Source organism: Dactylosporangium sp. NPDC000555 (genome assembly GCF_040300025.1).
Classification (GTDB): domain Bacteria; phylum Actinomycetota; class Actinomycetes; order Mycobacteriales; family Micromonosporaceae; genus Dactylosporangium.
Genome location: NZ_JBEPDB010000007.1, coordinates 1 through 57,671, shown reverse-complemented (window position 1 = coordinate 57,671; position 57,671 = coordinate 1). Strand labels below are relative to the sequence as shown.

Here is a 57,671-nt window from a genome sequence, read left to right as displayed (position 1 = left end):
GTACGCGGGGGAGAACGACTGCTCGTACCCTCCTGCGTTCTGCGGCAGATTGGGCAGCGAATCGGCGAAGGCCGCCGTCGCGGGCAGCATGACCCCGAGCGCGGCCAGCACGGCCACGACCGATGACACGGTACGACGACGCCTGGCGAACGGGCCGCCGGAGCGGGCCGCGGAGGTCCTCGGCGGGGCAACTGGTGGCGATGACACGTGTTCCAACGCTTGCCTTTCGTGGAGCAATGCTCGTCGGCCGCCCGGGTCAGCGACCACGAAAAATATCGATGATGACGAGTATGCTGTGCGACCGGCAAGGTGTGAACATCCCGTGACCGCTCGACGAAACCCGAGTACCGTGCATAATCGCCGAGTGCGGATACGGGGATTCGTCGAGGCTGACTGGCATGGGGTGTGGCCGATCGTGCGCGAGGTCGTGCGGTCGGAGGAGACGTTTACGTACGACCCTCATATGACCGCCCAGCAGGCCCACGATGTCTGGGTCGAGACACCGCCCGGGTGGGCCTGCACGTCATGTACCGCGCCTTTGGCCGGGCCGGGTGATGCTCGGCGGCTCAGTCGACGAGGTCCAGTGCGGCGGCGACAATCGAGGAAGCGTCTATGCCGTGGTATCGGTATATGTCGGCGAGGTCACCGCTCTGTCCGAAGCGACTGACGCCGAGGTGAGCCGCCGCAACCCTGTGCATGCCGGCGAGAAATGCCAGGGTATGAGGGTGTCCGTCGAGGACGGTGACCATCGCGACGGCGCGGTCTGCCGGGAATACCGCATCGAGTATCCAGGTCGGCGCCGTGGCGAGTCCGCGTCGCGCCTGCGACGCTTCGAACAGGAGCCCGGGACTGGTAACGCACACCACGTCGGCGGAGAAGCCGAGCCGGTCAAGGCGATCGGCCGCCTCGAGGATCTCGGGCAGCACCGCGCCCATGCCCACCAGCGTCAGCGCGGGCCGGTCGCTTCGCCGCAACGCGTATGCTCCGGCGACCACCTGTCGCCGGCGGCGCTCACGCGCGGCCGGGTCGACGGGAACCGCCGCGAGCGCCTGATCCACGCGGCGTGTGGAGAGCCGGAGGTAGGCTGACCGGCCGCCTTCCTTGCCCAGGGCGCCCAGGGCCGCGAGCAGGCACCACTCGGTGTCCTGCATGAACGCGGGCTCCCAGGTCACGCAGCCGGGCTGCTCCAGGCCGATCGACGGTGTCGTGATGGACTGATGCGCGCCACCTTCCGCGGAGAGCGTCACACCGGACGGCGTACCGACAAGAATCGACTGACCGCCGGCGTACATCCCGAATGACCATGGTTCGAGCGCCCGCCCGACGAAACAGTCGTAGAGCACGCCGATGGGCAAGAGCGGCTCGTGCCATCGACTCCAGGTCGCACCGAGCTCGCCGATGAGCCCGACGAGGTTGACCTCGGCGATGCCGAGCTCGATGTGTTGGCCCGTCGGCTGCTCACGCCAGTGCAGCATGGTCTGGGCATCGTCGGAGAACCAGTCGGGGCGCGCCTGGGTGGACCACACGCCCACCTTGTTCACCCATCCGCCGAGGTTCGTGCTCGAGCTGACATCCGGGCTGACGGTGACGATGCGCCGGCCGACGTCGGGTGCGGCCCGCTTGAGATCGAGTAGCACGCGACCCAGCGCCGCCTGTGTGTTGCCGACGCCCGTCGGCGTTCGCCCGAGTTCGGTCGGGACGTTGACGGCCGCAGGTGGCGGGAGCTCCGGCCGGCGCAGGCGCTCTGCCGCGGCGGCGCACAGCCGGCCGGGTGCCGAGGCGGGATCGAACGCTTCCCAGGGCCTGGCGGGATCGATGCCGAGGCGTGCGGCAAGGTCGGACATCTGGTCCGCCGTCAGCAGGGCCGAGTGGTTCTGCGGGTGCCCTTCGCTGGCCAGCCGGTATCCCTTGAGGGTGTAGGCAAGGATGATCGTCGGACGTGAGTCGTCGATGCGGTCGAACGCGTCCAGGATCGCCTCGAGGTCGTGACCGCCGAGATTGCGCAACGCGCGCGCGAGTTCATCGTCATCGACATCGGACAGCAGTGTTGTGATCGACGTGGCGTCAGGACCGTGGCCCGGCAGGAGATCGCGGAGACGCTCGATCGGATGCCGGAGCAGGCGTTGGTATTCGGCGTTGCTCATCTCGTCGATGCGCCGCCGCAGGGCGGCTCCTTCCCGGCGGGCGAAGAGGTCGTGGAGCAGCCGCCCGTACTTGATGGTGATGACCTGCCAGCCCGCGCCGGAGAACATCTGCTCGAGACGGCCGGCGCCGAGCGTAGGCACGACGCGATCGAGCGACTGCCGGTTGAGGTCGACGATCCAGACGATTTCACCGAGGTCTGCGACCATAGGGTCCAGAACGGCCTCCCATACGGCTCCCTCGTCCAGCTCGGCGTCGCCGACCAGGGAGAACTGCCGTCCAGAGCCGCCGGCGCCGAACTGACCGTTGAGATAGCGACGCGCCACCGCGCCCCACGTCGGTGCGGTCGCGCCGATACCGACGGAGCCTGTCGAGTAGTCGGCCGGGTATGGGTCTTTGAGCCGGCTCGGGTAGCTCTGCAGGCCACCGAACGCGCGCAGCGAGGTGAGGTGCGACGAGTCGATCTGCCCCAGCAGGAACTCGATCGCGTGGAGCGCTGGTGAGGCGTGCGGCTTGACCGACACGCGATCCTCCGCCTGAAGTTCGTGCAGCCACAGCGCGGTCATGAGCGTCGCCATCGAGGCGCTGCTGGCCTGGTGACCCCCGACCTTCATGCCCGATGGGTTCGGACGTCCGTGGTTGGCGTGGTCGACCATCGCGGTGGCAAGCCAGAGCACCCGGTCCTCGATCTGCCGCAGCAGGTCGAGGTCGGGGCGGATGTGGCCGCACGCCCGGTCCAGACGCTGTGAGCCCGGATGCCTCATGTCGCCGTCAATCGTCGTCACGGCAACCCACGAAAGCAGACGGCAGGCGTCGGGGGCAAGGTCACCAGCAAAGTTGATCTCGAAAGATTCTCCACAGCGGAACAATGTTGCGGACGCTGGATGGCGGATGTACCGTCGGTGACGCCAGAACGACCGGCGAAGCACGAAGGAGACCAGTGTCTGAATCGGCTGGTAGCGCACTGACCGGGCTCCGCGTCATCGAGATCAGTAACCTCGTCGCAGGGCCGTTCGCCGCGCGCTTGCTCGGCGACCATGGCGCGGACGTGATCAAGGTGGAGCTGCCTGGCGCGCCGGACCCCCTGCGCTCGTGGGGGCAATACCACCGGGCGGAACGTGGCTACTTCTGGACGGTGCACGCCCGCAACAAGCGGTGCATAACGCTCGACGTTCGGCGGGAGCCAGGCCGGCAGCTCTTCCTGGATCTGGTGCGCCGGGCGGACGTCGTCATCGAAAGCTTCCGGCCTGGAACGCTCGAGCGCTGGAATCTCGGATACGACGAGCTCAAGCTGGCGAATCCCAAGGTCATCCTTGCGCGGGTCTCCGGCTACGGCCAGACCGGGCCCTTCGCACACCGTGTCGGGTATGCCAGCATCGCCGAGGCCCACGCCGGTCTGCGCTCCATCAACGGCTACCCAGACCAGCCGCCGGTCCGTATGGCGTTGTCCATCGGGGACTCGATGGCGGGCATGTTCGCCGTCCACGGGATCCTCGCCGCATTGCATGCGCGGAGCCGGACGGGTGAAGGGCAGGTGGTCGACGTGGCGCTCACCGACGCGTGCCTGGCGCTGACCGAGTCGATGATTCCGGACTACGACCAGGGCGCCGTCATCCGCCAGCCGGGCGGTACCCGCCTCGACAAGAATGCCCCCTCGAACATCTACCAGGCGGCCAACGGGCAATGGGTGGTCATTGCCGCCAACCAGGATTCGCTGTTCCGCCGCCTGTGCGCGGCGATGGGCTCACCCGAGCTCGCGGACGATGAACGGTTCGCCACCCACACCGCGCGGGGCGAGAACCAGGACGAGCTCGATGAGCTCATCGCGCGCTGGGCGCGGGGACACGAGCCGGCCGAACTGGTGAAGACCCTGGACGAGGCGGGTGTTGCGTGCGCACTCATCGCCACGGCGGCCGATGTGGTCGCCGACCCGCAGTTTCTCGCGCGCGAGATGGTTCTTCCGCACCATGACGAAGGGTTCGATGTCGACGTTCTGGGCCCTGGTGTCGTCCCGAAGCTCTCCGCTACGGCGGGTGTCGTGCGCTGGGCCGGCCCGCCGGCACCCGGCTCGCACAACGACGAGGTTTTCGGTGTGCTCCTGGGCCTTACGCCGGAACGTGTTGCGCGTCTGGTCGCGCAGCGCGTGATCTGAGGAGAGTCATGCGTTGGTCAGATCTGCAAGCGGTCCGGCTCGACGTGCGGGAGGTCGGCCTTCGAGACGGTCTGCAGATTGAGTCGCCCGTTCCACTCGAGGCGAAGCTGCGACTGGTCGAGGCGATCGTCGCCACGGGAGTTCGCCGCGTCGAAGCGACGTCGTTCGTGTCGCCACGCGCCGTGCCGGCGCTCGCCGACGCGGCGCAGCTCGCCGAGCAGCTGCATCGCTGGCCCGGCATTCATTGGTCGGCACTGATCGCCAACCCCCGCGGAGCTCAACGTAGCGTTGCGGCGGGCATCACCAACGTCGAGTATGTCATCTCCGCATCGGACGGTCACAGCATCGCGAATGCGGGGAAGAAGACGAGTGAGGCCCTCGCGGCTACGAGCGAGGTATGTGCGCGGATCCATGAGGCCGGTGGGACCGTGGAGGTCATCGTCGCCACCGCGTGGGACTGCCCGTTCGACGGGCCGACACCCCCGCAGCGCCTCGTCGACATCGTGGCCGCCGCCGTCGCTGCCGGAGCGGACGCGATCAGTCTGGCGGACACGATCGGCACCGTGACACCGGCCCGGCTCGCGGCAGCGGTATCCGATGTCGGCCGGCTTGTCCGGCCCGACCAGATTGGACTGCACCTGCATGACACCCGGGGGAGCGGTCAAGTGAACGTGCTGGCCGGGGTGCTGGCGGGCGTCCGGAAGTTCGATGCCTCTGTTGGCGGGCTCGGCGGGTGTCCGTTCGCTCCGGGCGCCAGCGGGAACATCGCCACGGAGGAGCTGGCGTACTGGACGCAGGGCTCGCCGATGGACAGCGGTATCGACGTCGATCGTGCGGTCGAGGCGGCTGCGGTGGCCCAGGACGTCGTCGGGCGCCCGCTGCCCGGTTCGCTGCTGCGCGCCGGCGGCAGAAGCCGGCCACTTCGTGGATGACGTTGGCATCTAGGCACGTTCCGCAAGATGGTATATCGTTCGGATCTCCGGAACGAGGATAGGAGGTGTACAACATGCAACTAGGGCAGGCGTTGGCGGGTGGCCTGTTCGTGGGCGCCATCTACGCCTTGATCGCGAGCGGCTACGTCCTGGTCTATCGCACCGCTCGGACGCTGAACTTCTCCCAAGGCGCCCTCCTGCTGCTCGGCGGATACGTGACCTACGCCCTCACCCGCGAGCCGTTCAACCAACCGTTCGCCGCAGCATTGGTCGAGGCGGCGGTGGTGGTCGCGGCGGTCGGCTGGATCCTCTACCGGGTCATCGCCGTGCCGCTGTACAACTCGGGCGTCTACGCCGTCATCATGGCCACCTTCGGCGCCGATGTGGCGATTCGCGCCGGCATATCGAGCAACAGCGACTGGTCACTGCATACCGTGGCGATCACCCATGATCTTGCCGGATCGGTCAGGATCGGTGGCACGTACGTCGCGACGGCTTCCATCGTCTCCGTCATCGTCGTCGGCGCCATTCTCGTCGCACTTGGTGCCGCCGTCCGGTGGACGCGATGGGGCCTCTTCATGCGTGCCGCCGCCTCAGATGTCGAGGCGGCTGAGGCGCAGGGAATCTCAGTGCGCCGCAACCTGGCCATCGCGTGGGTGGTCGCGGGAGCATTCGCCGCGATCGCCGGAGTGCTCGTGTCGACCGGCGCCGGCCATGCCCTGAGCCAGGAGAACTACGGCTGGGCGCTGCGTGCCTTTCCCGCGGTCGTGCTCGGCGGTGTCGACTCGCTGTCCGGCGCGCTGGTCGGCGGCCTTGTCATCGGTCTGGCGGAATCCCTGACGGCGTTGTACCAACCGGAGTCGTTCGGAACAGGGTTCGACCTGATCGTGCCGTACCTCATCATGATCGTCGTTTTGATCATCCGGCCCGAGGGTCTGCTCGGTCGCCGAGAGGTTGTGCGGGTGTGACCGGGCCGGCCGGGTCGTCGAGTGAGTCCCGCGGTGCCGAGGTGCCAGCGCCCTTGCCGACATTGGTCAACGCACGGATTTCGCGTCGCCGGCCAGGCGCACCGCTCACCGGCTGGCTGTCACTGGCGGTCGCGCTGGCGGTGGTCGCCGCAACGGCGAACGACACCGTGTTGCGAACGGCGACGACCGTGGCCATGTTCGCGATCGCGGCGCATGGACTCAACGTCCTGTTCGGCTACTGCCGGGTCATCTCACTCGGTGCCTCGGCATTCGTCGGTGTGGGCGCGTACGCCTGTGCCTACCTCAGTGCCCAGCAAGGCGTCCCGTTCGTCCTCGCGGTGGTGCTGGCCATGGTTTGCTCCGCAGTGCTCGGCCTGGTCATCGCACCGATAGCCGCGCGTCTCAAAGACTTCTATCTCGGTCTGGCCACGCTCGGCCTCGTGTTCGTCATGCAGTACGTGTTCACGAACTGGGTGTCCGTCACCGGAGGTATCTCAGGCGCTCAGCCCGGCCCGCGCGAGATCGGCGGGCTCTCGTTGGACAACCCGTTGCGGTACTTCGTGTTCACCGCCGTCGCGCTGCTGCTCGTGACCGCGGTGACCACCAACCTTTCTCGCTCTCGTTCCGGGCGAGCGATGCGCGTGCTGGCGAACTCGCCGACGACCGCCCGGGTTCTCGGTGTCTCTCCGGCGCGCTACCGGACCTACGCGTTCGTGTACTCGTCCGCCCTCGCCGGGCTCACGGGGGCGCTGTTGGCGGGCCATCAGGGATACGTCGGCTACGAGCAGTTCGGCCTCACGATCTCGGTGCAGCTGATCGCGGCCGTTGTGATCGGCGGACTCGGCTCCAGCCTCGGCGCGGTCGTCGGAACGGCGATCGTGTATGGCATCTCAGAGATCATTCTCGCGTTCGGCGCGTATCTGCCGCTCGTGTCCGCCTCTGGGACCGGCGATGGGCTGGCACCGAGCGCGGCGGCCGACCTCGTCTACGGCCTGCTGCTCATCGTCGTGCTCACGTTTGAACCGCAGGGTCTCGTCGGCCTTGTCCGCCGCTTCTCACGGCCTGTCTCCCGAGCCCGCTCCCGGGCGGTCTCGTAAGCAAGGAGGAACATATGAGGATCCTCAGACTGCCCGGCGGCCTGGCGGTAGCTGTCGTGGCGATGCTCACCGCAGCCTGCTCCGGTGCGACCGGGGCGGGAAACAACACCGTCGACACCGCCAGTGCGGCCTGCCAGTCCAGCATGGGCGTCACCGCCAACACCATCAAGCTCGGTGTGCTCACCGCGCTGTCCGGTCCCTATGCCTCTTCCGGCGTGAACATCTCACAGGTCAACCAGGCCTTCTGGGCCTACGTGAACGACCACGGCGGCATCGACGGGCGCAAGGTGGAGCTCGAGATCCGCGACAACCAGTTCAATGCTCAGCAGGCGATCCAGCAGTACAAGAACATCGCCGGAAACGTGTTCGCCGTCGCCAGCTCCCTGGGCTCACCGGCGAACAACGCGCTCGGTCCGCAGGCCGCGAAGGACTGCATGGTGGTCATGTCACCGGGCGGCGGGACCTCCGCGACGACGCCGACGGTCTTCGCCACGTACACGCCGTACGAGTACGAGGCCATCAACATGCTCGACTGGTACCGCAAACAGCCCGGCAAAGAGAAGGCCCGTGTCGCCGTGGTCTACCAGGACGACGCGCTCGGCAAGCCGGCGCTCGCCGCGATCCAGTACGCGACCCCGAAGCTCGGATTGGAGCTCGTCGCGACAGTCCCGATCACCGGCACCGAGCAGAACTTCTCCGGGCAGGTCGCGAAACTGCAGGCGGCGCGCCCGGACGTCATCTACGTCGCTGGGACCTACATCGCGGCGAACGGCATCGTGGGCCAGGCTGACAGCACGGGCAACACCGACTGGGAGTACCTGGTGCACGGGTCGGCGGTGTCGAACGACTATCTCAAGCTGCCCACCGCCAAGACGTTCGAAACCCGGGTGTTCGCGGTGGACTGTGTGCCCGTCTACGCCAGCGGCCTGCCGGAGGCGAAGACCGCCGGAGACATCATCCACGCCGCGTTCCCCACGCTCGCACTGGGCGACATCGCGGGGTTGACCGCCTGGGTCGGATTGGACGAGTTGTACCAGGCCCTCCAGGCGGCATCGAAGGCCAACAAACTCACCCGCGAAGGGCTGCTGGAGACGGTCCGGACGCTCAGGGTCCGGTCGAAGGTGGTGCCGACCGACTACGCGTTCGGTTCCATTCCCGGCATTCCCAACGCCCCCTACGGCGCGTCAGGCGTGATGCAGCTGTCATCGTCCACGCCGGGTGGCTGGAGGATCGTCGCCCCGTTCGAACAGTCGCCGGTCGCCGCCGGGTTCAAGCCCTGAACGCACGGCCGGGCGCGAATGAGGCCGAGATGGGGTCAACAGTGTTGAGTCTCGACGGAGTTTCGGTTGTGTACCGTCACGGAGCCACAGCGTTGCAGGGCCTGTCGCTGCGGGTCGACAGCGGTGAAGTCGTCGCCGTCCTGGGCCCCAACGGCGCCGGCAAGACCACGATGCTGCGGGCGGCGACGGGACTGCTGCCGCTGTACGGTGCGCGCCTCACCCGCGGCGACATCCGCTTCCGCGGCGGATCGATCGTACGCAGATCTGCGAAGTCGCTGGTGAGCGACGGTATCGCCCAGGTCATGGAGGGGCGACGCCTGTTCAAGGACCTCACGGTCGAAGAGAATCTGCTCACCGGGGCGGCGACAACGGCCGGGCGGGCGCGCCGGCGGCAGCTCGTCGCCGACATCATGCGGGAGATCGTGCCCGATGACATCGACCCGCGACGCATCGCCGGCCTGCTCTCCGGCGGGCAGCAACAGTTGGTCGCGATCGGACGAGCGCTCATGGCGCAGCCCGCACTGCTCGTCCTGGACGAGCCGAGCCTCGGACTCGCACCGGTCGCGCTCACGCGCGTCCGCGAGGTCCTCAAGCGCGTGGTCGATACGGGAATGACGATGCTCCTGGTGGAGCAGGACGCTGCGCTCGCACTGGCGCTCGCCCAGCGCGTGTATGTGATGCAGGCGGGCGCAGTGGTGTTCGAGGGCACCCCTGACGAGCTGCGGACGAACTCCGATCTGGCCGCGCTCTATCTCGGCGGGCGCGTGGCTCGCCGGCGCGAGGCGGTGGATCAGTGAACCCGCCCGAACAGCCGCCGTGGTTCCTGCACGGCGAGCACGTGTCGCTGTCGTTCGGCGGCATACAGGTGCTCGAGGACGTGAGCTTCACACTCGGCCATCAGCAGGTGCTCGGGATCGTCGGCCCGAACGGCGCCGGCAAGACCTCGCTGCTCAACGTGATCTCCCGCATCTACGAGCCGTCCGCGGGCACCATACAGATCCGGGCTGCGGATGGCGGGTATCTGGACCTGCTGAAGCTGCCTGCCACCCAACTGGCCCGATACGGCGTGGCGCGCACATTCCAGAACATCGAGATAACCCCTGGTCTCTCCGTTCTGGACAATGTACTGACCGGGCGACATCACCTCGAACGGACGACGTTCGTCGAGGACATGCTGTGGTTCGGGCGGACCCGTCGCGCTGACCGGGTCGCCCGTGAGCAGTGTCGCGAGGTGCTCGACCTCGTTGGACTCTCGCGGGTCGCGGCGGCACCGGTGACCACGCTGCCGTACGGCGTGCGCAAGCGCGTCGAGCTGGCGCGCGCGCTGGCCATGCAGCCCAGGCTGTTGCTGCTCGATGAGCCCGCGGCGGGGCTGAACACGCACGAGACCGACGAGATCGCCGCCGCGATCGAGGCGGTCCAGCAGGCGCGGATCTGTTCGCAGATGCTCATCGAGCATGACATGGGGCTCGTGGCGTCCGTGTGCGACCAGGTGCTGGTCCTCAACTACGGACGAACGATCGTACAAGCCGACCCCCACACCGTTACGTCCCATCCTGAGGTCGTCGCCGCCTACCTTGGCCCATCGACGCCGTGATGGATTGAGGAGGCATGAGCGTTGACACAGGAGGCGTCCGGGCAACGCACAAGACGGTTGGCCGGAAAGGTTTGCGTCATCACCGGCACCGCCGGCGGCCAGGGCCAGGCCGCCGCGGTGGCCTTTGCCCGCGAGGGCGCGATCGTGGTAGGCAGTGACCTGCGGCGAAATGACGACACCGTGGCGCGGGTGCGCGCGGCCGGCGGAACCATCGTCGCGCTCGACGGATGCGATCTGACCACTTCCTCGGCCGCCCAGGCACTGGTCGACCTGGCGGTGGACGAGTTCGGACGAGTTGACGTGCTCTACTGCAACGCCGCGAAGGCGACCTTCGCGTGGTTCGACGACATGACGCCGGACATGTTCTGGACGTGCCTCCGGCAGGAGCTCGACCCGGTACTGCTTCCCTGCAAGGCGGTGTGGCCGGTGATGAAGGCCGCCGGACGGGGCTCGATCATCTGCACCGCCTCCCTGGGGGCCGCCCGCGTTCTCGAGCCTCTGCCTGGTTTGGCGCACTCGTCGGCGAAGGCCGCGGTCGTCGCCTTTGCTCGGCAGCTGGCGTTCGAGGGTGCGAGGTTTGGTGTCCGGGTCAACTCGATCTCGCCGGGTGTGGTGGCGACCCCCGCGACCGAAGCTCGTCTCGCCGACCCGCAATGGCGTGAAGGCATGATGCGCCTGCACATGCTGCCTCGCCTCGGCACGGTGGACGATGTCGCAGCGGCTGCGTTGTTCCTTGCCTCGGATGAGTCGAGCTGGGTTACCGCGAGCGACCTTGCGGTCGATGGGGGTTCGTCCGGGCTGTAGCCCCCGTACAGCGAACCTTCTGGCCATGTTCCACTCAGCGGAACACTGTAGCGCACTGCGTGACAACCTGTTAATGTCCGGGAAACTTGGTCTTTACAAACGGGCCCGGCCCGTGACCTGGGAGCAGCGGCCATCGTCGGTCGGTTGCGAGAGGCGGATTGCGTGTACACATCGAACGAATCAATGGACCAGGGCCGAGCGACGCGTCGGGCTGTGGCGTCATGAGTGCGCCACAGCCCGTGCGTGATGCGGTGTCGAACGTCGGCGGCGACGCGGACGTCCCGGAGAACACCCCGCGCGTCCGCGCACGCGACCTCTCGGTCGCGTACACCGGGCAAGGCAAGGGCGACGACCAGTTCGTTGCCGTCGCGAGCGCGACCTTTGACATTCACCGGTCGGAGATGGTGTGCATCGTCGGACCGAGCGGATGTGGCAAGACGACCGTACTCAATGCCATCGCGGGCCTCATGCCGTACCGCAGCGGCTTGCTCGAGGTGGACGGCCGGCCGGTCAAGGGAACGGGACGAGACCGCGCCGTGGTGTTCCAGAAGGCGGCCCTGCTGCCGTGGATCACGGTCGAGGACAATGTCGCATACGGCCTGCGTTCATACGGCGTCAAGAAGGGGCCGGCTCGCGAGCGCGCCGCCGAGATGCTCGAGATGGTCGGGCTTCAGGACTTCGCCAAGTCCTACCCATATCAGCTTTCCGGCGGCATGCAACAGCGTGTCAACCTGGCCCGCGCGCTGGCCGCGGATCCCAACATTCTGCTGTTTGACGAACCGTTCGCGTCGGTGGACGCCCAGACCCGCGAGACACTGCAATCCGAGTTGCTTCGCATCTGGACCGGATCGCACAAGGCCGGGCTGTTCATCACGCACCAGATCGACGAGGCGGTGCTGCTGGGCAACCGCGTCGTGGTCAGCAGCCGGGGGCCGGCGTCGACCATCTCGGCCACGATTGACATCGACATCCCGTGGCCCCGCACGCGCGACTCGAAGCTCCATCCGAATTTTGGCGGCTACGTCGAGCAGATCTGGGCGCTGCTATCTGGGCGCAGTCCCGCCGGCGAAGGCGCTACCGGCGGCGAACATCATCGCGCGTTGACCTGATCACTTCTCATCCCTAGCCCCTTCTTCCTCTCAGGAGCACTTGCGATGACGCAAGGACCACGGATAGCGGCCTCGGCGCGCGGCACGGCCCCGCCCAGCCGCCGGATGTCTCGAATGACGAAAGCGGCACTGCTGGCGGTGGTGGCGCCACTTGCGCTGGCCGCGTGCGGCTCAGACTCCGGTTCCACGACCGGTGACTCGGTTACAGGCAGCCCGGTCACCGTGAACTTCGCGTATACCGGCGCGGTTCCGCCCTACGCACCGGAGATGCTGATCGCCAACGATCCAGGCATGTGCGCGCAGTACGGCGTCAAGCCGGTCCTCACGATCCTGCAGACGCCGGTCGCCTCGCCGGCCCTGGTCTCGGGCCAAGTCGACATGGTCGTGAGCGCGGAGTTCCTCCAGACGGCGGCCAAACAGCCCGGTAGCACGACCGCATTGGGCCGCATCCCCACAGTTCCCCTGCACCTCTACGGGGGCAAAGAGATCAACTCGATCGCCGGCCTCAAGGGCAAGACCGTCGGTGCGTCAACCAAGGGGTCTCTGGCCGACCTGGTGCTACGCCAGACCTTCAAGGACAACGGCATGACGGTGGGCACCGACGTCGAGATCACGTACGCCGGATCGTCCAACGCTCTCGTGGGCCTCGCCGCCTCGGGCGCGATCCAGGCGTTCATCTACAACCCGCCCCTGCCGGAGGTGGCGGCCAAGGCGGGCGTCCATGAGATTGCGAAGCTCGACGGCCATCCCAATGTCGACCCGCTGGGCTTCTCGGTCTTCAGCGTGAACACCAAGTTCCTCAAGGCCAACCGGCAGGCCGTCAGCGGGATGTTGCGGTGCATCGGTGACGCGATGAACAAGGTGAAGAGCGACCCGGAAGCTGCCGGTGCGCTCCTGGCCAAGGCCGCGAGCCAGACTCCCGAGGCGGCCACGGCGCAGGTGAAGGAGAACATGCAGGCGTACGCCATGCTCCCGTTCAAGCCGGAAGAGGCGAAGATCATCATGTCGGCGCTGGAGGCGGCTGGGATCTACCAGTTCGGCACCTTCGATCCTGCCACCGTGATCGACAACACGCTCTTGACGAGCAGTTAGATACGGACAGACAGCATGGCGATTCAGACTGCACCCACCGCTCGGGAGAGCGCGAGCCCGACCCCGCCAGAAGCACCCTGGCGGAGCTGGCTGCGCCGGTCTTACCAGCGCAACGACCGAGTCATTCTCGGCTCCGTGACAGTCATCGTGCTGCTCGCTGCGTGGCAGCTGCTCGCGGACACCAACATTGCCAACAAGGCGTTCAGCAGTTCGCCGCGCCTCGTCTGGCTGTCACTGGTCGACTACTTCAAGCCGGGGGGTACCGGCTGGGGTGACCTTGCCGTAAGCGGTAAGGAGTTCCTGTACGGCTTCGGCATCTCCGTTGGGGTCGGTGTCCCGGTCGGCCTGCTGATGGGCTGGTACCGGATCATCGACGCGGTGTCGAACCCGGTGCTGATATTCCTCAACATCGCTCCCCGCATCGCGATCGCGCCGCTGTTCGTGATCTGGTTCGGGATCGGCACGGCATCGAAGGTCTGGGTAGTCGTCATCAGCGCGATCGTTCCCATCATCACGAGTGCCCGAGCCGGCGTCGTCACGCTGGAGCGGTCCCTGGTGGCCATGTCGCGGTCGTACGGCTCGTCGGACCTGCGGGTGCTACGGACGGTCGTGCTCCCGGCCGCGGTGCCGGCGATCAGTTCCGGCATGCGGCTCGGCATCGGGCAGGCGTGGCTGGGCGTGGTCCTGGCCGAGTACATCGCATCCACGAAGGGCCTCGGATTCGTCGTGGTGACCTCGGCGGCGAACCTCAATACGGATCGTCTCTTCGTCGAGGTCGTGGTGATCTCCGCTCTTGGCCTGCTCGCTACGACGATCGTGGCCCGGGTGGAGAAGTACATGGATCGTTGGCGTACGAGCTAGCGGCTCGGCGTCACGCATGGCCGGTTCGCGGTGCGCAGCGCCGCGAACCGGCGGAACGGAGGTTCACGCATGGCTGTCGACACACCCCCGGATGCGGTGCCGCACCTGAACTACGACCCCTTCAGCCTCCCGCAACGCGACCACCCGTATCCGGTGTGGAGCGCGATGCGGGACGAGGCTCCTGTGCTGTGGAGCGATGTCGTCAACGCGTGGGTGGTGACGCGCTACGCGGACGCGGTTCGCATCATCGCTGACACCGAAACCTTCCGCAACGAGGGATCGACCCGATCGTTGGCGACACCGCCGCGCGAGGTGAGCGACGTGCTCGCGACCGGGCTGCCTCGCGACGAGCTGCGGTCCACACAGGACCTTGACGGGCCTGAGCACGCCCGTATCAGGAAGTTCCTCGCGGCAATTCTCACGCCGCGCCGCATCGGCGGTCTTGCCCCGCGTGCCCGGGAAATCGCCGACGACCTGCTCGCGCCGATGGTTGAGCGGGGAGGCGGCGACTTCGTTGCCGACTTCGCGTACCGACTTCCGTTGGCGTTGATCACACAGCTGCTCGGCATCCCCGAAGAGGACGGCGAACGACTGCACCACTGGAGTACGCAGAAGATGGCGCTGCAGTGGGGCCGGCTCGACCCGCAGGACCATGTCCGGGCCGCGCAGGACTACGTCGACTTCCAGAACTACCTCGTCGACCTGGTCCAGCGTCGCAGGGCCGAGCCCACCGGCGATGTCGTCTCGGCGTTCACCCAGCTGCGCATGCCTGATGAGCGACCGCTGACCGATACGGAGATCGTCGGCCAGATGATGGGGCTGATCGCCGCTGGACACGAGACGACGACGAACTTCCTCGGCCTTACGATGTGGCGCCTTCTCGAGAACCGAGAGGTGTGGCGAAGTGTCTGCGCGAACCCTTCGCTGATTCCCGGTTTGGTGGAGGAAGGGCTACGGCTCGAGTCGCCTGCCGGAATCTGGCGTCGCACAAGCAGGGCGGTCACGCTGCATGGCACGGAGATCCCCGCAGGGGCGCGTGTCCAGGTACTGCTGCCCGCGGCCAACCGCGACACGGACGCATTCCCTTCCGCTGACGTTCTCGACGTACACCGCGGACCGGAACATCCTCACCTCGCGTTCGGCCGAGGCATCCACTACTGCATCGGCGCCGGGCTTGCGCGGATCGAAGGCAAGGCCGCTTTCGAGTCGCTCGTCACCGCAGCGCCAGGGATTCGGCTCGCGGAAGGCTTCGTCGCCCACTTCAAGCCGAATGCCTCCCAGCGGTATTTGGAGTGCCTTACCGTCGAGATCGGCTCGCCGCAGTAGCCTGACCGCTCTCGCCGACGACACGACTGCAGCACGGCTACTGAGACCGGCTGCCCGGTCTCTGGTCATCGTGGATCCAGTCCAGGGGTAGGCAGTTGCCAATGCCGGGCAAGCCGACGAGCGCGTTTCGCCGGCGTCGCGTGCGTTGACAGTACATGTGAACACTGGCATAGTCGATTCCGCTAGGTCGAAGACTGATCCGTAGAGAAGAACACCACCTTGGACGTCCATCTGACGTCCGGTTCCCCGCCACGACGGAGCTGGTTGGGCCAATCCGCGCTGCGCAGTCTGAAGGCGGCGTGATGTCAACCGCAGGTACAGGCCTCGAGGCAGATCGGGTTGGAAAGTGAGCAGAAGCAAAACGACTCCGGTGATCATCGTCGGAGGCGGCATCGGCGGTCTGTCCACGGCGCTGGCGCTCAGCCTGCGTGGACGGCCGGTCCACGTGATCGAGAGAGCGCCCGAGTTCGGTGAGATCGGTGCGGGGATTCAGCTCGCGCCGAACGCGCTGCACGTGCTGGCCGAACTCGGCGTTCTGGATCGAGCGCTGCAGGATGTCGTCTACCCAGAGTGTGCCCTGCTGATGGATGCCCTGACCGGCGAGCGGATCGCCGAGCTCGACTTCGGGTCGGAGTTTCGGCGTCGCTACGGCCAACCCTATGTCGTGACGCACCGGGGCGACCTGCTCGCGGCTCTCGTGGATGGATGCCGGGCTCGTTCCGACCTCATCACGTTGGAGACGGGAAAGACCGTGATCGACGTGACCGTCGTCGACGGCCGGGGACGGGTGGAGTGCACCGACGGCTCGGTGTACGAAGCCCCGCTCGTGGTCGGCGCGGACGGGCTCTGGTCGGTCGTGCGCGGTTTCGTGCTGCGGGACGGCCCGCCGCGCTGTACCGGCGACGTGGCCTACCGGGGCGCCGTTCCGATCGACCTCGTTCCGAACGCGAGTGCCGAGCGGGCGACCATGACCTGGTGGATCGGGCCGAAAATGCATCTGGTGCAGTACCCGGTGCGTCGCGGCGAGTTGTTCAACCAGGTCGGTGTGTTCACCAGCGACCGCTTCGACGCCGATGCTGACCCGATGAGCCAGGACTGGGGAACGCCGCTGGAACTGGACCTGCGATTCGACAGGATGGTCGAGCGGGTCCGGACGTCGGCGGCCTTGCTCAACCGGGACATGCGGTGGCCGTTGTTCGATCGCAGGCCGGCCACGACGTGGACGCGCGGTCCGATAACCCTGGTTGGTGACGCCGCCCATCCGATGCTGCAGTACCTCGCCCAAGGCGGATGTCAAGCACTCGAGGACGCGGCGGCCCTGGGCCGCGGCATCCAGCTTCACGGCAACGATCTGGGCGCGGCGCTCGCCTACTACGAACGCGAGCGCATCGAACGGGCGAGTAAGGCGCAGGTGTGGGCCAGGCGCGTCGGTGAGATCGTGCACGGTGACGGGCTGCTCGCTCTGCTGCGCAATGCTCTGCTCTCATCGTTGCCGCCGACGGACCTCCGCTACGTGGACTGGCTCTACGCCGGAGGGTCGCGCCGAGACTCCGTCGTCGTTCCTGGCCTCACGGTCCCCTCGCCGAGCGCGAGTCGCGCATGAGACTTGTCAGCTACGCCGGCACGTCGGTCGGTCTTGTCATCGACGAACGTGTACACCGGCTCGACGATCTCCTGGCCGAACACGGGTGGGCTCGCGGTGAGCTCAGCGCGATGCGCTATCTCATCGCGCATTGGGACGCGCTCGTGCCCGCGATGCGCGCCTACCGGGACGAGTCGCCGCGTCCGCTTGCCGAATGCCGGCTCGACCCGCCCGTGCCCGACCCAACCAAGATCATCGCGGCGCCCGTGAACTACGCGGACCACCGTGCCGAGATGGAGGTCACCTCGACGGTCGCGGATCTTGGCATCTTCCTGAAGGCGCCGTCGTCGCTCATCGGTCCGGGCGCGAGCATCGAGCTGCCGTACCACGACCGCCGGTTCGATCAGGAGGGCGAGCTCGCGCTGATCATCGGCCGGACAGCGCGCCACGTGCCGCCGCAGCACGCACTCGACTACGTCTTCGGCTACACCGGCCTGCTCGACATCACGATGCGAGGCGGTGAGGACCGCTCCACCCGCAAGTCGTTCGACACCTTCACCCCCATGGGGCCGTGGATCGTGACGGCGGACGAGTTCGGCGCGCCGTCGGACGTATCGCTCGTGTGCGCGGTGTCGGGTGGCGTCAGGCAGGAGGCCAACACGGTCGACCTCATCTGGGACGTGCCCAAGCTCGTGGCGTACGCCTCGGCGGTGATGACGCTGTCTCCCGGCGACATCATCACGACCGGAACGCCTGCCGGGGTCGGCCCGATCGTGGCCGGCGACACGATCGACCTGGACTTGTCGGGCATCGGGACGCTGTCGGTCGGGGTGACCACGAGCCGGCACGCGACCGGCTCGGCGACCCGCGGCGCCGGAAATGGGCCTGAACCGCCGCCGCCCACAGTCCTGCGTCGGCTATGACCATGCCTTCCGGGTTCAACGACGAAGCAACGGAGCAGCCATGGCGACATCCCAGAACAGCCAAGGTCGGATAGACACCCATCAGCACTTCATCCCGCCGGTCTGGGCGTCTTACCTGGACAGGAAGGGGTATCTGGAGAGCCGGAACACACCCCGGCCGGTCTGGTCGCCGCAGGCGGCGCTGCACACGCTCGACCGGCTCGCGATTTCGACCGCGATCGTCTCCGTCTCGCGTCCCGGGATCTATCTGGGCAGCGTGAGCGACGCTCGGTCGTTGGCGGTGGACATCAACGATTTCGCAGCCGCTCTGAAGCGTGAGTTCCCGGGACGGTTCGGCTTCTTCGGCGTCGTGCCCTTCCCCGATGTCGACGCCAGCCTGGCCGAGGCGGAGCGCTGTCTCGACCAGCTTGGAGCCAGCGGCATCGTCCTGCTCACCAACGTCGCGGGACACTACCTCGGCGACCCGGTCTACGACCCGCTGCTGCAGGAGCTCGACCGGCGGGGGAGTGTGCTGTTCGTCCATCCCACAATGCCGCCGGTCGAGCTGGTCGCGGGGATCCCGCCGTTCGTCGTCGACTTCCTGCTCGACACGACCCGGGCCGCCATCAACATGGTGCGTGCCGGTGTGCCTCGGCGGTACAAAAATCTGAGGATCATCCTGTCCCACGGTGGAGGCTTTGTGCCCTACGTGGCCGAGCGGATCGCGCAGGTACAGCCCGCCGAGCCCGGTCAGGAACGGGATCCGGAAGCGATGATGGCAGGCCTGCGCAGCTTCTACTTCGACACGGCACTGACCGGGGGCGGCCCCACCCTCTCGGCGTTGCGCGAGTTCGCCGGCGCCGACAAGGTGCTCTTCGGCAGCGACTGGCCCTACGCGCCAGGGACCTCGGCCGAGTACTTCACCGACCTTCTCGACAAGAGTGTCAGCGCGGACGATGCCGCAGCGATCAACCGCGGGAACGCCGTCCGGTTGTTCCCCGAGTTCGACCGTGCGCGGATTGAGCCGCCGACGATTCGCATGAATGAGAGCAGCACATGAGCGTCCCGAGCACCGACCCGCCCCACGGCTACAACCCCTTCGACCGCGACCATGCGAACAACCCTCATGCCGTCTGGGAGCAGGCGCGCTCAGCGTGTCCGGTCATGTGGAGCGATTCGCTCAACGCCTGGGTCGTCACGGACTACCGGACGGCCCGGTCGGTGATCGCCGATCCCGCCACCTTCGTGAACCAGGGCGCCACCGCACCGGTGACGCCACCGCCGCCGCCCGTCGTCGAGATCCTCGCGGCAGGTGTCCCGGCCAGTGACATCCGGCCCACGGTCACCCGCGACGGCGAGGACCACGACCGGATCCGCCGATTCCTGGTCAGCGTGCTGACGCCGCGCTACATCGCGGCGCTCGAGCCGAAGATCCGTGGTCTTGCCGACCGGCTCGTGGACGAACTGCCCGCGGACGGGCGTGCCGACTTCGTCAATGCCTTCGCCTACCGCCTTCCGCTCGAAGTCGTGCTCGACCTGTTCGGCATCTCCGGCGTGTCAGGTGCGCAGATCCACGAGTGGACGACGCATGCGATGAGCATGTTCTGGGGCACGTTCACGCTTGAGGAGCACCTGGTCGCGGCGCGCGGATACGTCGACTTTCAGCAGTTCCTGGCCGAGACGGTGCGACAGGCCCGCACCCGTGGCGGCGACGACGTCGTTTCGCGCCTGGTGGACCTCGACATCGGCGGGGACGCGCCGCTGACCGACGGGGAGCTGGTAGGCCTGCTGCTGGGACTGCTCTCGGCCGGTCACGAGACGTCCATGAACCTGATCTCGCTCACGATGCTGCAGGCCCTGCGGAGCCCGTCCATCTGGCAGCGCATGATCGACGATCCGAGCCTCATCCCGGCCGTGGTCGAGGAAGGTCTGCGCTTCGAGTCCCCGGCGCACAGCATCTGGCGCAAGGCGGCCGCGGACACTGAGCTGGGCGGACGTGCCATCGCCGCGGGGCAGCGGCTCTCGGTGGTCGTCGGGTCGGCCAACCGTGACCCGGCCGCGTTCGACCACCCATCCGAGTTCGATCCGGACCGCACCTTCGCCGTACCGCATCTCGCCTTCGGACGCGGCGTGCACTTCTGCGTCGGCGCACCGCTCGCCAGGCTCGAGGCGCGGGTGGCGTTCGAGGTCCTGACCCAACGCCTGCCGAGCCTGCGTCTCCAGCCCGGGTTCACGCCGTCCTACCGCCCCAATTCCGTCCAGCGTTTCCTCGAGCGCCTCGATGTCGAGTGGGACGGCTGAGGACCGCGCTCGCCTGGCGGCCCAGCGGGTAGCCGCCGGCGAGTGTGTCGTGATCGAGGCCGCGAACAGGGTCGACTGCGGCTACCTGATGCTGGCGGCGGAATGCGCCACACCGGGCGGCGTGGCCCTGATGGTCCGTCACACCTCCGGGTTTCTCCGTGTCGCGCTGACGCAGGACATCGCGTACCGGCTGGATCTGCCGATGATGGCGGCTCCGGACGCCCACCCTCCGTCCCGCCTGTTCACGGTGACCGTTGACGCCTCGCACGGCATAGACACAGGAATCAGTGCCGCCGACCGGGCCCACACCGCTCGCGTGCTGGCCTCGCCCACCAGCGCACCGGACGACCTGCGTCGCCCAGGGCATCTGGTACCCCTGTGCACAGCCGCCGGCGGCGTGCTGGAACGTCCCGGGTTCGCGGAGGCCGCAGCCGACCTCGCGCGGGCTGCCGGGCTCGCGCCGGTGGCGATGCTGGGCGAGGTGGTCACCGATACCGGCGAGCTCGCCGACAAGGCCGCGCTGGACGAACTGTGCCGCACACACGGGCTCGCTCGGGTGTCGCTCGACGATGTCATCGCCGAGCGTCGCCGGGCCTCGCTGGCCGTTGTCGCCCGATACGAACGGAGTCTGGCTGCCGGCAGGTGCGTCGAGGTGCTCGTGGCGGATCATCGCGGCGACACCGATCATCGGGCGTACGTGTTCGGCGATCTCGACGATGGTCGCGACGTGTCTGTCTACGTGCATCGTGCGTGCGTCAGCGGCGACGTGTTCGGCTCGGCCGACTGCGCGTGCGGGCAGATGCTGCGCGACGACCTCGCGGCGTTGTCCGCCGCGGGCCGGGGAGTCCTCGTCTATGTTGGCGGGGCGCGTCACCGTGCGGGCCGGGCCTGCGACGCGCAGCGTCAGTTCCGCGCCGACATGGCGCGCTATGCGGCCGCCATCCCGCCGGCGGCCGGGCCGACTGGCGCGATGTCCACGTCCGCTGACTCCGCGGCTTCCATGGGCCATCAGTCGGCGACAGCGCTGACCTACGGCGTTGCCGCGGATGTACTCAAGCTGATCGGCGTGCGACGTGTCCGGATGCCTCGCTTCGAGCGTGGTGCCGTGGACGAGGCGCGAAGCCGGGGCCTGGCCGGGGCCGAAGAGACGAATCGCTTGTACCGCTGTGAGGAATAGTGTTGCGCTCTGCGGCAACCAGGAATATGGTTCGGCCATGACGTCCCCCGTAACCAGCCGATACCACGTCGAGGCCACCGGTCCAGGCGTGGCCAACGTTCTGTACCTGCACGCTGAGCACGGGCCGCGCGTCGAGCGACCGTTCGTCGACGCGCTGAGCCGGACGAGCGTGGTCGCGGTCGGCCATCACCCAGGTTTCGGCGCGCATGCGGTCGACCAGAGCGCGCACAGCGCGCTCGACATCGCGTTTGGTTACCTGTCCTACCTCGACGAGCTTCCGCCGGGAGTGAAGGTCGACCTGGTTGGTAGCTCGCTCGGCGGCTGGATCGCGCTGCACATCGCGACGATGTACGGGCACCGGATCAGGAAGCTCGCGGTCATCGGTCCGATCGGCGTGAAGTTGACCCCGCCGAGCGAGCGGGACTTCATCGACGTCTTCGCACTGTCCGGGCAGGAGGTCGACCAGCTGAGCTTCGCCGACCCGGCGAAGGCGCCGTTCTCCGGCACCGATCTCCGCGACGACGACATCCTCGAGCGGGCGGCGACGCGCGAGGCCCTCGTCCGCTACGGCTGGGAGCCCTACCTGCACGACACCTCGCTGCGGCGCCGGCTCCATCGCATCAACGTGCCGACGTTGTTCGTGGCCGGTTCGAGCGACCGCTTCGTCCGGGAGGGCTACTACCGGGACTTCGCGCAGCTGGTCTCCGACGCGCGACTGTGCACTGTGGACGGCGGGCACTACCCCGTGATCGAGAATCCGGGCGGCGTACGGGATGCCTTGACCAGCTTCCTTGGCTGACGCTTCCCGACCCGAGCATCACATTCCCGCGCACCCTGAAGGATCTCGATGGAAACCTACTTCTTCAGCGAAAACCCGTATCCGTATCTTCCCGCCGAGGAGACCTACGACTCGATTCGAGCCACGCTGCCCAACCGCGCCTTCGATCCCGTGCTCGGCGCGAAGCTGTACCAGCGGTACTTCGACGAGTGGCAGATCGCCGACGAGCTGGGCCTCAACCTGATGACGAACGAGCACCACCAGACCCCGACGTGTCTGCATCCCTCGATCGCCATCTCATCGGCGATCCTGGCCCGCATCACCAAGAACGCGCGGATCACGGTGCTCGGCAACCCGTTGCCGATGCGCCGGGACCCGATCCGGATCGCCGAGGAGATGGCGGTCGTCGACACGATCTCCTTCGGTCGGCTCAACGTCGGATTCGTCAAAGGACAGCCATACGAGGTTCTGCCCGCCAACGCCTCGACGATCGGCATCAGCGAACGACTGTGGGAGGCGCACGACCTCATCCTCAAGGCATGGACGAGTCATGACGGCCCGTTCAACTGGGAAGGGACGTGGCACTACCGCAACGTCAACATCTGGCCGCGACCGTACCAGCAGCCGCACCCGCCGGTTTGGATGACGACGAGCACCGTCAGCAGCATGGCTCGGATCGCACGGCACGGCTACGTCGTCGGCACCTTCGTCGGAGGTTTCGAGCACACGAAAGCGCTGTTCGGGGCTTATCGCAAAACCTATCAGGAGACATTCGGGGTGTCGGAGACGCCGGACGACCGTCTGGCCTACGCGGCCCTCGTCGCGGTCGCCGACAGCACCGAGGCCGCGATGGAACGGCTGCGGACGATGCAGTGGTACTTCGACTCGGGAAAGGTCGCGCGCCACATCGCGCAGCCGCCGGGCTATGTGCCGCCGCAGGCGTTCCTCAGCGTGGCCCGCTCGGGTCCGCCGAAGTCGGGCCCGGGCGCTGCCCGAGGTAAGCCGGCGGAGTGGCTCGTGGAGAACGGCATGGCCTTCGCGGGCACACCCGACGACGTGGTGGCGCAGATGACCCGCTTCTACGCCGAGGTGGGCGGCTTCGGAAACCTGATGATGATGGGGCAGGCCGGCACTCTCGGTCACGAGGAGACGGTGAACTCGCTCGAACTCTACGCCCGCGAGGTCGCACCGCGACTTTCTGAACTCAACCATTCGCTGGTGAAGGCCTAGGCACCGCGACTCGACGAACGGAGTGCAGACATGCCAGACGCAGGAGAAGCCGGCCGCGAACTGATCGGCACCCGGATCCCGTTCCGCGACCGAAGAGGACTGCAGGCGTGGCCCAACGGCGCCAAGATGGCGGTGCTGGTCTACACCGCTCCCGAGGAGTGGGCGTGGCCCACGGCGGAGAGCTTCCACACGCCTGGAACGCTTGATTTCGGTCAGTCGGTGCAGCCACTCAGCTCCCGCACCGCGGTGTCGTACGGGTACAACGTGGGCCTGTACCGGCTGGCCGAAATATTCGAGCGCTTCAGCATGAAGGTCACGCTGTGGACGAACGGCACCGCCGTGGAGCAGCACGAACAGGTGTTGCGCGACCTCGTCGAGGCCGGCCACCATCTCGGCGGACACGCGTACAGCGAGGGCACGCCGCTCAACACGCTGACCCGCGAAGGACAGCGCGAGAGTATCCAGCGCACCATCGACCTCATCGCCAAGGTCACGGGCACGAAGACCCGCGGCTGGATCGGCCCTGGCGCCGTCTGCACCCGCGAGACCATCGACCTGCTGATGGAGATGGGTTTCGACTACCACTGTGACCTGCAGGATGACGAGTTGCCGTACTTCCTCACCAGCGGCGAGCAGAGCATCCTCGAAATCCCCTACCGCATGGTCGGCAACGTGAACGACTTCCCGCTGTTCACCCGCAACATCCAGTCGGTCAAGGCCGGCGTCCGGCATCTGTGCGAGACGTTCGACGCGTACCGGCAGCGAGCGGAGGTCCGGCCACTGCTGTTCAACTACGGCACCCATCCGTTCGTCAGCGGACGGCCCGACTTCTCGGTCGTTCTGGAGGAGTTCCTGGAGTACGTCCATTCCTTCTCGGACGTCTGGGTCTGCAACTACGACCAGATCTGCGACTGGTGGACCCAGAGCTTCACGGGCCATGCGGACCTCGTCAGCGCCCCGATCGAGCCGTGAGCCGATGTTCGAGGACCTGAGGGGCAAAGTCGGGATTGTGGCCGGAGGGGCGGGTGCCATCGGGGCGAGCCAAGTCCGCCTGCTGGTCCGGCTCGGTGCGAAAGTGGTCGTCGCCGACCTCGACGACGACGCGGGCCAGTCCCTGGTGGCAGAGCTGGGATCCGATTGCGTGTTCGTGCACGCCGACGCGTCGAGTGAGCAGGACTGGACCGGCGTCGTCTCAACCGCCGTATCACGGTTCGGCCGGGTGGACATGCTGAGCAACTCATTCGGCATCGCACCGCAGTCAACCCTCGCCGACCTGAGCTATGAGCAGTACATGCGGGCGATCGCGGTCAACCAGACAGCGGTCTTTCTCGGCATCAAAGCGGTGCTGACACCGATGAAGCAGCAGCGCGGCGGGTCGATCGTCAACGTCTCATCCGGCGCCGCCTACCGCGCACAGCCCTACCTGTTCGCCTACTCGGCGAGCAAGGCCGCGGTAGTCGCGATGTCCCGGGACGCCGGTGTCGAGTTGGGGGCGTACGGCATTCGCGTCAACGCGATCTGTCCAGGCGGTACGCGCAGCGAGCTCAACACCGCGACCACGACCGCCTGGGCGAGGACGAGACCGTCCTATGACCGCGAGCATGCGTTCGATCGGCACCCACTCGGCCGCATCGGCGAGCCGGAGGAAGTGGCCAACATGGCCGTGTTCCTGCTCTCCGACGCCGCGTCCTACTGCACCGGCAACTCGTACCTCGTCGACGGCGGCCTGCTCGCCGGTATCCGCCCCTGACATCGCAGAGCGGGCCGCATCGAGCAGCTGACCGACCTGCTGGCGGCGGCCGACGTTGTCCTGGATCCCGAGCTCCTCAAGCGTCTCGACGACCTGACGTGGGAGTACCGGCGCGGCGACGACGCACGCTGAACCGCGTCGCGTCACCAAGGCACATCAACCGGAGGCTACGGCGTCCGAGCAGCGAAGGGAAGGTCCGCATGGCGGAGAGAGTGGCCGAGCGCGTCCAGGAGCGCGACCCGTCAGGCATCAACCTGTATCACGAGTTTCTCGCGCGGCTGGAGAAGCGGCAGTCTGACGCCGAGAACGGCCAGATCGTCATGAAGGGGTCCGAGCTGCCATGGCAGCTCGGACGCCAGGGGCGCGTCAAGTTCTACCTGTACGCGGTCGGGCGCGACCAGACGGCCATCAAGGACTGGCTCGTGTTCGTCAACGACATCCACACCCACACGGGCAAGCACATCCATCAGGGCGGCCTCGGCCTGTACATCCTGCGTGGCCGGGGCTACACGGTTGTCAACGGGGAGCGGTTCGACTGGAAGCAGGGCGATCTCGTCATCCTTCCCGTCATGCCCGGGGGATGCGAACACCAGCATTTCAACGAGGACCCGGACGAGTCGAGCCTGTGGCTGGCGATCATCTACGAGCCATTCATGTACGCCACGGGAAGCCAGCTCGAGCAGCGCGAGGTGCACCCCGACTGGAAGGAGGCCTGACATGGCCAAGACGTCATTGTGGGACGACTACGTCGCACGCGGGCGCAGCGAGGTCGAGCGGGTCCGTAGGGGCACGGCGGTCATCGAGCGCGAGACCTGCCCGGTCGAGCTCACGCCGTTGGGGCGGGTGCGCTGGTACACGCACCCCGAGCTGGATGGCCCGGTTTCGCACGCGCTCTACCAGTTCGAGCTGGAGATTCCCGCCGGATCATGCTCCGGGCGCGTCGCGCACCAGGGCGGGATCGTCCACTATGTCCTGAGCGGCCAGGGCTATACCGAACTCGACGGTCGGCAGCACGCCTGGGAGGCCACCGACGTGATCGGCATCCCGGCGCGCGCCGCAGGTGTGACGTTCCAACACGTGAACACGGGCACCACCACGGTCCGCCTCATGGTGGCCATGGTCAACCTGGACTCGTCGATGGGACCCTTCCTCGGAGCGGAGGTCCGCGTGCTCGAGCCGGCGCCCGAGTATGCGGCGGCAGACGCGGATGGGGCGCCGGCGTGACCGCGCAAGACCACCACCACCATCACGACCACGCGGTCGATGGCGACCCCGGCGGCAAGCACTCCCACGCCTCTGTCGCCCGGCCGCTGGTCGGTCGGCGCCTCGCACCGACCGAGGTCGGGATCTCCTCCGATCTCGGCCGCGACGCGATGCTGGGGGAAGGCGACGCGGTATGGATCCGTGGCCAAACCGCGGCGCCGGTCGTCGCGGTTGTTCGCGACATCTCCGGAGCCCCCGGCGAGGGCAACGTGGTCCGGCTCGGCAGTCTGCTCTGGAGCGGGCTCGGCGTGCGGCCGGGCGACGTGGTCACGGTCGGCCCGGTCGGTGAGGTGAGCGCCGGCAAGGTGCAGCTGGTGCCGGCCTTTCACCTGTTCCATCGCCTCGGCCAACGGGTCGTCGACCGGCTCCGGACGGCTCGCGCGCCGATCAGTGTGGGGGCGAGCCTCTTTGTCGAGACGTACGGCGGCGGCGGTGGCGTGGTCCTGCGGGTGTCCGACTCGGACACCCGTATGGGCCGGATCACCGACGCTACGGAGGTGACCTTCGGCGAACCGGACCCTGACGTCGGCCGACGCAAGCAGAGCCTGGCCGACGTCGGAGGCCTGCACCAAGAGATCGCACGGGTTCGCGAGCTGCTCGAGCTCCCGCTGGTCGCACCCGGCCTGTACCGCGCGATCGGCATCCGGCCCACCAAAGGCGTGCTGCTCTGCGGTCCGCCCGGCGTCGGAAAGACCCTGCTGTGTCGCGCGGTCGCCGCCGAGCTGAATGCCGAGGTGTTCCAGGTGGCCGCGGTCGACCTGGTCGGTGGCTTCTCCGGAGAGACCGAGGCCAACCTCCGGACGCTGTTCAACAACGCGTCCCATCACGCACCAGCCATGATCGTCATCGATGAGCTCGACGCCGTGGCCGTCCGCCGCGACGCCATGGCCTCCCAGGGCGACGTGCGGGTGGCGACCCAGCTGCTGTCGCTGATGGATGGCCTGGACCAGGTCGACGGCGTTGTCGTGCTCGCCACGAGCAACCGTCCGGACTCCATCGACGAGGCGTTCCGCCGCCCCGGCCGCCTGGACGTGGAGATCCGCATCGACGTGCCGGACGAACAGGGGCGACGCGAGATTCTCGCGGTGCATACCCGCGAGATGCCACTCACCGAAGCCGCCGAGCGAGCGTTGGAGGGTGCGGCGAGCACCACTGCCGGCCTCACCGGAGCCGACCTCATGCATCTCACGCGCGAAATCGGTCTCGCAGCGGCCCGCCGGGTCAGCACGCAGTCGGTTCATGCCGACTGGAGCGAGGGGCTCGATGTCGACATCTCGGTGGACGCGGCCGATGTCGCGGAAGGTTTGGAGCGAATCAGTCGCTCGGCCCTTCGCGGCGTGTTGCACGAAACGGCGACGACGTTGAGCTGGCAGGACATCGTCGGGCTCGACGAGGAGAAGGCACTGCTGGAGCGGGCCGCCGCCGACGCGTTCTCGCCGGCGGGTGCCGCCGAGGGCGTGCTGCTGTTCGGACCCGCGGGCGAGGGCAAATCCACGCTGGTCGGCGCGCTCGCCAAGCATCTGGACGTTCCCCTGCTGACCATCGAGGGAGCGAGCGTCTTCAACCAGTGGCTCGGCGAGTCGGAGGGCGCACTTCGGCTCGTCTTCGAGCGCGCCAGACGAGTCGCACCGGCCATCCTCCTGATCGAACAACTTGACTCGATCGCGTATGCGCGGGCGCAGGGAGCTCAGGAACACGCTCCCATGCGCGTGCTCGCGGCGCTGCTCGCAGCGGTCGACCGGTCCCGCGGCAGCCGCGTCCTCGTTGTCGCCACGACCAACCGCGTGGACCTGGTGGATCCCGCGGTCATCCGACCCGGCCGCATCGGGCGCCGAATCGAGATCTCCGAGCCGAGCCACGAACGACGTCTCCGCATCATCGAGCAGCTGGCCGGAGGCGATCCGCGCGTCGCCGGCGAGGCGGCCCAAGAGCTGGCCGATCGGCTGTCAGGCGCCTCCGCGGCGGAGGTCGCACGGGCCGTCGGCGAAATCATCACAGCGTACGAGAGGTGAACGAATGGGTCTGGTGGTGACAGTCGAGCGCGACGCTTGCGCCGGCTACGGCAACTGTGTGGTGGCGGCGTCGGCAATCTTCGAGCTCGACCCGGATGACAACGTGGCCGGCGTCGTTGAGGGCGCGCCCGTGGACGAGTACGAGGACGCGATACGCGAAGCCGAGTTGGACTGCCCGGCGCGGGCCATCCTGGTGTCTCGCAAGCAGTGAGCGAGCAACGCGCCGATGTCGTCTAGCGAGACCAGGAGGAATACCATGACCGAACCGTGGCTGAGCAGCACGGCCTTCGCCGGTCGGCGGGGCATTGTCACCGGTGGTGCCGGCGCGGGAATCGGCGCGGCGCTCGTCGATGTCATCAGTGCCCACGGTGGGCGGGTTGCCGCGTTCGATCTCGCGGCGGCGAACACACCGGTGCCCTCGAAGAACGTCCGCAGGTACCAGGTCGACGTCGCCGACGCCGAAGCGGTCGAGCGCGCCGTCGACGAGGCCGCCTCGTGGCTGGGCGGCGTGGACTTCGTAGCGAACGTCGCCGGCACAGTCGACAACGCCGCATTGGCGGACGGCGACCTCGAGACGATGCTGCGCGTCTTGCGCGTCAACCTGCTCGGTCCGCTGCACGTCTGCCGATCGGCGTTCCCGTTGCTGCGCAAGGGCGACGATGCGGCTGTCGTCAACGTATCGTCGCTGGCCGGCACCCAGGCGTACGCGGGCGGCGGCCTGTACGGTGCCAGCAAGGGCGGCCTTGAGGCGATGTCTCGCCAGCTCGCCGTGGAGTGGGCCCCGTTCGGCATCCGGGTCAACGTGGTCTCGCCCGGCCAGATCGAGACTCCCCTCGCCACGCATCCAGGTGACGAGGCCATGCGCGCAGAGCGAGTCAAGCGCATCCCGGCCGCTCGCCGCGGACGGCCCGTCGAGGTCGCGAACATGATCGCGTTTCTGCTCCTGCCGGCTTCGAGCTATGTGACAGCGCAGAACGTCCGGGTCAGCGGCGGCCTCGACCAGACCGCGATGCACGGACGCAGTTGGTGGGAAGACTACCTGGCACGGGAGCTGGCATGACCCTGCGCTATCGCAGCGTCGTCGTCGACGATGTGCGAACCGCCTACATCGACGCCGGCGAAGGGCCGACCGTCGTGCTGCTGCACAGCGGCGAGTATGGCGCGTCAGCGCTGTTGTGCTGGGAGCACAACATCGAGGCACTGGCGACCCGCTATCGTGTCCTCGCGCCCGACTGGCTCGGCTTCGGCGGTACGGACAAGGTCTTCGACTTTGCCGGCGGCCGGGCGCGGCGGATACGGCACATGCGCCGGTTCCTCGAGGTCATGGATGTCACGTCGGCGGCCTTCATCGGAAGCTCCATGGGTGGCGGCGTCCTGTCCGGCGTCGCTGCCGAGCGTCCCGTCGCGTTCCCCGTGGCGGCGCTGGTCCTGAGCTCCGCGGGGGGGTTCGCGCCTGACAACGCCAGCCGGCGGGCGCTGCTGGATTACGACTGCACGGTCGAGTCGATGCGCCGGATCGTGTCAGTCATCTTCCACGACCCGCGGTGGGCGTCCGATGACGAATACGTCCTGCGCCGGCATGCCGCCAGTCTTGAGCCTGGTGCGTGGGAGGCCTGTTCGGCGCCGCGCCTGCGCCGGCCGGACGGACCCGCGCGGTCGTCGTTCGGGCAGCCTGACCGAGTGCCGTACGAGCAGATCACGGTGCCCACGCTGCTCGTCGCGGGCGCCGACGACCCGCTGCGCGAACGCGGATACGCGGCGCAGATCGCCGATCGGCTCCCGCACGGTCAGGCACTGGTCTACCCCGACTGCGCCCACATGCCGCACATCGAGCATGCCCAGCGGTGGAACGAAGACGTCCTTGCGTTCCTGGCAAAGGAATACGCCTGACACCTCAAGAAGGAGCGCGCGTGTACGAAGATCTTCGCGACAAGGTTGTCATTGTCGCCGGCGGCTCAGGTGGGATCGGTGCGAGCCAGGTCCGCAAGCTGGACGCGGCCGGTGCGCATGTCGTCGTCGCCGACCGCGACGAGGACGCCGGACGCAAACTCGTCGCAGAGCTCGGCGGCGACCGCAGCCTGTTCGTCCGCATCGACGTGTCGGTCCCGGCGGACTGGGAGATGCTCGTCGACCGGACGATGGCGCGGTTTGCCCGGATCGACGGACTGAGCAACTCGTTCGGTATCGCACCGCAGTCCAGTCTCGAGGAACTGAGCCTGGAGCAGTACAGCACCGTCGTGTCGGTCAACCAGGCCGGTACGTTCCTCGGGATCCGCTCCGTGTTCCCGCACATGATCGGCCGCGGCGGCTCGATCGTCAACGTCGCGTCCGGCGCGGCCTACCGCGCACTGCCCTACCATTTCGCGTATGCGGCCACCAAGGCCGCCATCATCGCGATGACCCGGGACGCGGCAGCGGAGCTCGGCCAGCACAACATCCGGGTCAACTGCATCAGTCCCGGTGCGATCCGAACGAACCTCCAGGCCGCCACCGTGGCGCAGTGGCAACGCAGGCGCCCGGCCTACGACGACTCGCAGGCGTTCGCAGCCCATCCACTGGGTCGAATCGGCGAACCGGACGAGGTCGCGGAGGCGATGCTCTTCTTCCTCAGTGACGCGTCCTCCTACTGCACAGGGACATCACTGCTGGTCGATGGCGGCATCGTGGCCGGATCACGGCCCTGAAATGTTCGATACGAGATGAGAGGCAGGCCCGAATGTCCGATCAACAAGCGGTCGCGCCCACACCGCATACACAGTCCCTCGATTTTGACCACCACGCCCGTGACCGTTCCGAACCACAAGTGTGGGCGGACTACGAGTCGTTGCGAGCGTTGGGCGCGGTCACGCACTCGTCACACTATGACGGGTTCTGGCTCATCACGTCGCACGACGCGGCCAAGCAGGTGCTGCGGAACCACGACGCGTTCTCGTCGACGCCGAGCCATCGTCTGCCCCAGGGCAACGCCCCATCGGTCATCCCGATCGACTTCGACCAGCCCGAGCACACCGCCTACCGCGACGCCGTGGTCGAGGCGGTGCGGCCACACCGGCTGCGCGCCGCCGGTCCATTCATCGTGGAAACGGTCTCGGCCGCGGTCGACGCGTTCTACCGCCGCGGAGGTGGCGAAGTACGCAGAGGTCTGTCCATCCAGATCCCGTTCCGGGTCCTGACCGGCGTTCTCGGGATCTCGCAGGAAACGGTGGAAGCTCTCCTGGCGCAGAGCGATCCGCCGGCCGGGTCGCAGACGGACGGCCAGCACCACAGCACCGACCAACGCATCCGCGCGCTCCTCGTCGCGGAGATCGCCGCCCATCGTTCCCGGCCCGCGCCGGCGGGGGACTACGTGGACTGGCTGCTCACGGAACGGGTCGACGCCGGGCTGCTCACCGAGGCCGAGGCCGTCGACATCCTGCTGACGCTAGCCGTGGCCGGGTTCCGTACGACCATGAACTCCATCTCGACCTTGGTGTATCTGCTGGCCTCCGATCAGCGTCTGCAGGAGCGCCTTCGGGCGGATCCGAGCCAGTCGGCGTACTTCGTTGAGGAGATGCTGCGGTTGCGCTCGCCGGCGCAGAACATCGCGCGCCGGACCCGGTGCCCGGTGCACATCGGCGACGTCGAGATCCCCGCCAACGAGCGGGTTGTCGTCAGCGTCGCGGCGGCCAACCGCGACCCCGCGGAGTACGCCGCGGGCGCCGAGTTCGACCCGTCGCGGCCGGCCCGCGGACACCTCGCGTTCGGCTGGGGGATACACCAATGCGCCGGTGCGCCGCTGGCCCGGGCCGAACTGAAGGCCTTGCTGGAGTCGCTCTGCTCCTACCCGCCGTTCCGGCTCGATGGCGACGTCGAGTTCGGCCACATCAAAGAGGGCATTCACTTCGGCCCGTCGTCGATGCACGTGCGTTTCGCCGCTGAGCGCGTTGACAGGCCGTAGCCAGCGTGAGAGATTGATTCCATTCTTCCGAATAGCATTTCACTGAGAGGAACGGCATGGAGATCCCGGTCACGGTCCGCTTCCCGACCGACACCAGCCTGGATCCCGGCACCGCACCCGAGACGGTCGAGCGACTCGGGGAGCTGTACAGCGATCTCGACCGGCTTGATCTGCAGCCGCTGTGGACTCAGAACAAGCAACTCCTGAGCCGCGTGCCACGGCCGAAGGCGGTGCCCTGGATGTGGCGGCGCGTCGACATGATTCCCCTCGCCGCGCGATGCGCAGAGCTCATCACTATCTCCCGCGGCGGTGATCGACGCGTTCTCGCACTCGCGAATCCGGGACTCGACGGACGACCCTTCATCACCTCGACCCTATGGGCGGCGATTCAGTACCTCGGTGCCCACGAGTCGGCTCCGGCGCACAGGCATTCCCCCGGGGCGATTCGCTTCGTCCTGGAGGGCGAGGGGACGTTCACCACCGTCAACGGCGACGCCTGCGACATGAGGGCCGGTGACCTCGTGCTGACCCCGCCCTGGCACTGGCACGATCACAAGAACGAGTCGGATTCGCCCATGACGTGGTTCGACGGCCTGGACCTCCCGCTCGTCAACCATCTCGACGCGACCTTCTTCGAGGAATATCCGGCAGAGTCGATGCAGCCGGTCCGCGGGCACAACCTGTCCGAGCAGATCTACCGCGCGCCGGGAACCGTTCCCGCCGCCGCGTCTTCCGGTGCCTCCGTGTACTCGCCGCTGCTGGTCTACCGGTTCGCCGACACCGAACAGGCGTTGCGGTCGTTGGCGCGCGAGAGCGGAGCTGCGATGGTCTCACTCGAGTACGTGAACCCGCTTTCCGGCGCCAGCGTCATGCCCACGCTCGGATGTCACGCCAGCCGGCTCGCTCCGGGACAGCGGACCGCCACGGAACGGCAGGTCGGGTCCCAGGTGTTTGTCGCCTTCCGGGGCTCCGGCACGACGGTCATCGACGGCCGGAGCTTCGACTGGGGTCCCGGTGACATCTTCGTCGCCCCATCCTGGGCGGCCGTCGATCACGAAGCGTCAACCGAAAGCTACCTGTTCCACGTCACCGACGCGCCCGTCCTCAAAGCCCTCGGGCTCAACCGTCACACGGTTGAACATCGCAACCAGGACGTACTCGGGAAGTTCGCCGGCCACGCCGCAGCGCTATGACCGGCGGCGTTGTCGTCGTCGGTGCGTCGGTCGGGGGCGTTCGTGTCGTGCAGGCACTCAGGGCGCGCGGCTACGAAGGCCCGATCCGGCTCATCGACAAAGAGCATGGCGGCCCCTACGACAAGCCACCCCTGTCCAAAGCGTTCCTCACCGATACGCCTCTGCCGGACATCTCGCTGACCTCCGTCGGTGAGCTGGCCGATCTGCACGTGGAGTACACGCCGGGTGTCGAGGCTGCCGGGCTGGACAGCGCACACTCGGTGCTGCACACCTCGGCGGGCAGCATGTCCTACGACGACCTGGTCCTCGCCACCGGCGCAACGCCACGACGGCTGCACGACTTCGAGGGGATCTCAGGCGTCACAACGTTTCGGACCAGGGCCGATGCGCTCGTCGTTCGCGAGGCGCTGGCACGCAGGCAGCGGATCGTGGTGCTCGGCGGGGGATTCATCGGAGCTGAGGTCGCCTCGAGCGCCCGTGCGGCAGGCGCGCAAGTGACGGTCATCGAGGCATCCGAGCGGCTCATGGCCAGGGTCCTGCCTCCCGAGACCAGCCGGGCGTTGACGGATCTGCATCACCGCCATGGCGTTGAGCTCGTCCTGGGGTCCACGGCCATGCCGTATGCGCCCCGCGGCCGTATCGAGGCTGTGGTCCTGGCGGACGGACGAGCGGTGCGGGCCGACCTGGTCGTCGTCGCGGTAGGGGTGCAACCATCCACCGGATGGCTGCACGACGGCGGCCTGTCCGTATCCGACGGAGTCGAGTGCGACAGCACCTTACGGGCCGTTGGCGCGGAGCATGTCTGGGCCGTCGGAGACGTGGCACGCTGGTGGCATCCCCGGTTCCAGTGTTCGACGCGGGTCGAGCATTGGACGACCGCCCGCGAGCAGGCGGCGATTCTCGCCCGCAACATCGCGTCCGACGAACATCGGATGTGCGACCTCATCCCGTTCGTCTGGTCGGACCAGCACGGCGCGCGAATCCAGCACGTCGGGCAGACCGGCGATGCGGTGGAGGTCGAAGAGTGGCGAGACGGCGAAGCTTCGCTCTTCACCTATCGCAAGGACGGTGTCGTCGTCGGCGCGACAGGCATCAACGCGGCCGCCAAGGTGTCCGGGATCAGGCGCCAGCTTGCCGCACCCGCGCCGGCGAAGCAACTCGGATAGTCGCGGAGGACACACAATGAGCTACGAGGGCAGCTTCGACACGCGCCGGTTCCGCGACGTGCTGGGCAGGTACCCGACCGGCGTCGCCGTTGTGACCAGCTCCCATGCCGACGGCCCGGTCGGCATGGTGGTCGGGTCATTCACCTCGGTCTCGTTGGAACCGCCGCTGGTCGCCTACTTCCCGAAAAGGACCTCAAAGACCTTCGCTCTGCTGGGCCAATCGTCGACCTTCGCGATCAACGTCCTGGGCTCGTCGCAGGAGACCCTGTGCCGACGCCTGTCAGCCAAGGACGAGACCGTCTGGGGGAGCGTTGACTGGCATCTCAGCAGCCAGGGAAACCCGATCTTCGACGACGCCGTGGCCTGGATCGAGTGCGAGCCGGTCTCGGTGCTCGACGGCGGCGACCACTACATCGTCCTGGCGCGAGTCATCGAGCTCGACATTCAGCGCGACGACCTCCCCTTGCTCTTCTTCCAGGGTGGATACGGCAGGTTCGCCCCACTCTCGATCGCCGCTCTCGTCGAGGACCAGCTGTCGGCGCAGGTCGAACTCGCCGAGCTGGCCAGACCCGAGATGGAGCGTCTCGCACGTGAGCTCGGGGTGGAGTGCGTGGCACAGGCCGCGATCGGCAACGAGATCGTGCACCTGGCGACGATTCTTCCCCGGGAGGGTACGACGACACCGGGTCCTGTCGGGCTCCGGCTCCCGCTGGCCCCGCCGCTCGGCTCATTGCACGTGGCCTGGGCCCCGGATCACGTCCGTGAGTCGTGGCTTGCCCACAGCGGCCATACCCTGACGGAGACAGACCGCGTTCGGTGCCTGGCATTGCTGGAGCGGGTGCGGGCGCGAGGCTGGTCGGTCGCGCTGCGAATCCCAGACATCGAGCAGCGAGTGAGCGAGGCACGCCGATCATTCGGGCGCCGATACACAGCCGCGCTGGAGCAAAAGCTGCTCAGCCTTCTGGGCGACGTTCTCGACTTCTACGATGGTTCGCTGGAGCCGGGGCGTACCTACGACGTTCGCTTCCTCGGCGCTCCCGTGCTCGACGATCGAGGCCAGGTGAAGCTGGCCATCAAGATGTTCGACCTTCCGCCCTCGCTTACGGCGGACCAGATCGAGCACCTGGCCGGCCGCCTGGTCGCTGCTTGTCGGCAGGTGTCGGTCGCGGCGACTCAGGCGCCCCCGCACGCTGGAGCGCCCGGCTGAGCCGAGCGCACAGGAACCGGGCAGGCCTGCGAGCACTACTCTGCGAACCGCGTCGGCGGGTCCCGGCGGTCTGGGCAGCGAGTACAGGCCGAGCAAGTTGAGCTGGGCGGTTGCGACCGATCTCCGGCGCCCTACCCGGGGGCGTCGTCGTACGGAAAGCGAGACGCCCGACCGGGCGGAAAGCGGATACCGCCGGCCGGCCGCAGTCGCGGCCCAGGCACGTCTTGGCGTTCGACTCGGTGCTGGACGTGGTTGTTTGATGTGCGAGCATTTCCGCACTGTCCGGGCTGGAAGAGGTGTCGATGGCTGACGAGGACGTCGCGTGGTACCAGCGGCTGCTTGACGCGCAGCCGGATCTGGTCGACTTCCCATGGTGCTGGACGGTCGTCCAGCCATTGACCAAGCCGGTCACCGTCGCGGAGGTCGCACGGCGGCTCGGCGGGGACCCGGCCAATATTGACGAGCTTGCCGGGTGGGACTTCGAGGAACCTGACGGTACGTTGCACCTGCACCAGGTGGGGCCCGCCGTGGTCATGTGTCAGACGGGGGGTTGGGAAGGGGTCCGCGACGAAGCCCTGCGGTGGTTGTCCGATAGCGCCTCGGTGCATAGCTCGTGGTGGAGCGATGCCAACGGACGCGGCTTCCTGTGTTACGCCGCTTTCGGCCTGGTACTGACCCGACTGGAGCACCTCGACGACAACCAGCCCGCAGGCGAGCAGCCCTCGGCCCTCGACGAGGATCGCGCTCCGCTGCGCAACGATCTGGGCTACCCAGCCCAGTTGGCCTTCGTCGAGCGGCGCACCGGCATCCGGCTGGACCCCGCCTGGTTGGACCAGCCCCACGCCACTGTGGTCATACGCACGCCGATCCCGGACGACCCGCGCCCGCCGGGCGCGCACGGCTCGGCGGATCCGGATCTGGCGGCCATGTTCCTGCTCGCCAACGAGTCCACACAGCGCGCCGCGCTGCGGTGGGTGCTCGACCTGCTCGCCGATGAGCAGGATTTACGCAGCGAACCCGCGGTCCGCACCGTGCTCGACGCGTTGCCGCAGCACTGGCCGACCGGCGAGGATCTATCACGCCAGTTGAACGCGCTGCGAATCCGAATTACGGAGGAGCTCAACGCCAGCCCGGGAATGTCGCCTGAGCGCTGGCGGCACTACTACCGCCTGCGCGCCGGTGAAGCGTTCGCGGCGACGGTAACCGGCTCATACCCACCGGACACATTGTGGTACGCCCAACAGGCGTTGCAACAGCGGTGGCCAACCATCCGCGCGGAACTGTGGCGGCGGGCACGGCGTCAAGACCGGTAGGGAGGCGGCTTCGAGGAGGTACAACCAGTCTGGGCTGCTATTGCGCCAGCGACGTGTCCTCGAACGGCAGCTCGCGCAGGTCGGCGACCTCGTATGCGAAGCCCGGGTTCTCCCGTTGTGCCACCTCGATCATCCTGGGCGAGAGATCCAAGCCGCGAGGCGACAGGCCCCGGACCGCGAGGTAGGGAAGAAGGCGTCCGGTGCCGCAGCCCACGTCCGCGACCTCCGCGCCCACGGCCAAGGTCATCTCGGCGAAGAGGTCGAGCATCGCCCGCTCGACCGGCATGCTCTCGAGCACCCCGACCAGGTTCTCGGCGTACCACTCCGAGAGCACGTCGTGCGCGTCTCGCAGCTCCTCGGTCCTGGCGTCCATTCTCCGTTGACCTTCCCGTCGAGACCGTTGTGGCGGCCAATCTACCTTTGGCCGCCTACTAGGAGCCGGTCGATCGCTGCTTTGATGGCGTCGCGGTCGGCGGTGGCGGGTTGAGCGTTCATGGGTTTCCTGATCGACGGTGCTGCGGGAAGCGCGGTGGTCGGCGGCGAGTTCCGCATCGGTCGAGGTGTGGGGTGGGTCGGCAGGCTGTGGGCCTGGCGCGTGGTGGTGATCATTCCGCCGAACCGGCACGAGCCGACGGCAGACACAGGGTGACCAAACCGTCGCTTGCCATCCGCGATCATTTCCAAATAGGTTCTACCTGCGAAGACGTCAATCGCGAAGTACGGCTGGAGTACTGACATCGGACTGAGGACGAGGCATCGCGGTGCGCCGGCCACGAGCGGCAGATGGTCTGCATTCCGCGATTAGGCGGTATTGATCGATGATCTCCCGAATGGGCGGTTTGCCGGAGACGGTCACAACCTTCGTGGGACGCCGGCATGAGTTGGCGAACGTGCGCGAAGCACTGGGTGGCTCGCGGTTGGTCACGCTGACCGGTCCCGGGGGCGTCGGTAAGACTCGGCTCGCCCTGCGGGCCGCCTCGGAGGTACGCAAGGCGTTCCCGGACGGCGTGTGGTTCGTCGACTTGAGCGATCACGCCGATCCCGCGCTCGTCGCAAGCGTCGCCGCAGGCGCGATCGGGCTGGTCGACGAGTCGGCGCACCCGCCGCTGGTGCTGCTGTCGTCCCATTTCGCGCACCGGCGTGCCCTGCTCATCCTGGACAACTGTGAGCACGTCCTTGACGCGTCGGCCACTCTGGCCGATCACCTGCTGCGGGCCGCCCCCCAGCTGCACATCCTCGTCACCAGCCGCCAGGTACTGAGCATCCCGGCCGAGAAGAGCCTGCAGGTACCTCCGCTTTCAGTGCCAGGACCGGACTCCGTACAGCCGGGCGATCTTGTGCTCTCGGACGCCGTGTCGCTCTTCATCGACAGGGCGAGGGGCGTGCTCTCCGAATTCGTACTCGACCAGCGCAACGCACAGGCGGTGGCGACCCTGTGCCGCCGCTTGGACGGGCTACCGCTAGCGATCGAGATGGCGGCGACACGGCTCCGTGGCCTCTCGCCCGAGCAGATCGTGGAGCGCCTGGACGAACGGTACTCCCTGCTCATCGCGGGCAGCCGCGTCTCGCGGCCGCGGCAGAGTTCACTGCAGAGCCTGTTCGACTGGAGCTACGAATTGTGCTCACCGTCGGAGCGACGACTTTGGGCCCGAGCATCGGTATTCTCCGGTGGCTTCGACCTCGAGGCCGCCGAAGAGGTCTGCTCCGGCGAAGACCTTCCGCGTGAGGCCGTGCTCGAGAACGTCATCTCGCTGGTCGAGAAGTCGGTCCTGGTTCGCGAGGAGCGAGACGGACGCGTCCGCTTCCGGATGTTCGAAACCCTTCTGGAGTACGGCCGGCGACACCTCGCGGAGTCCTCAGAGCTCCCGTTGCTTCAGGCAAGACACCGCGAGTACATCAGCGGGTTCGTCGAGCGGGCAGGCCAGGCGTGGTACTCCTCCGCAGAACCCGAGTGGCGCGAGCGCATCCGAGCCGCCCTGCCGAACATTCGTAGCGCCCTGGACTATTGCATCAGCGATCCCGGCCACGCGAACGCAGGACTCCGCATCGCGCAGTCTCTCTGGTACGGATGGCGCGTCAACGGAATGGTGGATGAAGGACGCCGCTGGCTGCAGAGGACGCTCGAGGTGGCGCCCGCCAAGGACCGCGGCCGCACCCTGGCGGTTCTGGCGGACGCCGCGCTGGCCCTCTTCCAAGGCGACGATGCGGGCGCCGCGCGCCGCCTGGCCGAGACCGTGGCCCTTGCGCATAAGCAGAACGACGTCCGAGCCCTCGCCTATGTGAAACTGTTCGAGGGCCAATTGGCCATGACGCGTGGGGACATGCACATTGCCGCCGAGACGCTCCAGGCCGCGCTGGCGGCGCAACGTCAGGTCAACGACCCGCTGGGCACGGGGCTGACGCTCATTCGCCTTGCCCTGGCCCTGTCGGAGATCGGGCAACTGGACGCCGCCCGGGAGACGCTGGACAGCTTTCGCACGCTCGGTAGGGACAGGGGCTCCGACCTCGCCGAGGCCATGACCGACTGGGCTCGCAGCGTTTTGGCTTGGCAGGCCGGCGATGTCGCGGCGGCCTCACGTTTCGCCCGGCTGGCAGTCGACCGCAGCTGGTCGATGCGGGAACTGGTGTGCCTCGGCCGGGCCATCGAGGTGCTCGTCTGGACCAGCGCTGTCGACAGCGAACCGGAGCGGGCCGCCCGGCTGCTCGGGTCTGTCGAGGCCATCCGATCCGCCCTGGGGCAGCGCACGTTCGGTTACGATCACTTGACTCGCTACGGCCAGGAAAGTGCCGAGACCGTTCGAGCGGCATTGGGCGACGAGCGCTTCACCGCCTATTTCGCGGCAGGAAACACTCAGCCGGCCGAGAGCAACGTCGCGTTCGCCCTCGGTCACCCGCTGCCACGGGCCGAAATCTCATCCGGTGTTCCAGCAGTCGGCGCTGGACTGCTCAGCAAGCGGGAGACCGAAGTGGCCGAACTGGTGGCCAAGGGGATGAGCAACAAGGAGATCGCCGGGCAGTTGGTCATCTCGCGGCGCACAGCCGAGACGCATGTCGAGCACATCCTCGCCAAGCTCGGCCTGGCATCGCGCATCCAGATCGCGGCCTGGATTCGCGAACGAGGCGGCAGTTCTCCTGACCGGTGTGCCTGTCAGGGGAACGTTGCCGTGCCGGCGCCGGGTGGAAAATGACCCGTCAGATCAGCGCCAGCTGCTCACGGACGATACGCAGAACCTCGCGTCCCAGCCGATCGGTGTCTCGCGCCCGCACTCGCGACGTGGGGGCCGCGACGGTAATGGCCGCACGCGAACCGCCCATGACCAGCGTGACCGCGACCGCCGAGACGTCCGGCTCCGACTCTGCCGCATTCGTCGAGTACCCGGCAGTACGGATCCGCTCCAGTTCGGCGAGCAGGGCGGTCTTGGTCGAGATCGACTTGGGTGTCAGCGTTGGAAGCTCCTCCGTGGTGTACATGGCGTCGATCTGGGCACGGTCGAGCCCACTCAAGAGCGCCTTGCCACCCGAAACGCAGTGAGCAGGGAGAACCTGCCCCGTCCTCGAACCCACTCGGACGACGAAGTCCCCCTCGACCGAGTCGAGAAAGCGCGCGTTGGGCCCTTCGAGGACGACCAGGGACACGGTCTCGTGTAGCGCCTCGGACAGGGCGTTCATGATCGGTCGCGCCTGCTCACGGATATCGAGCATCGCCACGACCGACAAACCGATCTCGGTGAGCTCGGGCCCAGGCAAATAGGCGCGCGTGATCGAGTCCTGCACCGCAAAGCCACGCTGCACCATCGCGACCAGGAGCCTGTGCGCGGTCGACCGCGCGACCCCGAGCTCGTCGGCGACGTCGGCCACACGCAGCAGCCTTCGCGTCTTGAACAGCAGCAACACGTGCAGAGCATTGTCGACCGAGCTACCAGGCTTCTCCTGCACAGAACTCCTCATTGCATCGGATCCCCGGAAACCGGGCCTCACAGGTCGATGCTTGCGGTGGTGATGTTATCCCGCACCGGGTTAAGGATAGCGGAACGGCGTTGGCCATGGTGGAACCGGCCAACGGAGCGGCGCTGGCCGGCCTGATCGGTCGATCCGCTCAAATGTGGGGGGCAACGGTGTCGCGCGCCAGCAGCGTCCGCGGCAGAAGTTCGAGGAGGTCGACGAGGGGCCAGGGCCCGAGGCTCTCGTCTCGGAAGATCGAGCGACACTCGACGGGGTGCTGGTAGACCCCGATCTTGCCGCCGCCGGCTCGGAACACCAGTCCATTCACGGTCGACGCATGCTCACTGGCGAGGTAGACCACGATCGGGGCGACCATCTCAGGATCGGCACGAGCTTCTTTGGAACTCCACCGTCGCTCGGACAGCAGGTTTCGTTCCTTCAACCGCTTGTCGGCCTCGGCCATCTCAAGGGTGAGGCGGGTGGCCGCGAACGGTGCGACGGCGTTGACGGTGACCCCCGTGCCGTTGAGCTCCCACGCCAGCTCGTATGTCAGCGAAACCACACCGCCCTTCGCCGCCACGTAGTGCGGATTACCCTGAGGCGCGGACCACTGGTTCGAGGCCGTGTTGATGATGCGTCCGTACCCCTGGCGCTGCATGATTGGCGCCGCGAACCTGCAGACGGCGAAGGCACTCCTCAGGTTGCCCGCGACCAGCAGGTCGAAGTCGGCCTCGGTGATGTCGTCCAAGAGCTGGTACTTCATCATTCCGGCGTTGTTGACCACGATGTCGAGGCGCCCGAATGAGTCGATCGCCGTGTTCACGAGCTCCTCAGCACCCGACCAATCCGAGGCGGAAGCGTAGTTCGCCACCGCTTCGCCCCCTGCCGCGATGATCTCGGCCACGACCTTGTCGGCAGGCTCGTTCGAGGTCGTCCTGGCCTCACGGTCGAACCCCGGGTCGTTGACGACGACGCGGGCGCCGGCAGCGGCGAGAGCGAGAGCCTCACCCCGGCCGATACCCCGACCCGCGCCGGTGACAATGGCCGCTCGCCCGGCAAGCAGTCCCGGTATTCCTGACGCACCTGTTTCCAAAGCAGAACTCCATACCGTAAAGAGCAACAAATGCCATGGGTCAGTCGTCGTACGGCAAAGACGCCATCATGTGTGCTGCGGAAGCCTGCTCCAGTCGCCAGTGGGGCAGGGGCGCCGATCGGCTTCTCGAGGTCAACCAAAGTTGGGTGGTGGCGGCCGTCATGCAGCTGCGTGGCCTGAAGAGGGGTTCGAGATTGATGTGCCACGTCGGAGACCAATCCTCCGCGGCGTCGTCCGTGGAGCGGATTGTGGACCCGTGCATGTCGTTCTCCTCTCCTGTACTACCGAGGAGAGTGACGGAGACCACATGGGCGCCGCATCGGGACAACTACGTAGCCGGCCCCGTAAGCCTCTGCTCTGGACGGGGAGTTCGAGCAACTGCTTGCCGACGCGCCGCCGCACCTGACGCGGACGCCAAGGAGGCCGGATCGCGGCGCGCGGCCAGGAGTCGGAAGCGTCCGATGAGTCGGGTCAGCTCGCGGCGGACGGCGCATCTACTGTCTGGCACGCCGGCGAGCGGATCGGCCTGCCGGTAGAAAATGACGGACACCTTGACCGGTAGCCGACCGTCGGCATCCCCGCGAACGACCGATAGTCGACAGCCCCGGCGGCGGTACCGGTACCACAATTCGATCATGAAGAAGCTCATGCGGCGGGGCAGCTGGCCGCACGCCGCGCTGCTGGTCGCCGCCACCGCACTGGTCTGGCTGATCGCCGGCGTCGCGGGCGCGCTGGGGAGTTGGGTGTGGTGGGCGGTGGCGGCGTTGCCGACCGCGGCCCTGCTCGTCGCGCCGATCCTGCTGTTCTGGCTCAGCGGCGAGCGGACCTGGCCGACCTGGGTGGCGTTCGCTTTCGTGTTTGTACTGCTGCTGACCGCGTACGCCGGCCCGGGCGACTGGTACCTGCGCGCCGCGGGCACCCACACCACCGCGACGGTCCGCGAGGTGTCCTGCCTGGAGACCAGCAGAGGCCGATGTCTGTACCGCTACACGCTGCACGACGCGTCCGGCACCCCGCTGCCGGGCGAGTTCCGCGACACGGTCGAGTACGAGTACGGCAGCCCGGTCGACGTGGTCGTCGACCCACGCGGCCTGCTCGGACCCCGCCTCGCCGCCGACCTCGACAGCCGGGTGTTCGACGTCATGGCGCTGGTCGGTTTCGCCGGCTTCGCCGCGACGGCCGCCGCCGCAACCGCCGTCGGCCGGGTCCGCCGAGACCCGGACCAACCTGCGCCAGCCCCTCAAGTACGGCCGTGACCTCGATCATCTCGCCATTTCCGGCGCCGGGCAGCACACCGAGGTCCCTGGCTCGCCCTGGACCGTGTGCGCGAGGCGGGCTTCCCGCTCTGGACGCTCATCTCTCCCGGAGCTGGAGCATGCCAGTTTGACCATTCCCGCGTGCGTGAGGAGTAGGGGACGCTGGCCGCTGCGTTCCTGCACGGCGACGGACCATCCCCGCGTGCGCGGGGAGCACATGAACACCACCATGTTACGCGGCTCGGCCCGCGGACCATCCCCGTGTGCGCGGGGAGCACGTCCCGGCCTACGACGAGGTGCCCCGCAGGCGGGACCATCTCCGCGTGCGCGGGGAGCACCTGGTAAGTGGGCTCGGGTGCCGTGCGCCGCCAGGACCATCCCCGCGAGCGCGGGGAGCACAACGCGGTCAAGCTGACCGACGAGCAGAACGATGGACCATCCCCGCGTGCGCGGGGAGCACCCGATCCCGTCGCAGCGGGAGCTTGGTGAGCGGGGGCCATCCCCGCGTGCGCGGGGAGCACGATGATCCCCATAGCCGCAGGCCAGGGGTATTGGGACCATCCCGCGTGCGCGGGGAGCACGTTGCGGTGCCTGCGATTCGGTCGCTGGCGGACGGACCATCCCCGCGTGCGCGGGGAGCACCGAGGCCCTGTTGCACGTCGCCGCCGAAGCCGGGGACCATCCCCGCGTGCGCGGGGAGCACGGCCTCGAGGCGCCAGCGCCTGGCCTCGTCGAGAGGACCATCCCCGCGTGCGCGGGGAGCACGAGCGACCCGAAGACCTCCCCGGCGATTACCGCGGACCATCCCCGCGTGCGCGGGGAGCACGCGGCCCATACCGTCGCCGGCGAGACCGTGTTCGGACCATCCCCGCGTGCGCGGGGAGCACCCGTAGATGACTCTCAGCCCGAAGCCCTTGTAGGGACCATCCCCGCGTGCGCGGGGAGCACCTGATCAACCGCGAACGGGGCAGCCGCGTCTACGGACCATCCCCGCGTGCGCGGGGAGCACACTTTCCGTGGTCAGTTGGCGACATCATGTGTGGGACCATCCCCGCGTGCGCGGGGAGCACTCGTTGACGTCGCCGGGCGCACCGGCGATCGGGGGACCATCCCCGCGTGCGCGGGGAGCACGACCTGTACGCGGTCCGGATCGGGCTCGACGGCGGACCATCCCCGCGTGCGCGGGGAGCACGACCGGCTGTACGCCGAGACGATCGTCTACGCGGGACCATCCCCGCGTGCGCGGGGAGCACCACGTGCACGGCCTGCCCCCCCTCGGCCTGTTCGGACCATCCCCGCGTGCGCGGGGAGCACTTCGCGCCCGCGTACATCTGCGGCGTGGACTGCGGACCATCCCCGCGTGCGCGGGGAGCACAAGCCGACCTGGCGGGACAAGGTGGCCCGGTTCGGACCATCCCCGCGTGCGCGGGGAGCACAGAACGTCCCGACCCGCACCGGCTGATCCAAAGGACCATCCCCGCGTGCGCGGGGAGCACCCTTCGGGGCTGCGGCGGGGCCTGTCGCCGTCGGGACCATCCCCGCGTGCGCGGGGAGCACCTGCGCCATGAACTGCATCTCCTTGCCGTGGGCCGGACCATCCCCGCGTGCGCGGGGAGCACACTTGTTCACCTGGGGCGATGAAGATCCAGATCCCGAATTCTCTTCACTTGCCGTCGGAAGCGGGCGAGGCGGAAGGAGCACGGCGACCGAACCGGCGGCGGCGTGCTGCTTTGCTCCAGCCGGTTGGCATTGCCGCGTTGAAGACGGGTTCACTGGGGCGGCGCATCAGCGTTATCCCGTCCAGATCGATCGGCGTCCAGTGGTGGTCGTGCACCTTGAAGGATAGCCGCTGCTCGCCGTTGACCTGAAACACCATCAACGCACGGCCTGGTCCGGCCATGTCGACTACCCGCGCCCACAGCCGGCCCCGTACCCGTGCGTTGACATGCCCGACGTAGACCCCGGCGGAGATTTCCAGCAGCCACTGGGTGAGGTGGCCGCGTAGGCCGGGCGGGCAGGCGGTGAGGATGATGACCGTCATCAGAAGTCGATGTCCTCCCCGCCGGCATAGTTATGACCCGCGGGCACCTCGAAGCCGTTGTCGTCCCACAGGCCCAGGGAATCCTCTTCCTCGATTGCACCACTGGGCTGTGGTTGGAGCAGCAGCGCTCGGATGTCCCGGACGCATCGGGTGAGGATGGCACCGTCGTGGACTCGGTCCCGGACTGCCCGGCGGGTGTCCGCGCTGATGTCGGTGGAGCCGTTGGCCACCACATCGAAGGCGACCGGAATGGTTATCTCGGCCTTGTAGAGGTCTGCGATGTCGTACACGAAGGCGCGTTCGTGTCCGGTGTGGACGAAACCTAGCCCGGGGGCCGCGCCGAGCGTGACGATGACGGCGTGGACGATGCTGTACAGGCAGGCATGCGCAGCGGACAATGCCTGGTTGATGAGGTCGCCGGAGCCGAAGTCGTTCCGATCGTACTGGCGCTGGTCCCAGGCGATTCCGGTTCGGGCAGCGTGCTCGCGGTAGGTGCGGCGGACTCGGGAGCCTTCCTTGCCGCGGAGTTGCTGCATCGTGAGGTTGGCGGTGTCCTCGCCTGGGAAGCGCATCGCATACATGGTGCGGGCCACGGCGAGCCGGCGGCCGCGGTGGCTGACGGCCCCCGCTTGGGCGATAAGTAAGCGGCTGGACGCGGCCAGCGACCGGCCGTGGGCGTAATAGCGCACGCCCCGCTCGCCGACCCAGACGGCTGTGGCGCCGTGGTCGGCGAGCAGGGCGACGGCTTGGTGGGTGATGCTGGTGCCGGGTCCGAGTAGCAGTACGCCGACGGAAGCCGCCGGGATGTGGACGACTCCCCGGTCATCGGTGGCGGTGAGCGCGTTGCTGTCCCGGTGGATGACGCTGCGTTCGAGGTAGAGGAAGCTGATCCGGTCCTCGGCACGGGTGAGATCGGCGAGTTCGGCCGGCGGTACACCAGGGATTTGCATTGCCTGGCGCGGCCTCAGTGCGCTGGGGCGATGGTCAGCAGGCCGCAGCCATACGCTTTGGCGTGCCCGATGCCGAGGGTCAACGCCTGACGGAATGCGTCGGCGTCGGTGACCTCCAGCACGCCATCGTAGGTAACCGTGGTGAGGGTGACCTTGTGCATACCCCGATTGAACGTCAGCGTCTGGCGGCGGTGCAGCATCAGGTTGGGCTGACCGTCCTGCTGCGTCGCCACGCCGAAGCCGCACCGGGCGGAACGGTCGACCAACCACTGCGTCTGCTCTGCGGCTCGCAGGCGGCCGAAGCGTTGGGTGTCCTTCGACTCGGCGGTCTTGCGTCCGCTGTGCGTCGGGTTTGCGGTGAGCCGGAACGCCCACCGCTGGCCGGAGTGCAGCGATGCCAGCAGCCCGTCGTACGCGCGGGTCGTCCAGGCCTCGGCCGTGGCGCCACCGGCTTGGTCGACCAGGTGCGTGAGGTCGGGCCGTCCCGGGCTGACGAGGTACAACTGGATGGACCCACCCACCGTGGTGTCCAGCCGCCACAGGGTGCGGGCGCCGGGCCGTTCGTGGTCGTCGGGCGCGGCGAAGGCGGCCCGGACCGCGGCGTGCATGGCCTGTGGTGAGGCGAGGAGCTTCCGCGCCCCACGGCGGGCCGGGTCGATCGTGAACCGGGTGAGGAACATGCTCAGCCTCCCAGCAGGCTCAACGGGTCGTGCTCGGCGACACCAGCACGTTCGGCGAGGTCGTTGACGATGTCGACGTGCCCGCGATGCACCGCCCGCCAGGTGTGCTGGCGATGCGCCGGGTCGAAGCTGACCGGATCGTCGTGCACGGTCTCGGTGGTCGGCTCGCCCGGCCGGGCATCCCGGATGATTTCCAGTCGCACAGAGCGGGAGGCCCGTCGTCGGTACCAGTCGGCGGCGATCCAGGGCCACGAGGTCAGCGCACCGTCGAGGGTGTCGTCGTGCACGCCGAGGCTGACCGGGCCGACCGGCGGGCAGGAGCGACGCCCCAGGTAGAGCGGGAACGTTGGCCGCTGCAGTGCCTCGGCCAACCCGGTCAGCAGTTCCCGGTCGCCGCCGATGACGGCGAGGAACGCAGCGTCGGCCAGATAGAAGCGGTACGTCAGGGGAGCGCTGGTCTGCCCGTCCAGAGTTCGCGCGGTCTGGAAGTCACGCAGGATCTGCCCGGGCTGGTCCAGCCGTACCCCGAACTCCAGCGTGAGGAGCTCGGTCAGCGGCTCGGTGCGGCGGATGCCCTTGGCCGCGGCGAGCAGCCCGATCACGCCGCTCTTGGTCGGTGCGACCTCGGTGCCCCTGCGGGCGAACCGGCTGGACGAGCCCCACGACTGCAGTGGCGCTGCCAGCCGCAGCACGAGGACGCTCATGCCGCAACCTCCGCTTCGCTCCGGCAGCGGCATGAGCTGAACCTGCGTTCCTGATGAGCGGCCACTCCGCTTCGCTCCGTACCGCTCATGGCCGTCACCTCCGCTTCGCTCCGGCAGCGGAATGAGCTGAACCTGCGATCCTGATGAGCGGCCACTCCGCTTCGCTCCGTACCGCTCATGCCGGCTGGCCGAGCGCGGAGGCGATCTGCTCCCCAACCCCGGTGACGAGTTCGCCAAGAGTCACCGCCTTGCCGAGGTCGGTCAGCACCGCGGTCTGCTCACCGACCTGGGTGACCCAGCTGCCGACCGGCCGCTCGCCGTATGCGCTCTCGACCGCGAGCACGTGGTCGGTCAGGGCGGCGGCGGCGAGCTTGACCCGGCCGGCGGACTCCGTCTCTTGAATCGCGGATTCAAACGCGCCGACCATGTTGATCGGCTGTGTATCGCGCACCCGTACCACGACCGCGTCGGGCAGGGTCCGGTGCGCGAACGTGTTCTGCTTGCCGGTCGGCACGCTGCGTGCGAAGGCGATCAGGAACGCCTCAACGGCCGCTCGGGTGGCGGCCGCGTCGCCGAGGGTTTCATGGAGCGCGTTCACGTTGACGGTGGCGTACCGGTAGAGGGTGGAGGAGTTGAACTCGATGGTGCCGATCATGCCCGCGCCGGTCTCGGCGGCGTCTTTCTTGCGATCGTCGACGGCGGTGAAGTAGTCGAACTCGTTATCGACCGCGTGCACGCTGATGGCGTGTGCGACCTGGCACGCGGCGTCCACGTTGATGTCGGCCATGTCGGCCACCATGCGGCCGAACATGGCGATGTCCACCGAGTGCTCGGTGTTCGCCAGTTCCTTGAATCGCTTCTTGTCCAGGGCTGTTCCGGCACGCTTCGACTCCAGCGCGGCGGCCGCGATGTTGTCGAGCTGACGGTGGCTGAGGAACAGCAGGTAGCCTGATTCGACGTCCTTCGCTTCGCCCTTCTTCTTCTCGGCCTTGGCCAGACCGGATGCGGCGAACACCTCGGCAGCCAATGCGGACGCGTCCTCGTTGCTCAGACTCGGGTCCAGTGTCCTGATTCGGGCGGCGAGCGACTCTCCCACCCGCTTGGTCCGCTCACCGAGGACGGAGCTGTCCAGCAGCTCGGCGAAGGCCAGCCGGACCGCGCGCTTCCATGCCTGACTGGACACCCGGGCGCGGCGCACACCACCGTACACGGCGGTCTTCGGTGAACCGGTGTCGTCCCGGTTGAGGTTGCTCGGCGGCACGGTCTGCAGCACGTACACATCGATGATGATGCGGTTCATGCGGCGTTCTCCTCTTGGGTCTGGGTGGTGGACTCGTCGATGCGGTTGCGGAAGAACTCCCGGCCCCACGCGGCTTGTACGTCGGCACGTCTCGTGGGCTGGCGCAGCCGCCGAAGGTCGTCGGCGAGCAGGCCGTAATCGATGGGGAACTGGTGCTCGCGCAGCATGGTGACGAGGCTGCGCAGGTGGTAGATACCTTCGGTATAGGTGCTGGCGGTGCCGAGCGCGGCGAACCGACGGCGCACCCCGTCCGGCCCGTCGGAGGCGTGTACCAGGCGAGCCAGGGCCCGGCCCAGACCGTGTCCGTCGACGTGCATCGCTTCCCGGCGCGACTGCTGGTGCAGCGCGTAGAGGGTGACCGCGTCGTGCACCGCGTACTCGGCGTTGTCAGCCCTGTCGGCCGACCGGCGATCCAGCAGACCGTCCGGGACCCACAGGTAGGTCTCCAGGGTGTAGTCGAAGCCGGGGGCACGGCCGATGCCGCGACGCAGCCGGGCCAGCGCGCTCACCGCCTCCGGCCGGGGCGGGTCACGCAGCACCTGCGCCTGCAAGGAGCTGACGATCCGGGCGACATGATCCCCCAGCTTGCCCCGGCGGCGTCCGGGTGCCTTACGCGCCTGATCCGTCGAGACCGCGGTCATTGTGGTACCTCCTGGGTCTGTTCCGTGTGGTCGAAGGCCAGCGGTAACGCCTTTGCCAGCCCGGTCCGGAACCACGCCTCGGCCTGGTAGCTGGAGTAATGGACCTGCTTGCCGTTCTTGTCGTCGATCAGGCGGCCAACCCAGGCTTTCGGTCCGGCGGCCTCGACCAATTCCTCGCCGAGCTGTCTGACGGCCCGCCACACCGTGCGCTGCCAGGCCGCACGCTCGGCCGCCGGGTCGCTGTCCGGGACCAGGTCGGCCAGCCAGTCCCGGAACTCCCGGTCCAGTTCGGCGTATCCCCGTTCGGTCGCACGTTCCGCAGCGCCGCCAGGGTCGCCGCCCGCAGCGCGGACGAGGTTGGTGGCGAGCCGGCCCAGGCCCCCGACCGCGGCCTCCGCGTCGGCGGCAGCATCCACGGCGGCGGTACGTAGGGGAGACTTCTCGACCAACACCAGCACGTTCATCGTCAGCGCGTCGCCGAACACTTCGTCGACGACCGCTTGCTGGGTGCCGTAGGTGACGCTGATGGCGCGCGGACGCACCTGGAAGTCCTGCCCGACGGCCTGGGTGACCGTTAGCCGGGCCAGCCACTGCAGCACGAGGGGCGAGAGCCGCTGCGCCGGCTCGTTGCCGGACGGCGGTGGCGGCAGCAGCGTCTGCAGGCCGCGCCACAGTGCCCGCGTATGGTCGTGGGGCCGGGGGAGGTACACCGGAGTCCGCTTCTGTTCCTTCTCTTTCGGCCCGCTGCGGCCCCAGACGCTCATCGGCTCCAGCAGGTGCCGGTCCTGCCAGTCGAGCTGGTCGCCGTAGGCGATCATGGCGCCGGTGATGCCACCGCGGTCGCCGAAGAGCCGGATCCGCCGGGACTGCCAGGTGTAGAGGCTCAGCAGGCCGTACGGCCCGCGGGTGGCGTTCGGCTCCTCGACGGCGGTCTGCGGTTCCCGCTCCCAGGCCGGCAGGTCCCGCTCGTCGGCGCGCTGCCAGCCGGGCGCGACGGGTATCAGATTGAGCAGGAGCGTCTCGCGCAGGTTTCCGCCCTCCAGGTAGACGCCGCCAAGTGCGCCGACCGAAGCAACGCCTTGGGGGTATCCCTTGCCTCCCTTGACCCGGGGATCACCGACCGCACCGGTCTTGATGCCGGAGGGATCAAAGGCCTGGCAGTGTACGAGCCAGCGGGCCGCCTCGGCGAGCGAAATCGAGTCCATGCCGTGCCCGGCGCGGGCGGTCAGGAACGGCATGCCGTTGGGTACGTCGGCGATCAGCCGTTCCAGCCCGTAGGTGTTGCCCTTGTCCGCGCGCAGGTCGGCAATCTGGTAGAAGGGTTGCTTCGGGTGAAGTAGGTCGAACCGGTCGCGAAACGTGCCGAGGTAGTCGGCGATGTCGGGCAGGGGAAGCCGGCGGTCCCGCCACAGTGCCCGCCAGGCGGCCTCACCGGGCGGCCCGCCGCTGGCGCGGTGCAGCACCGCCAGCGCCAGCCGCAGAATCGCGAACGTCTGCGTGGGCAGCTCACACGCGATCATGCGCAGCTCGCCGGCCTGCTCGAACAGCTCCAGCAGCGAGACGTCACGCCGTTGCCCCGTGGCGTCCAGCACCGGAATCCACGCCTCATCCACGAGCGAGAAGTCCGGGATCTCCAGGCGACTTGTCAAGACTCGACCCCCTCTCTCCTAGTTTTCTAATCAGGCCTACTGAGTCGCTGAATTAAGCAGTGCAGCTTGCGATAAAACGCCACCGAGTTGTAGCGTCTGGCTGTCGTCCCCGGAGATCGCTGCAACTCCCTCCGGTGGGAGGGATGGTCCGCAGGCGTAGTGGGTCGCAGCGCCGTTCCCCGTGTATGCGGGGATTCCTACTGAATCCGAGTGACACGGAGACCCTCATGAAAGTTGTAGTGAAGGTCGAAGGTGTGCACGGTCGCGTGACCGTTGCCATCGATGGCGAGGACGAGCTCGTCGGCCAGCCAGGGGCTGTCCTCCCAGACGCGCAGGTCGAACCGACCCTTCAGGTCTGCGATGACATCATCGACGACCTCGGGAGCGGTCATCGTCCTAGGCAGGGGCAGGGTGCAGCTGGCGATTCGCCGTTGCAGCGCCCAACTTGGGGCACTGTCGGTGGGCACGAGTTCCCCACCCCCCGGGATCCATGGGGGAACAACTAACCCGTCAGGGGTGCGGACGAGGAGTAGCACCTCCAGTGACTCGCCGTCGGTGTCGCGGACGTGGCCCTGCGCCGTGCGTTCGTCCGTGTCACCGACGCCGCCGGAGAGCCACCCGATCAGCGATGTCCCGCGCTCGCCCAGAGCGGCCAGCCGGAACCCGTCCGCCTTCCGTTCCTTGTCGGCTTGCTCGTCCTGCCGGCGTGTCTCGGCCTCGGCCATCGCCGGCTGCCAGGACTGCGGGCCGACCGGCGCGTCGCCGTAGGCGGCCTGGGTGAGCGGCGCGATGTCGGCCGGTACCCGCAGCGGCTCGCCGTCCAGGTGCGGCAGCAGTACCGCGGCGCTGCGCAGCAGTGTGGAGGTCTGGTAGACCCGGCGCGAGCCCGGTACGGGCTGCGGCGGTTCCTCGTTCCACTCGGTCCCGGTGAGCCAGCAGGCCGCCGTGGCGAGCCGGGCCGGGCGGTCGGCGCGCGGATGCCGGTGCAGCCGGCCGATGCGCTGCAGGACCAGGTCTACCGGGGCAAGGTCAGTGATGAGCAGGTCGAAGTCGATGTCGAGCGACTGCTCGGCCACCTGGCTGGCCACGACGACGTGTCGGTGCGGGCGTTCGGCGCTGCCTGGCGGCCCGAACGTCTCACGCAGCCAGCGGTCCTTCGCGGCCCGATCGACGGCCATGAACCGCGAGTGCGCTACCGATACCGGAATGTCGGGACCGAACGCGGCGCGCAGCACCGCGGCCGTTTCCTGTACCCGCGCCACGGTGTTGCGGACCACCAGCGCACAGCCCCCGTCGAACAGCTGTTCGCGGAGCAGGTCGGCCAGCGTCGGCAGGTCGTCGTCCAGGCGTCGCAGCCGCACGTCGACGCCGCGGCCCGAGTCGGCGCAACTGGTCGCGGTGGCGCCGCGCTGTTCGCCAGACACTGTCACCAGCGGGTACCGCAGGTCGGTGCGGAGGCCGGCGTAGGGGTCGGGCCTCGGCTTGCCCCGGTCGCGCCACGTGAGTGGGGGCGGCGGGCCGAGCCGGCCGCGGTCGTACGCCTCCATGAGTTTGGCGCGGCGGTGCGCGGGCAGCGTCGCGGAGAGCACCACCACGGGCACGCCGTATCCGCCGAGCCATTCGAGGGCCCTGTCCAGGAAGCTGCTCATGAACACGTCGTAGGCGTGGGCCTCGTCGATGACCACGACCTTGCCGGCGAGGCCAAGGTGGCGCAGCGCGAGGTGCTTGCCGCGCAGCGCGGCGAACAGGAGCTGGTCGATGGTGCCGACCACGAAGTTGGACAGCAGGGTGCGCTTGCGGCCGGCCAGCCAGTCGTGGACGCCGATGTCGGCGCCGCCGGCGTCCTGGGCGATGCCGCTGGGCAGCGAGGTGAACCGGAGCTTGTCGTACTCGGGATTGAGCGCCGCCTTGCCGTGCGCGAGCCGCACGTCACGGTCGCCGCGCCCGACCTGGGCGTCGGGCAGCCGGCGTAGCCAGGACAGCATCCGGCCGAACATGGCGTCGCTGGTGGCCCGGGTGGGCAGCGCGAGGTAGCAGCCGGACGCGTTGGTACGCCTGGCGAGGATCTCCACCGCGGCCAGCGCGGCCTCGGTCTTGCCCTCGCCCATGGCGGCCTCGACGATCATCATGCCCGATGCCGGCATGGTCACGGCCAGCGCGGCAACGGTGCGCTGGACCGGGCGCGGCGTCGCGCCGGCCGGCAAGGCGAACCGCGCGGCAAACAGCTCGTCCACATCGGATGGTGGAGTGGCCGGCAGCCAGGGCATCGGCAGGTTCAGCCGTTCCCAGCCGGAACGCAGCCGGTCGGCGTCGGCACTGTCCAAGATGTACGGAAAGAACTCCTCGGCGCTGGCGATCCAGTCGGCGACGATGACCAGGCCGGTGAGGGCCGCCTGGACCGGCTGCGACAGCGGCGCGTCCCGCCATTCGGCGAGTCGGTCGCCGGCTCCGGACCGCTCGGTCATCCAGGTGAGCAGTTCCCGCCGCACCTCCTCCCACGCGGCGTCGCCGAGCAGGTACCGGCGTGCCATCACACCTTTCAGCTGTTCATCGGTGGGCGGTACGCCGTGGTGCCCACCGACCACGACGGCGTACGGGTCCGGGTCCTCCCAGCCCTGCTGCCGCAACCAGTCGGCGAGCACGAAGTGGCCCGCGGTGGCGTGCGGCGCGAGGCGGCGGTCGGCCTTGATCTGCCTGGAGTCGTACCGAAGGCCGCGGTCGCGCATCCGCTCGGCATACAACGGGGCCAGGATGGCGAACGCGGGGGTGGCCTTGCCGATGTCGTGCACCCCGGCCAGCCAGATCGCGAGCGCGCGACCGTCGGCGTCGCCGCCGGGCAGCTCATCGGCGACTCGCCGGCGCGCCGCCGGGCTGAGCCAGTCGTCCCAGAGCCGCCCGGCCACATCGGCGGCGTCGGCCAGGTGCCGCCACAGTGGCAGCCAGCCCACCGGCGACGTGCCCGTGCGGTCGGTCTTGCCCCAGACGGATCGTGCCGCCTCGCCCAGCCGCGGCCCGGCACCCAGCGTCGCGATACTCATGACGCCACCGCCGGCAGGAGCGTGCTGGCCGCGCCACTGTGCGACAGATAGAGGACGTCGCGGGCCCGGGTCAGCGCGACGAACAACAGGCAGCGCTCGCGTTGCAGGTCCTGCCGGTGACCGTGTGGGTCCTCGGCCGCCGAGGTGACCGCGTTCGGCGCGGGCAGGACTGCGGCGTCCAGCCCGACCACGGCCAAGCACTGGAACTCCAGCCCCTTCATCCGGTGCATGGTGGACACCCGTACCCCGTCGACGCCGCGCCGGTCGTCCGCCACGTCGATGTGGGCCTCGCTCAATACCCGGCCGATGGTCTTGACCAGGCTTCCGGTGCGGGCGGCGACGCCGATCGCGTGCGGCTCGACGCCTTGGTCGAGCCAGGTGCCGACACGCTCGATCAGCGCGTCGAGCTCGCCGTCCCGATCGGCGTGCGCGGTCACCTCGGGGGCGCCGCCGTGGGTGACTGAGCGGTACCCACGAAGGGTGTCGTCCTGATCGTCGAGACCGAGGACCGCGTCGCCATTGAGAACCCGCACCGACAGGTCCAGGATCTCGTGGGTGGTCCGATAGTTGACGGTCAGCCGACGGGTCCTGCCTCGCACCTGGATGCCCAGCTGGGCCAGCGACACGTGGTTGTCGTAGATGCGTTGGTGCGGATCGGCCAGCAGAAACAGGTCGTTGGGTTCCGGGGCGACCAGCGCCCGCAAGAGTCGCCACTGGGCCGGGTGCAGGTCCTGCCCCTCGTCCACCACCACGTGCCGGTACGGCGGGGCCGAGCGCCGCGCGATCTCGGCCGCCTCGTCGGCGAGCTGAGTGTGGGTGCGCAGGCCTTTCTTGGCCAGCTGGCCGGCGACGCCCTGCATCGCAGCCCACACCTGGTCGCGCTGCGCCGCCCGCAGTCCCTCACCGCGGCCGCTGCGCCGAGCCTCCCGGTACTCCTCGACGCCGGCCAGTTGCAGGGCCAGTACGACCTGTTCCCACTCCCTCCGGAGGAAGGCGCCACTGAACCTGGTCACCTTGCCGGCCCGGTTGTGGTACGTCGGCCCGGCCGCCGCGGCTGCGTCCCAGAGCGGGTCGAGGACGTCGTCGCCGGCGATGGTGACTCTCCGGACTCGGGCCACGATCTCGTACGCCAGCTTGTCGATGCTGACCACGTCGATGCGGGAGCGCACTGCCGCATCGTCGGTGAGCCGATACAGCTGCTTGCCGAGCGCTTCGGCCAGCGCGCGGGTGAACGTGGTGAGCAGCACCTTCGAGCCGTCGTCCGGCAGCCTGCCGGCGAGGAAAACCGCGCGGTGCAGGCCGGTGACGGTCTTGCCGGTGCCCGCGCTGCCGGTGACCAGCGCCGGGCCGCTGTAGACCTCACGGTAGGCGACATCGCGCTGGGTCGGGTGCAGGAATGTCCGCCAGAGGTCGAACGGGCGGGCCAGGATGGCGGCCAGCTCCACCGGACCGGAGACGAACGCGATCCGGTCCGGCGTGCGGCGGGCGGCCGCTTCCAGATCACCGGTGTCGACCTTGCCGGGCTCCTCGCCGGCGAGGATCAACCCGATCACCTCCTGCAAGACCTCGTCCGGGGACATTCCAGCAGCCAGCCCGGTCAGGGCGGTGCGCTGGGCCTCGGGCAGCAGCCGGCACAGGCTCTCCAGCTGTTCGTCGGAGTTGATCCGCGGCAGCAACGGGAACAGGCCGGCGTCAACGCCCAGCCGGCGCAGGTCGGCGTTGGACACACGGTCAAGCAGCCCCTCGGCGGGTGGCGCGACCGGCAGCGTGCGCGCGAAATCCTCGATGCCCACCTGGTCGCGGACCTCCAGGACGCCCAGCGCTTGGTTGACCGAGAAGATCCGGCTCACCGCGTAGGCGTTGGCGTCATCGTGCGGCAGCACGTCCTGCAGAAGGTACTTTGCGCCGCCGAGCGCCAGCACGATTCCGCGCCAGAAGTCCGTGATCCGGATGGTGCGGACGTTCGGGTCGCGCGCACCGGTCAGCTTTTCCAGGTGCAGGCCGGCCTGGGTGTGCTCGGCGAACTTGACAATCGCCGCGTCGACCGCCCGTTGCACGGGTCGGGGCAGTCTGGCGTAGCGGCGCAGAAACTCCCGATCGATGCCCAGCTCGGCCACGCCGTCCCCTCCCCGAGAACCCGTCCAGCTGTTCGACGTCAGCATATTGTGAACACTAGCTACAAGCAAGATAGCTCTCTACACAGTTCACGAATGGCCGATGGTTGATCCACCGAACGGCTCACGGACTCCGGCTGTGGGCGATGGCGCCGGTAAGCTGACGGACGTGATGGCGGACGCACGCCTCAAGGGCCGATACGTTGTGGATCGTCTCCCGTTGGCCCACAGCGGCATGGGTGAAGTCTGGCGGGCCTGGGACACGCTGCTGGACCGCCCCGTGATCGTCAAGTCGCTGGCCGCGACGAACTCGGACCTCGCACTGCGATTCCGTCGTGAGGCGCTGCTGACCGCACGGCTCGACCATCCTGGCGTACCTGCCATCTTCGACCTTGGCGAAGACCACGGGCGCCTCTTCCTCGTCCTGCAGCGGATCGAGGGGATTACCCTGGCGGACCTGACCGCCGAGCAGGACCCCCTGCCGATCGCCTGGGTGGCTGCCATCGGGGCGCAGATCAGCAGCGTGCTCATCGCTGCCCACGGCATTGGTCTGGTGCATCGGGATCTCAAGCCGAGCAACGTCATGCTGGAGCCGAGCGGCGCCGTGAAGGTCCTCGACTTCGGCGTGGCCGTGATACGCGACGACGACCGCTACTCCCGGATCACCCGGACCGGCGAGAGCCCGGGCACGGTCGGGTACATGGCGCCCGAGCAGGTCCTGGGGGAGCCCACCGATCACCGCGCCGACCTGTACGGCCTTGGCGGCACGCTGTCCCACCTGCTGACCGGCCAGGCGCCGTTCGACGGCGCAAGTACCGTGACCACGCTGCGACACCAACTGAGCGACCCGCCGCCACGCCCTTCCGAAGTCCGCCCCGATACGCCAGTAGCGCTCGACGATCTGGTGCACGCGCTACTGGCCAAACGGCCGGAAGACCGGCCGGCCAGCGCAGTCGAGGTGTACGACGCGCTGGCCCCACTCGTCGACCAGTTGCCGCCGATCCCCGGGGTGGTCGGCGACGGCGTCGACGCCGTGCGGCGCTACGCCGCCGTCGTCGGACGGCAGCCCGCGCTCCGCACCGTCACACCGCC

The 57,671-nt window shown here is 68.2% G+C and carries 51 protein-coding genes, 1 pseudogene and 1 CRISPR repeat array (1 of these 53 running past the window's edge); of the genes and pseudogenes, 37 read left to right on the top strand and 15 right to left on the bottom strand.

The features are described 5' to 3' along the window. A protein-coding gene (locus ABT297_RS07170; protein ID WP_350545679.1) for an NPP1 family protein crosses the window boundary here: on the bottom strand, positions 1 to 129 show its 5' end (the start). 624 nt of this gene lie to the left of the window's left edge; 129 of the gene's 753 nt are visible here — the first part of the coding sequence; the start codon lies at positions 127 to 129; the stop codon falls past the left edge of the window. A gap of 437 nt (positions 130 to 566) precedes the next feature. Beyond that, positions 567 to 3,107, bottom strand: coding sequence for a thiamine pyrophosphate-binding protein (locus tag ABT297_RS07165; RefSeq protein ID WP_502885515.1), 2,541 nt, complete (start codon positions 3,105 to 3,107; stop codon positions 567 to 569). On the opposite strand from ABT297_RS07165, the gene ABT297_RS07160 reads away from it, so the two are divergent. The 31 genes from ABT297_RS07160 (at position 3,083) to ABT297_RS07010 (ending at position 34,651) form a co-directional block, all read left to right on the top strand. After that, on the top strand, positions 3,083 to 4,294 hold the full coding sequence (locus tag ABT297_RS07160) for a CaiB/BaiF CoA transferase family protein (protein WP_350545676.1): 1,212 nt from the start codon (positions 3,083 to 3,085) through the stop codon (positions 4,292 to 4,294). The two genes, ABT297_RS07165 and ABT297_RS07160, sit on opposite strands and share 25 nt — an antisense overlap. 8 nt (positions 4,295 to 4,302) lie before the next feature. Then, positions 4,303 to 5,226, top strand: coding sequence for a hydroxymethylglutaryl-CoA lyase (locus tag ABT297_RS07155; protein ID WP_350545674.1), 924 nt, complete (start codon positions 4,303 to 4,305; stop codon positions 5,224 to 5,226). Positions 5,227 to 5,300: 74 nt separating this feature from the next. Then, on the top strand, positions 5,301 to 6,194 hold the full coding sequence (locus ABT297_RS07150) for a branched-chain amino acid ABC transporter permease (protein ID WP_350545671.1): 894 nt from the start codon (positions 5,301 to 5,303) through the stop codon (positions 6,192 to 6,194). Continuing rightward, the gene (locus ABT297_RS07145; RefSeq protein WP_350545669.1) at positions 6,191 to 7,291 is read left to right on the top strand and encodes a branched-chain amino acid ABC transporter permease; all 1,101 of its coding nucleotides are present in this window, start codon (positions 6,191 to 6,193) and stop codon (positions 7,289 to 7,291) included. Before ABT297_RS07150 ends, ABT297_RS07145 begins: the two co-directional genes overlap by 4 nt. 14 nt (positions 7,292 to 7,305) lie before the next feature. Next, complete coding sequence (locus ABT297_RS07140; RefSeq protein WP_350545667.1) at positions 7,306 to 8,571, top strand: ABC transporter substrate-binding protein; 1,266 nt, start codon at positions 7,306 to 7,308, stop codon at positions 8,569 to 8,571. A 68-nt stretch (positions 8,572 to 8,639) separates the two neighbouring features. Next, positions 8,640 to 9,368: an ABC transporter ATP-binding protein gene (locus ABT297_RS07135; protein WP_350545664.1), complete on the top strand. Its 729-nt coding sequence runs from the start codon at positions 8,640 to 8,642 to the stop codon at positions 9,366 to 9,368. Positions 9,369 to 9,409: 41 nt separating this feature from the next. Further along, on the top strand, positions 9,410 to 10,168 hold the full coding sequence (locus tag ABT297_RS07130; protein WP_350545663.1) for an ABC transporter ATP-binding protein: 759 nt from the start codon (positions 9,410 to 9,412) through the stop codon (positions 10,166 to 10,168). Between the two features lie 21 nt (positions 10,169 to 10,189). Then, entirely contained in the window at positions 10,190 to 10,972 is a 783-nt protein-coding gene (locus ABT297_RS07125) for an SDR family NAD(P)-dependent oxidoreductase (RefSeq protein WP_350545660.1), read from the top strand. Positions 10,973 to 11,211: 239 nt separating this feature from the next. Further along, positions 11,212 to 12,081: an ABC transporter ATP-binding protein gene (locus ABT297_RS07120; protein ID WP_350545659.1), complete on the top strand. Its 870-nt coding sequence runs from the start codon at positions 11,212 to 11,214 to the stop codon at positions 12,079 to 12,081. Between the two features lie 267 nt (positions 12,082 to 12,348). Further along, entirely contained in the window at positions 12,349 to 13,173 is an 825-nt protein-coding gene (locus ABT297_RS07115; protein ID WP_350545656.1) for an ABC transporter substrate-binding protein, read from the top strand. 135 nt (positions 13,174 to 13,308) lie between these two features. Next, the gene (locus tag ABT297_RS07110) at positions 13,309 to 14,034 is read left to right on the top strand and encodes an ABC transporter permease (RefSeq protein ID WP_350545654.1); all 726 of its coding nucleotides are present in this window, start codon (positions 13,309 to 13,311) and stop codon (positions 14,032 to 14,034) included. A gap of 69 nt (positions 14,035 to 14,103) precedes the next feature. Then, positions 14,104 to 15,360, top strand: coding sequence for a cytochrome P450 (locus tag ABT297_RS07105; RefSeq protein ID WP_350545651.1), 1,257 nt, complete (start codon positions 14,104 to 14,106; stop codon positions 15,358 to 15,360). A 346-nt stretch (positions 15,361 to 15,706) separates the two neighbouring features. Then, complete coding sequence (locus tag ABT297_RS07100; RefSeq protein WP_350545650.1) at positions 15,707 to 16,963, top strand: FAD-dependent oxidoreductase; 1,257 nt, start codon at positions 15,707 to 15,709, stop codon at positions 16,961 to 16,963. Then, positions 16,960 to 17,865: a fumarylacetoacetate hydrolase family protein gene (locus tag ABT297_RS07095; protein ID WP_350545647.1), complete on the top strand. Its 906-nt coding sequence runs from the start codon at positions 16,960 to 16,962 to the stop codon at positions 17,863 to 17,865. Before ABT297_RS07100 ends, ABT297_RS07095 begins: the two co-directional genes overlap by 4 nt. A 40-nt stretch (positions 17,866 to 17,905) precedes the next feature. Beyond that, positions 17,906 to 18,904, top strand: coding sequence for an amidohydrolase family protein (locus ABT297_RS07090; protein WP_350545645.1), 999 nt, complete (start codon positions 17,906 to 17,908; stop codon positions 18,902 to 18,904). Beyond that, complete coding sequence (locus tag ABT297_RS07085; RefSeq protein ID WP_350545643.1) at positions 18,901 to 20,145, top strand: cytochrome P450; 1,245 nt, start codon at positions 18,901 to 18,903, stop codon at positions 20,143 to 20,145. The genes ABT297_RS07090 and ABT297_RS07085 overlap by 4 nt, the downstream gene beginning before the upstream one ends. Beyond that, a complete protein-coding gene (locus tag ABT297_RS07080) occupies positions 20,126 to 21,322 on the top strand; it encodes a 3,4-dihydroxy-2-butanone-4-phosphate synthase (protein ID WP_350545640.1) in 1,197 nt (398 codons plus the stop codon). Before ABT297_RS07085 ends, ABT297_RS07080 begins: the two co-directional genes overlap by 20 nt. A gap of 37 nt (positions 21,323 to 21,359) precedes the next feature. Further along, the gene (locus ABT297_RS07075; RefSeq protein ID WP_350545638.1) at positions 21,360 to 22,121 is read left to right on the top strand and encodes an alpha/beta fold hydrolase; all 762 of its coding nucleotides are present in this window, start codon (positions 21,360 to 21,362) and stop codon (positions 22,119 to 22,121) included. Positions 22,122 to 22,169: 48 nt separating this feature from the next. After that, positions 22,170 to 23,330, top strand: a complete 1,161-nt coding sequence (locus ABT297_RS07070; protein WP_350545636.1) for an LLM class flavin-dependent oxidoreductase — start codon at positions 22,170 to 22,172, stop codon at positions 23,328 to 23,330. Positions 23,331 to 23,360: 30 nt separating this feature from the next. Continuing rightward, on the top strand, positions 23,361 to 24,302 hold the full coding sequence (locus ABT297_RS07065) for a polysaccharide deacetylase family protein (protein WP_350545633.1): 942 nt from the start codon (positions 23,361 to 23,363) through the stop codon (positions 24,300 to 24,302). Continuing rightward, positions 24,268 to 25,080 (top strand): SDR family NAD(P)-dependent oxidoreductase, encoded by an 813-nt coding sequence (locus ABT297_RS07060; protein WP_350545631.1) that lies wholly within the window; start codon positions 24,268 to 24,270, stop codon positions 25,078 to 25,080. Before ABT297_RS07065 ends, ABT297_RS07060 begins: the two co-directional genes overlap by 35 nt. A gap of 200 nt (positions 25,081 to 25,280) precedes the next feature. Next, on the top strand, positions 25,281 to 25,796 hold the full coding sequence (locus ABT297_RS07055) for a cupin domain-containing protein (protein ID WP_350545629.1): 516 nt from the start codon (positions 25,281 to 25,283) through the stop codon (positions 25,794 to 25,796). 1 nt (position 25,797) lies between these two features. Continuing rightward, positions 25,798 to 26,304: a cupin domain-containing protein gene (locus tag ABT297_RS07050; protein WP_350545627.1), complete on the top strand. Its 507-nt coding sequence runs from the start codon at positions 25,798 to 25,800 to the stop codon at positions 26,302 to 26,304. 509 nt (positions 26,305 to 26,813) lie between these two features. Next, positions 26,814 to 28,355, top strand: coding sequence for an AAA family ATPase (locus tag ABT297_RS07045; RefSeq protein WP_350545625.1), 1,542 nt, complete (start codon positions 26,814 to 26,816; stop codon positions 28,353 to 28,355). Between the two features lie 4 nt (positions 28,356 to 28,359). Next, on the top strand, positions 28,360 to 28,566 hold the full coding sequence (locus ABT297_RS07040; protein ID WP_350545623.1) for a ferredoxin: 207 nt from the start codon (positions 28,360 to 28,362) through the stop codon (positions 28,564 to 28,566). Between the two features lie 45 nt (positions 28,567 to 28,611). Then, entirely contained in the window at positions 28,612 to 29,415 is an 804-nt protein-coding gene (locus ABT297_RS07035; RefSeq protein ID WP_350545621.1) for an SDR family NAD(P)-dependent oxidoreductase, read from the top strand. Then, positions 29,412 to 30,245: an alpha/beta fold hydrolase gene (locus ABT297_RS07030; RefSeq protein ID WP_350545619.1), complete on the top strand. Its 834-nt coding sequence runs from the start codon at positions 29,412 to 29,414 to the stop codon at positions 30,243 to 30,245. The genes ABT297_RS07035 and ABT297_RS07030 overlap by 4 nt, the downstream gene beginning before the upstream one ends. 20 nt (positions 30,246 to 30,265) lie before the next feature. Beyond that, positions 30,266 to 31,039: an SDR family NAD(P)-dependent oxidoreductase gene (locus ABT297_RS07025; RefSeq protein ID WP_350545618.1), complete on the top strand. Its 774-nt coding sequence runs from the start codon at positions 30,266 to 30,268 to the stop codon at positions 31,037 to 31,039. A gap of 119 nt (positions 31,040 to 31,158) precedes the next feature. After that, the gene (locus ABT297_RS07020) at positions 31,159 to 32,292 is read left to right on the top strand and encodes a cytochrome P450 (RefSeq protein WP_350545617.1); all 1,134 of its coding nucleotides are present in this window, start codon (positions 31,159 to 31,161) and stop codon (positions 32,290 to 32,292) included. A gap of 56 nt (positions 32,293 to 32,348) precedes the next feature. Further along, positions 32,349 to 33,485, top strand: coding sequence for a cupin domain-containing protein (locus tag ABT297_RS07015; protein ID WP_350545616.1), 1,137 nt, complete (start codon positions 32,349 to 32,351; stop codon positions 33,483 to 33,485). Further along, positions 33,482 to 34,651 (top strand): NAD(P)/FAD-dependent oxidoreductase, encoded by a 1,170-nt coding sequence (locus ABT297_RS07010; RefSeq protein ID WP_350545614.1) that lies wholly within the window; start codon positions 33,482 to 33,484, stop codon positions 34,649 to 34,651. The genes ABT297_RS07015 and ABT297_RS07010 overlap by 4 nt, the downstream gene beginning before the upstream one ends. A 21-nt stretch (positions 34,652 to 34,672) precedes the next feature. Here ABT297_RS07010 and ABT297_RS07005 read toward each other — a convergent pair whose 3' ends face one another. Next, positions 34,673 to 34,795, bottom strand: coding sequence for a hypothetical protein (locus ABT297_RS07005; RefSeq protein WP_350545862.1), 123 nt, complete (start codon positions 34,793 to 34,795; stop codon positions 34,673 to 34,675). On the opposite strand from ABT297_RS07005, the gene ABT297_RS07000 reads away from it, so the two are divergent. Further along, entirely contained in the window at positions 34,743 to 35,858 is a 1,116-nt protein-coding gene (locus tag ABT297_RS07000; RefSeq protein ID WP_350545841.1) for a flavin reductase, read from the top strand. The two genes, ABT297_RS07005 and ABT297_RS07000, sit on opposite strands and share 53 nt — an antisense overlap. 302 nt (positions 35,859 to 36,160) lie before the next feature. Next, the gene (locus tag ABT297_RS06995; RefSeq protein ID WP_350545612.1) at positions 36,161 to 37,171 is read left to right on the top strand and encodes a hypothetical protein; all 1,011 of its coding nucleotides are present in this window, start codon (positions 36,161 to 36,163) and stop codon (positions 37,169 to 37,171) included. Positions 37,172 to 37,214: 43 nt separating this feature from the next. Here the strand turns inward: ABT297_RS06995 and ABT297_RS06990 are convergent. Next, positions 37,215 to 37,544, bottom strand: a pseudogene (locus tag ABT297_RS06990) (class I SAM-dependent methyltransferase); the annotation flags it as partial. 120 nt (positions 37,545 to 37,664) lie between these two features. Between ABT297_RS06990 and ABT297_RS06985 the strand changes: the two are divergent. After that, positions 37,665 to 37,820, top strand: a complete 156-nt coding sequence (locus ABT297_RS06985) for a hypothetical protein (protein WP_350545610.1) — start codon at positions 37,665 to 37,667, stop codon at positions 37,818 to 37,820. Between the two features lie 181 nt (positions 37,821 to 38,001). Further along, a complete protein-coding gene (locus tag ABT297_RS06980; protein ID WP_350545609.1) occupies positions 38,002 to 40,359 on the top strand; it encodes an ATP-binding protein in 2,358 nt (785 codons plus the stop codon). Between the two features lie 4 nt (positions 40,360 to 40,363). Here ABT297_RS06980 and ABT297_RS06975 read toward each other — a convergent pair whose 3' ends face one another. After that, on the bottom strand, positions 40,364 to 41,119 hold the full coding sequence (locus ABT297_RS06975; protein WP_350545607.1) for an IclR family transcriptional regulator: 756 nt from the start codon (positions 41,117 to 41,119) through the stop codon (positions 40,364 to 40,366). Positions 41,120 to 41,267: 148 nt separating this feature from the next. After that, a complete protein-coding gene (locus ABT297_RS06970) occupies positions 41,268 to 42,206 on the bottom strand; it encodes an SDR family NAD(P)-dependent oxidoreductase (protein WP_350545605.1) in 939 nt (312 codons plus the stop codon). A 635-nt stretch (positions 42,207 to 42,841) separates the two neighbouring features. Here ABT297_RS06970 and ABT297_RS06965 point away from each other — a divergent pair. Next, positions 42,842 to 43,462, top strand: coding sequence for a hypothetical protein (locus ABT297_RS06965; RefSeq protein WP_350545604.1), 621 nt, complete (start codon positions 42,842 to 42,844; stop codon positions 43,460 to 43,462). A gap of 189 nt (positions 43,463 to 43,651) precedes the next feature. Continuing rightward, a CRISPR array of direct repeats spans positions 43,652 to 45,081; the repeat unit is 28 nt; unit sequence GGACCATCCCCGCGTGCGCGGGGAGCAC. 44 nt (positions 45,082 to 45,125) lie between these two features. Here ABT297_RS06965 and cas2e read toward each other — a convergent pair. The 9 genes from cas2e to ABT297_RS06920 all read right to left on the bottom strand — a co-directional run bounded on the left by cas2e (position 45,126) and on the right by ABT297_RS06920 (position 56,627). Beyond that, positions 45,126 to 45,503 carry a type I-E CRISPR-associated endoribonuclease Cas2e gene (cas2e, locus tag ABT297_RS06960; protein ID WP_350545602.1) on the bottom strand — a complete coding sequence of 126 codons (378 nt, stop codon included), beginning with the start codon at positions 45,501 to 45,503 and terminating at the stop codon, positions 45,126 to 45,128. Further along, positions 45,503 to 46,453, bottom strand: coding sequence for a type I-E CRISPR-associated endonuclease Cas1e (cas1e, locus tag ABT297_RS06955; protein ID WP_350545600.1), 951 nt, complete (start codon positions 46,451 to 46,453; stop codon positions 45,503 to 45,505). The genes cas2e and cas1e overlap by 1 nt, the downstream gene beginning before the upstream one ends. 14 nt (positions 46,454 to 46,467) lie before the next feature. After that, on the bottom strand, positions 46,468 to 47,133 hold the full coding sequence (gene cas6e / locus ABT297_RS06950; protein WP_350545597.1) for a type I-E CRISPR-associated protein Cas6/Cse3/CasE: 666 nt from the start codon (positions 47,131 to 47,133) through the stop codon (positions 46,468 to 46,470). Positions 47,134 to 47,135: 2 nt separating this feature from the next. After that, entirely contained in the window at positions 47,136 to 47,837 is a 702-nt protein-coding gene (cas5e, locus tag ABT297_RS06945; protein WP_350545595.1) for a type I-E CRISPR-associated protein Cas5/CasD, read from the bottom strand. A gap of 175 nt (positions 47,838 to 48,012) precedes the next feature. Further along, positions 48,013 to 49,137, bottom strand: a complete 1,125-nt coding sequence (gene cas7e / locus ABT297_RS06940) for a type I-E CRISPR-associated protein Cas7/Cse4/CasC (RefSeq protein WP_350545593.1) — start codon at positions 49,135 to 49,137, stop codon at positions 48,013 to 48,015. Beyond that, positions 49,134 to 49,778 (bottom strand): type I-E CRISPR-associated protein Cse2/CasB, encoded by a 645-nt coding sequence (casB, locus tag ABT297_RS06935; protein ID WP_350545591.1) that lies wholly within the window; start codon positions 49,776 to 49,778, stop codon positions 49,134 to 49,136. Before casB ends, cas7e begins: the two co-directional genes overlap by 4 nt. After that, the gene (gene casA, locus ABT297_RS06930) at positions 49,775 to 51,427 is read right to left on the bottom strand and encodes a type I-E CRISPR-associated protein Cse1/CasA (protein ID WP_350545590.1); all 1,653 of its coding nucleotides are present in this window, start codon (positions 51,425 to 51,427) and stop codon (positions 49,775 to 49,777) included. The genes casB and casA overlap by 4 nt, the downstream gene beginning before the upstream one ends. Before the next feature lie 197 nt (positions 51,428 to 51,624). Beyond that, positions 51,625 to 54,465, bottom strand: coding sequence for a CRISPR-associated helicase Cas3' (gene cas3 / locus ABT297_RS06925; protein WP_350545587.1), 2,841 nt, complete (start codon positions 54,463 to 54,465; stop codon positions 51,625 to 51,627). After that, positions 54,462 to 56,627 carry a UvrD-helicase domain-containing protein gene (locus tag ABT297_RS06920; protein ID WP_350545585.1) on the bottom strand — a complete coding sequence of 722 codons (2,166 nt, stop codon included), beginning with the start codon at positions 56,625 to 56,627 and terminating at the stop codon, positions 54,462 to 54,464. The genes cas3 and ABT297_RS06920 overlap by 4 nt, the downstream gene beginning before the upstream one ends. Before the next feature lie 91 nt (positions 56,628 to 56,718). Between ABT297_RS06920 and ABT297_RS06915 the strand changes: the two genes are divergently transcribed. Next, positions 56,719 to 57,671, top strand: a 953-nt coding sequence (locus tag ABT297_RS06915; RefSeq protein ID WP_350545583.1) for a serine/threonine-protein kinase, incomplete at its 3' end; no start/stop codon positions are given.

Coding starts and splice junctions, on each gene's coding strand:
- ABT297_RS07150 (WP_350545671.1), top strand. CDS start 5,301: ATGCAACTAGGGCAGGCGTTGGCGGGTGGCCTGTTCGTGGGCGCCATC.
- ABT297_RS07035 (WP_350545621.1), top strand. CDS start 28,612: ATGACCGAACCGTGGCTGAGCAGCACGGCCTTCGCCGGTCGGCGGGGC.
- ABT297_RS07080 (WP_350545640.1), top strand. CDS start 20,126: ATGTCGAGTGGGACGGCTGAGGACCGCGCTCGCCTGGCGGCCCAGCGG.
- ABT297_RS07065 (WP_350545633.1), top strand. CDS start 23,361: ATGCCAGACGCAGGAGAAGCCGGCCGCGAACTGATCGGCACCCGGATC.
- ABT297_RS07010 (WP_350545614.1), top strand. CDS start 33,482: ATGACCGGCGGCGTTGTCGTCGTCGGTGCGTCGGTCGGGGGCGTTCGT.
- ABT297_RS06920 (WP_350545585.1), bottom strand. CDS start 56,627: ATGCTGACGTCGAACAGCTGGACGGGTTCTCGGGGAGGGGACGGCGTG.
- ABT297_RS07115 (WP_350545656.1), top strand. CDS start 12,349: ATGCTGATCGCCAACGATCCAGGCATGTGCGCGCAGTACGGCGTCAAG.
- ABT297_RS07040 (WP_350545623.1), top strand. CDS start 28,360: ATGGGTCTGGTGGTGACAGTCGAGCGCGACGCTTGCGCCGGCTACGGC.
- ABT297_RS06965 (WP_350545604.1), top strand. CDS start 42,842: ATGAAGAAGCTCATGCGGCGGGGCAGCTGGCCGCACGCCGCGCTGCTG.
- ABT297_RS07070 (WP_350545636.1), top strand. CDS start 22,170: ATGGAAACCTACTTCTTCAGCGAAAACCCGTATCCGTATCTTCCCGCC.
- ABT297_RS07095 (WP_350545647.1), top strand. CDS start 16,960: ATGAGACTTGTCAGCTACGCCGGCACGTCGGTCGGTCTTGTCATCGAC.
- ABT297_RS07140 (WP_350545667.1), top strand. CDS start 7,306: ATGAGGATCCTCAGACTGCCCGGCGGCCTGGCGGTAGCTGTCGTGGCG.
- ABT297_RS07075 (WP_350545638.1), top strand. CDS start 21,360: ATGACGTCCCCCGTAACCAGCCGATACCACGTCGAGGCCACCGGTCCA.
- cas7e (WP_350545593.1), bottom strand. CDS start 49,137: ATGAACCGCATCATCATCGATGTGTACGTGCTGCAGACCGTGCCGCCG.
- cas6e (WP_350545597.1), bottom strand. CDS start 47,133: ATGTTCCTCACCCGGTTCACGATCGACCCGGCCCGCCGTGGGGCGCGG.
- casB (WP_350545591.1), bottom strand. CDS start 49,778: ATGACCGCGGTCTCGACGGATCAGGCGCGTAAGGCACCCGGACGCCGC.
- ABT297_RS07155 (WP_350545674.1), top strand. CDS start 4,303: ATGCGTTGGTCAGATCTGCAAGCGGTCCGGCTCGACGTGCGGGAGGTC.
- ABT297_RS06985 (WP_350545610.1), top strand. CDS start 37,665: ATGGGTTTCCTGATCGACGGTGCTGCGGGAAGCGCGGTGGTCGGCGGC.
- ABT297_RS06975 (WP_350545607.1), bottom strand. CDS start 41,119: ATGAGGAGTTCTGTGCAGGAGAAGCCTGGTAGCTCGGTCGACAATGCT.
- ABT297_RS07060 (WP_350545631.1), top strand. CDS start 24,268: ATGCGGACCTCGTCAGCGCCCCGATCGAGCCGTGAGCCGATGTTCGAG.
- ABT297_RS07085 (WP_350545643.1), top strand. CDS start 18,901: ATGAGCGTCCCGAGCACCGACCCGCCCCACGGCTACAACCCCTTCGAC.
- ABT297_RS07090 (WP_350545645.1), top strand. CDS start 17,906: ATGGCGACATCCCAGAACAGCCAAGGTCGGATAGACACCCATCAGCAC.
- ABT297_RS07055 (WP_350545629.1), top strand. CDS start 25,281: ATGGCGGAGAGAGTGGCCGAGCGCGTCCAGGAGCGCGACCCGTCAGGC.
- cas2e (WP_350545602.1), bottom strand. CDS start 45,503: ATGACGGTCATCATCCTCACCGCCTGCCCGCCCGGCCTACGCGGCCAC.
- cas3 (WP_350545587.1), bottom strand. CDS start 54,465: ATGAGTATCGCGACGCTGGGTGCCGGGCCGCGGCTGGGCGAGGCGGCA.
- ABT297_RS07050 (WP_350545627.1), top strand. CDS start 25,798: ATGGCCAAGACGTCATTGTGGGACGACTACGTCGCACGCGGGCGCAGC.
- ABT297_RS07045 (WP_350545625.1), top strand. CDS start 26,814: ATGGGCCGGATCACCGACGCTACGGAGGTGACCTTCGGCGAACCGGAC.
- ABT297_RS06995 (WP_350545612.1), top strand. CDS start 36,161: ATGGCTGACGAGGACGTCGCGTGGTACCAGCGGCTGCTTGACGCGCAG.
- ABT297_RS07030 (WP_350545619.1), top strand. CDS start 29,412: ATGACCCTGCGCTATCGCAGCGTCGTCGTCGACGATGTGCGAACCGCC.
- ABT297_RS07105 (WP_350545651.1), top strand. CDS start 14,104: ATGGCTGTCGACACACCCCCGGATGCGGTGCCGCACCTGAACTACGAC.
- ABT297_RS06980 (WP_350545609.1), top strand. CDS start 38,002: ATGGGCGGTTTGCCGGAGACGGTCACAACCTTCGTGGGACGCCGGCAT.
- cas1e (WP_350545600.1), bottom strand. CDS start 46,453: ATGCAAATCCCTGGTGTACCGCCGGCCGAACTCGCCGATCTCACCCGT.
- cas5e (WP_350545595.1), bottom strand. CDS start 47,837: ATGAGCGTCCTCGTGCTGCGGCTGGCAGCGCCACTGCAGTCGTGGGGC.
- ABT297_RS07015 (WP_350545616.1), top strand. CDS start 32,349: ATGGAGATCCCGGTCACGGTCCGCTTCCCGACCGACACCAGCCTGGAT.